The following is a 57,671-nucleotide window of genomic DNA, read 5'->3' as shown; positions in this document are numbered from 1 at the left end:
TGTTCATCTCCTATCCTGTGGTGTTGGTGTTCATACTCCTTGGCGGAGAGTTTATCGCACTATGGATGGGAGAGGAGTTTCGTGAGCTGTCAGGTTTGGTGCTGTTGATTCTGGCGGTAACGCAGATCTTTTCGGCACCTCACCAAACACTCACCAGCGTGTTATATGGTCTGGATAAACACAAAATGCTCGCTTTCTTCCGGATCGGCGAAGCGATAACCAATCTCGGATTGAGTATCGTTTTACTCCACTATTATGGAGTGGCTGGTGTGGCTCTGGGTACCGCAATTCCACATATTATTCTGACAGCGGTTATTCTGCCTATCTATACAACCAGAGTGATCGGTATGAATTTAATGAAGTACTATCTGTCGAGCTATTTGCGGCCGACATTGGCTGCGGTACCATTTCTGTTGATGGTGTTGTATATCAGTCACTCTATGACAATCGGAAGTATGACGCAGTTTTTTGGTTTGGTGATTGCTGCTTCAACGGTCTATCTCACAATCTCATTTTGGATTATCTTCAATGCCAGTGAACGCCAACAGATATATCAAAAGATTAAGCCTATATTGGCAAAGAGATCAAACTAATTTTAACCGGCCCTATGTCATCTACAGTCGAGTAGTGGGTTTGGTGATATGAGTAGGGGGATGGATGTGGATGAGAGAAAAGATAAGCTGGTAATCCTCGATATTCGGGACTCTCCCTGGTATGACGGCCCTGGGCGTACGATTATCGAGGTTGCTGCCGGGCTCCGACAACAGAATATTGAAATCAAAATCGCCACTTTCAGGTCTGAAGAAAAGAGTGACTCTGATTACCTCACAAAGGCAAAACAGAGAGGCTTGGACTGTTTTGAGATCATTGAAAGCAAGACCCTCGATTTCTCAATCATCGGACAGATCCTGGAATATAACGAAACCACCCCCATTGATGTTATTCACACACACGATCTTCGATCTAACCTGTTTGGGCTTATTGCAGCACGAAAATTAAAAGTTCCGATCGTATCCACCGCCCATGGTTGGGTGGCAAACAGCTTGAAAAGGAAGTTGCTGTTGTTTATCGATAAACTTTTGCTGGCCTACTTGTTCGATCTTGTTATCACTGTTTCCGATAAAACGCAGTCCAGACTAAAGAAGATAAACCCATTTTCTAAACACCTTGTTACGGTACGCAATGCACTCGATACGCAACACTATCATATCGAGGAGAGGGACAATCTGCGGCAGAGTCTGGGTGTCTCCAAAGATACCGTTCTGATTGGAAAAATAGGTAGGTTGAGTCCAGAGAAACGTCAGGATCAGTTGCTTCGCTCAATCAAGCCGCTGGTAGATGAAGGCTATAAACTGAAACTGCTTTTGATCGGGATCGGTCCGGAGGAGGAGAACCTTCGTCATCTGACAGAAAGTCTCGGCCTGCAGGATGTGGTTGAATTTGTCGGTTTCATTAAGGATATGCAACCGGTCTATAACGAACTTGACCTTGTCATTCAGGCATCATCAACGGAAGGCATGCCGAATGTGGTGCTCGAGTCGATGTTGATGCGGGTACCGATTATCGCCACAGATGTTGGCGGTACTTCAGAGATCATCGATAGCGACCAGGTTGGTACGCTCATTGAAGCGGATAATCGACAACAGTTGATCGATTCGATCCGATCCTTTCTCGATTCTCCCCAACAATACCTCGATAAGACTGGCAAAGCGGAGCAGAGGATCAGAGAGGAGTTCGATTCAAATATTCGTCTGGCCAGAATGGCTGAGGTCTATAACAGTATTCTATAGTGGGCTTTAGCCACTATTGTTCGGGCCTACCTGGTCGCCGGGTTAACAAAGCCTGAACAGGCACTTAAGGATCGAAATGCTTCTGCCAAGATAGTAGAAGTAGAAAATCCCACTATTGACTGCGATCAACAGAATGTTGGTCCCATATTTGTAGAGTGCCGATGAAATCAACAGCAATACAATCATCAGGGCAGAGAGCTGGGTAATTGAATGGGCCTGTAACACAAGTGCAATAAAAAGCACCAGGTGTAGAATCAGAAAAATATTTGTGGCCAGTTGAATATTGGAACAGCAGATGACATCGAGGAATCGGCTGGTTCTGGTGCCATGCCAGGCTTCCCGTTTTACAAAGGTAAACAGATCGTTCGGGTAACCGTGGTGCAGGACCTTCAGTTTCGGGTTGTTGACGATAGAAGCGTTATGCTCTGTTTTAGCCCGAACCGAGAGATCTGTGTCTTCACCGGTAACAAGTTCCGGATCGAAGCCTTCTAACTTGGAAAACAGCGCCTTATGAATGATAAGGTGACCGCTGTTGACATAGTTGCTGGATTGTCCTGCGCTATCGGCAAACCAGTATTTCTCCAAATAGTTATCCTGATTGGCGATGCTGCATTTTGATCCGGTCAAAATGTTGCTGTTCTCCTCCAGCAGTTTGCGTGTTTTGGGAAACTCCTCAGCCCAGGCTTCGGTCAGTTCGATATCCCCATCAAGAAATATGTAGATCGTGCCTCGACTGGCTGCTACACCGGCGTTTCGCAAGGCAGAGACATTCAGTTCAGGCTCCAGCAGGACAATGGCTCCTTTGCTCTCGGCGATTGACCGCGTTTGATCTTCAGAACCGTTGTCCACCACAATGATTTCATAGGTGTCTTGTTGGTTGTGCCGCTGAATGGAGTCGATCAATCTCCCAATATTGTCGGCTTCATTCATTGTCGGGATAATGAATGAGAGAGCAATTTCCGGATTTTTGGTGTCTGATGTCGATTCCATCGGTGCTATTCACTCAAGCTTAGCGATCACTTTCAAAAAACGGTGCGGAGATTATACGGCAATATATCGTATGCGGCCGGCAGATTCCAAACCAGTGACCGCTGGTGGCGTCTCAGTGTGGATCCATCCACTTGGTCTGGCCGCCACGCACGCTTTTCAGCTCTGACTGGAGGCCTCTGAACAGTGGCGCTTCCCGGGCAACAAAGAGCCTGTTCAACCGGCTATCAGTGTCACCACTCGCTCGCTCTGATTTACCGCCGGTGTGCTGTGATTAGCGTGCCGGCAAGCCGGTCCTGTGGTTCAGTCCACTATTACAAAATCGTGTTGAAAATGGCATAATTGCCCGCAATTTCGAGATAGTATTACCACACTTCACCTGCAGAGATACTATGGAATTTGTGCTTTGGGGCTCATTCTTGCTGGTCTTTTATGCCTATTTCGGCTATCCGTTTCTGTTGATGGTCATCAACAGAGTCAGCCGTGGCATCGACTATAAATCCCTCCAATACCCAGAGAATCTATCAGTTACTCTCATTATTCCGGTACACAATGAAGCGGCGGTGATTGAGCGCAAGCTCGACAATACAAAAGCGCTGAATTTTTCCGGGAACCTGCAGGTTCTGATCGTCTCCGATGGCTCTTCGGACAATACCGTACAGATCGTAAAGGAGTATCAGGGAATTGATAACCTGACCTTGATCGAACTTGAGGAGCGAAAAGGCAAGGCCAATGCCCTGAATGCGGGGCTGCAGGCTGCCAGCGGCGATATCATCGTCTTCTCGGATGCCTCGATCATGTTCGATGCTGAGGCAATCACTGAGATTGTTCGACCATTTGCCTTGCCGGAGATGGGCTGCGTGTCAGGTGAGGACCTTATCGAGGGTGGGAGTGGTGAGGGGTTGTATGGAAAGTATGAACTCTTCTTACGCAAACAGGAGTCGGTAACCGGTTCGATCGTCGGCGCGAGTGGCTCACTCTATGCGCAGAGAAAAGAGATTGTCACCCCATTCATTGAGGGTGTTGCCCCCGACTTTTACTCGGTTCTGAATACCGTAGAGCAGGGTTATCGGGCGATATCGATCTCCGAGTCGTTTGGCTATATGAAAGCGGCTGAATCCCACAAGGATGAGTTCAACCGAAAAGTGCGTACCTTGATTCGTGGCATTACCGCGCTGTTCAAGAAAGCCAAGCTGTTAAATCCGTTCAGCTATCCACGCTTCTCTCTCTATTTGATCTCTCACAAGCTTGCCAGATGGTTGGTGCCTTTTTTCCTCATCTCCCTGCTGGTCAGCAATCTGTTTCTGCTGGATAGTCCCTTCTACCAGGTGCTTCTGCTGCTGCAACTGCTGTTCTACGGTGTTGCTGCCGTGGCGGCCTTCAGCGAACCGCTGCAGAGAGCACTGCCACTGGTGAAACTGCCGCTGTTCTTCGTATCGGTGAATGTGTCGATTCTGAAAGCCTGGCTGAAATACCTTTCTGGAACACGGCAGGAGATTTGGACTCCAACCAAACGCTCCAAATGAGTGGTGACCTATCAGCGTGGATCAAACCCATGGGGTTGAATGAGACGGGCGGCGGGTCGCCAGCCATGGATACCTTTTCTCCTTTTGGACTTTTATCTGTAGGGCATTGATATGAAGTATGTAGGTGCACATGTGAGTGCCTCCGGAGGGGTTCAGAATGCCCCGCTCAACGCGAACGAAATTGGCGCCAAAGCTTTCGCTCTGTTTACCAAGAACCAGCGTCAATGGCATGCAAAACCGCTGACTGAGGATGCCATCGAAATGTTTCAGACCAACCTCAGAGAGGTTGGCATTGAGAGTCGGCATGTACTGCCTCATGACAGCTATCTGATCAATCTGGGCCATCCCGAAAGCGAGGGCCTGGATAAATCAAGAAAAGCCTTTCTTGATGAATTGCAGCGCTGTGAACAGCTGGGCCTGTCTCTGTTGAATTTCCACCCTGGAGCGACGCTGAGAAAAATTGATGAGAGCAAGAGTCTTCAGCGTGTAGCCGATTCGATCAACTGGTGTCTGGATCAGACACAGGGGGTGACCGCTGTGATCGAAAACACCGCAGGACAGGGAAGTACCCTGGGTTACACATTTGAGCATTTGGCTCAGATCATCGATCAGGTTGAGGACAAGAGCCGTATCGGAGTCTGTCTCGATACCTGCCATACCTTTGTTGCCGGTTACGATATGCGGACTACCTCAGCCTGTGACAAGACCTTTGCGGAATTCGATCAGGTAGTGGGTTTTCAATATCTACGGGGTATGCACCTGAATGACAGTAAACCTGAGCTGGGCGCACGTGTCGATCGTCACCATAGCCTGGGGCAGGGTAAGCTGGGTTGGGAGGTGTTTCGTTATATCATGCAGGATCAGCGGTTTAGTGAAATTCCACTGATTCTTGAGACGATTGATGACACTCTCTGGGCTGAGGAGATCGCCAGTCTGTATGGATTTCAGAAGTAAATTATTTGGCCGCCGGAGCATTAATAGATAAACTTGCCCGCTTGGAATCTCTAGGAAGCTACAGGATGTTGCGATGTCTCTGTTGGAAAATCTGAAACAGGAAGCCCGTAAACGACAACAGGACGATCGTGCTGATTGTGAGGCGACCAGGCTGGAATCCCTATACCAGTCGCAATTCAAACCCTCGATGCAGTCAATTCTGAAGTATCTATCCGAGTTGACTGATCAGCTGAAAATTCTCGATCATGAAGTTCACCATCAGTATGATATGCCGGGACTGGGTCCAGTAGCCGGACTGCGCCATACCGATTATGTGGTCAATGCGGACAGTTCAGAGAACACACGGGTTGTCCGCTTGCGCTTCCAGTGTGTTTCAGACAGTGAACAGACCTTTGCCATTACCCCCAAGACCAATGCGGATGAGGCCTGTGCCTTCCTCGACAGTCAGACCATGCGCTACACCGAGTGGCCGATTCGGGATCATCAACAGCAGGTGGTCGGGCTGAACCTTCAGTTGCCGGTCGTGGTCAAGGTGAATTTTCTTTTTCAGGCCGATCCGGAGCTGGGTTCGATTCGGATATTCATCACCAATTTCAGAGGCTTCAAGGTTGAAAAGAGCCTGATCCAGCCACACAAGGTGGATGATGCCTGGCTCGACAATCTGGGGCACTATATCCTGCGCAATCGTGCTGATCTGTACGATCTGCAGATCGATGATTCGGCCAGGCATGCGATTCGCCAGCGTCTCCAGGAGGCCAAAAGGCAGCGCGAGCTCGAGTTGCAGGAGGCACTTGCCCGTGAGCAGCTGGAACGGCAGCAGCAATCCAGCAAGTCCCTGCTGGGAAAGTTGAAATCTCTGACCGACAGGCTCTAAAGACGCACTACACTCTGTTGGCATTTTACTCTTCACCCGACACCCTCTTGATCTTCTCAGGCTTCCCCTGGCAACTTGTCAGCTAGCGCTTTTTCACATAGGCTCAGGGAATGGTCAATTCCGGTGAATCATTACGCTGGTGGGGTGTTGCTGGGCTGTTGTTGCTGCAGTTTCTATTCCCATCACTGCTGTATGCCGATATGGTACGTATCGGTGTCTTGAGTCATCGTGGAGACCAGGCAACACTGAGGAATTGGGGACCAACTGCAGAGTACCTCCACAGCAGCATTCCCGCTCACGATTTCATCATCCGGCCATTGAAATTCGATGATGTGAATCCCGCTGTCTCTGCCGGCGAAGTCGATTTTGTGCTGGTCAATCCGGGAATCTATGTCAACCTGGAGGTGAAATACCGGGTCTCACGGATTGCCACACTCTATAATCGACGCAACGATGTCCCTTACAAAATCTTTGGTGGAGTCATCTTCACCCGCCAGGATCACGCCGAGATAAACACCCTGGCGGATCTTCGTGGTCATACCATGATGGCGGTCTACGACACCTCACTGGGTGGTTTCCAGATGGCCATGCGGGAGATGGTCGATCAGGGCATAGACCCTTACACCGATCTGAAGGCGCTGCGTTGGGGTGGTATCCATGATCATGTGGTGATGGCGGTGCTGAATGGTGAAGTCGACGTTGGTACGGTGCGTACTGATATTCTCGAGCGCATGGCATCCGTGGGTACCATCGAACTGAAAGATTTCCGGATCATCAATCCACAGCAGGTCGAAGAGTTTCCATTCGCACTCAGTACCCGGCTCTATCCTGAATGGCCCTTCAGTAAAGTCGCCCACACAGCCGATACACTTGCCCAGCAGGTTGCGGTCGCCCTGTTGAATATGCCGCATGATCACCATGCGGCACTGGCGGGAAAATATGCGGGCTGGACCATCCCGCTCGATTATCAGCCGGTACATGACCTGTTCATGACGCTCAAGCTGCCTCCCTATCAGTATCTGGGCAAAATTACCCTGGTCGATGCAATCAGCCGTTACCGCTACTGGCTGTTGGGTGGCTTACTGATGCTGCTTTTCATGGTGGTGATGACCCTCAAGGTAATGCGCCTCAACCAGGAGCTGAAAAAAGCCAAGGATCGTCTCGAACTTCAGCATGAGTTGATTCTCGATTCGGTGGCGGACGGTATCTATGGCGTGGACATGAATGGACGCTCCACTTTTTTCAATAAGGCCGCAGAGAGGATTACCGGTTGGGAGGCGGAAGATGTGATTGGCCATAATCAGCATGAGATCCTGCATCACTCCCATGAAGACGGCTCACCGCATCGGGCGGTTGACTGCCCGGTCTACCAGACCTTTCGTGATGATCAGCCACGCTATATCTCTGACGATGTATTCTGGCGAAAGGACAGTACCAGTTTCCCGGTGGAGTACAGCAGTACCCCGATCAAGGATGAAGGGGGCAAGACCATCGGTAGTGTGGTGGTGTTTCGGGATATCACGATGCGTAAACGGGCCGAGGAGGAGGCGCGTCAACATCAGCTCGAGCTGGCGCGGGCCGGCAGGCTCAGTACCCTTGGCGAGATGGCATCAGGCATCGCCCACGAGTTGAACCAGCCATTGACGGCAATCTCGACCAATGCCCAGGCGAGTATGCGAATCCTGGAGTCCGATCCATCCAATACCACTGTCTGTGTGGATGTGATGGAACGGATTGCCGCCCAGGCCGATCGGGCCGGTGAGATTATTCGTCAATTGCGGCGGTTTGTACGCAAAGAGCCCCTGGAGAGCTCTCTGGTGGACGTCAATGTTCTGGTGAATGCGGTCGCGGTATTGATTCGTCCCGATATCACTCGTGCCGATGTACGGCTCATACTGGATATGGAACAGCCGCTGCCAACGGTACTGGTGCAACCGATTCAGATCGAACAGGTGATACTCAACCTGGCGCGGAATGCGATCGAGGCCCTCTCTGAATTGGATGACCAGGAACGGGTGCTGCATATCGGAACCCGGCAGCAACCTGGTGGAATAATCCATCTCTGGGTGAGGGACAATGGACCCGGCATTAAGCCGGAGCTGGAAACAACCCTGTTCGATCCCTTCGTGACAGGTAAGTCGGACGGTATGGGACTGGGGCTCTCAATCAGTTACGGGATCATCGAGGCACACGGTGGTAAACTGTCGATTAACCCTGACTATCGGGACGGTGCCGAGTTCAGTTTCAATTTGCCAATCGGGGAGGTTGCGTAAAAGCCATGGATCAGACCACGCCAACAGTCTATGTAGTGGATGATGACGAAGAGGTGCGTAGCGCTCTGAAGCTGTTATTCGAATCGGTTGGCCTGCCGGTGATCTGTTTTGCCTCTGCACTGGAGTATCTCGATCGCTTCGATGAGTCCCTGCCGGGTTGTCTGGTGGTGGATATCCGTATGCCGGGTATGAGCGGTCTGGATATGCAGGAGAAGTTGAACGAGCTGCCGCTGCATCCTCCGGTGATCATCATTACCGGGCATGGTGATGTGCCAATGGCAGTGCGTGCAGTTCAGGCAGGTGCTGTGGATTTTATCGAAAAACCGTTTCGCGACCAGATTCTGCTCGACAGTGTCCACCGGGCGATCGAGATGGATGCGGAGAAGCGGGGTGAAGCCTCCAGGCTGTCTGAGATCCGTGACCATCTGAATCAGCTGACACCCAGGGAGCGGGAAGTACTCGACCTGGTTATCAGCGGGATGCGGAATAAGAATATCTCTGAGCAGCTGGGGATTACCCTGTCGACCGTGGAAGCCCATCGCTCCCGGGTGATGGAGAAGATGCAGGCCGACTCACTCTCTCATCTGATGCGGATGATGCTAACCCTGGAGAATGAGTAGTTATTCTTGCGCTGGTTTAATGGGCTCTCAACCGCCCCAGTATTGAAGCGGATAAAGTCACCGGCTATGGTATCGGTAGAGTTCGGGGGTGGGGTGTAGTGGCGAAAATCCAGCCGTACCCGTAGCGATCTACCAGGCGAACTGAGGCTTCTGAATATCAGGGTTGTGGAAAACCACAACCACCGGTCGCGTATCTTGGAATTTTAACAGCACTTAAAGGGCTGGATAATAGCGTCTCCCCATTTACGTCCGGAGCGAATCTCGGGGAGATCATCGCCAGTTGGATGGCTGGAAGGCAGGTATAGACAGGCGCCTTCCGGTGATTCAACTGGTTTTTTTAAATCCGGCAACCTAATCGATCCGATGCCACGACAGTAACGCGTCCGATCCATTAGCTTGCCGGACAAGCTGTAGAAAACTCAAAAAACAGGGTGAGTCAGCGTGTTTGCCGGGGAACCGGTGATGCCAGGTTTTTCAAACGCTGAACGGGTTGCACCCCAAAGCGGCAGATCAATGACCGCCGGGTAGACCATCCCTAGGGCCTGTAAACAGGCGTCAATAACCGGAGGATGATACAAGAATGAGTATTTCACGACGTGAATTCCTACGTATGATGGGTTTTGCCGGTGCTGCCGGTATGATGCCTTCGTCCGTGTTCGCCGCGGCCAAGCAGCCTGCGGATCTCTATGAGGTACCGAAGTTCGGTAACGTATCCCTGCTTCACATTACCGATACCCATGCACAACTCAATCCCATCTACTTTCGTGAGCCGAATGTCAATCTTGGTATAGGTTACGCCTTCAACAAGGCCCCGCATCTGGTGGGCGATAATCTGCTCAAACATTTTGGCGTCACTCCCGGGACGATTGAATCCCACGCCTTCAGTTATCTCGATTTCGATAGTGCTGCAGGCAAATTCGGTAAAGTCGGTGGTTTTGCCCACCTGAAAACCCTGGTGCAGCAAATTCGTGACGATCGTGGTCCGGGTAACAGCCTGTTGATGGATGGTGGGGATACCTGGCAGGGTTCAGGTACCGCCTACTGGACACGCGGACAGGATATGGTCGGCGCCTGTAACCGACTGGGGGTCGATGTGATGACAGGGCATTGGGAATTCACCTATCTCGATAAAGAGGTGATAGACAATGTCAATGCCTTCAAAGGTGACTTCGTTGCACAGAATGTACTGGTCAGAGACGAGGCCTTGTTCGACTACAATTTTGCCGACTTCGAAGGCTTTGACGAGGATTCCGGTAACGCCTTCAAGCCCTATGTGATGAAGCAGGTCGGTGGTGCCCGTGTGGCGGTCATCGGTCAGGCGTTTCCCTACACACCGATCGCCAATCCCCAGCGCTTTATCCCCGACTGGACATTCGGTATCCAGGATGACCTGATGCAGGGCGTGGTCGACATGGTGCGGGAGAATGAAAAACCGGATGTGGTGGTGGTGCTCTCCCACAATGGTATGGATGTGGATCTGAAGATGGCATCCCGGGTCTCCGGTATCGATGTGATCTTTGGTGGTCACACCCACGACGGTATGCCGGCACCCACGGTGGTGAAAAACTCCGGTGGAAAGACCCTGGTGACCAATGCGGGTTCCAACGGAAAATTCCTCGGTGTCATGGATCTGGATGTGAAAGGTGGCAAGGTACGCGACTTCCGCTATCGTCTGTTGCCGGTCTTCTCCAATATGCTGCCGGCAGACAAAGCGATGCAGGCCTACATCGATGAGGTGCGTGCACCCTATGCCAAACAGCTCAATGAGGAGCTGGCCGTGGCGGAAGAGACGCTCTACCGCCGGGGTAACTTCAACGGTACCTTCGATCAGGTCATCTGTGATGCCCTGACCACGGTGAATGATGCTCAGATATCCCTCTCCCCCGGTTTCCGTTGGGGTACCAGTGTTCTGCCTGGGCAGAAGATCACCATGGACAATGTGATGGATCAGACCTGTATCACCTATCCCGAAACCTATCGCAGAGAGATGAAGGGCTCAGAGATCAAGGCGATCCTGGAGGATGTCTGCGACAACCTGTTCAATAAGGACCCCTACTATCAGCAGGGTGGCGATATGGTGCGTGTGGGCGGTCTCGATTACGTTTGCGAACCGGGTGCCGGGTTTGGTAAGCGAATTACCGATATGGCGCTCAACGACGGCACCAAGGTCGAGGCCAATAAGAGCTATACCGTTTCCGGTTGGGCAACGGTTGGGTCGAAAGCCCCTGGGGAGCCAATCTGGGATGTGGTGGCCAAATATCTGCGTGATCAGAAGACCGTCAAGATCAACAAACTCAACACGCCGAAGCTGGTTGGTGTAAAGGATAATCCAGGGTTGGCCGACTATCCTTACTGATGGGTAGAGGGTGCGGCTTTGCCGCACTCTGTTTTGTTTTTTTGTCCGAAATGAACGCAAATAGTGCGGACGAGTGAATATTCAATCAGGCTCTACTGATTCATTGGCGAGTTTTGACATCTTGATCCGTTGAGCTCAACAAAACTCCACTTCTGAATAGGTGCCGAGATAACCCATTCGGTTGAACCTCAGGCAGCGCTGTCGACGCCAACTTGTGATGATGTGCTGTTCCGCCTTGCGGTGTGTGTCATCAAGCAGTATCAGGCAGTTGCTTGAGAGCTGCTTGCCCATGATCGGTAAGAGTCCATATCGTCCGCCGGGAATCGAGCCTGGTGGACCGTCACAGATAACCAGTTCGAAGGGGGGTTGGTGTTTCAGTGCTGGGGGGCTGTACCAGCGAAAATCACCATAGTCGATCAGTGGTGCATGGATCAGTTTTACCTGCTCAAATCCGAGTCGTTTGAGGATCATTTGCAGGTGCTTGTACCACTCAAGGTTGTGTTCGAAGATAACAAAATCCCGCTGCTCATTCTGGGTCAGCATGGCGATCAGCAGGGTGGTGGCGCCAGATCCGCACTCCAGGATGGGGCCTTTAGACTTGATCACCCTTTCGCCAACGTGACGTAGATAGGAGATACCGGCGGCATAGCCGATGTTGCCCCAGGCGATCGCCAGTAGAATGATATCGAAGCGACTGATTCTGCCCCGCTGTGACGCCGTTTTCAATCGTCCGCTGATCACGGAGAGTAGCCAGCCCTTGAAGGCTAAACGCTGTTGTTTAAATCTGATCATAACCACTATTGATCCAACACCTTTCAATAGTCAGCCTAACCGGTTTGCCGGGCATGCCCGCAATGACGATCGGTGTGCCTTTGGAGGTTGTGCGGATCTTCAGCTGAATCCTACTTCAATTTGTAAACAGATCTTAACCCAAGGCTGTTACATTAGTGTTAATCACCGAATCCAAACAGGTTAACAATGGTCGAGTGGGAATCCCTGGAGCGGGATCAACAGATTAAACTCAGAGAGGAGTTTGGTTACTATCTCGATAGTCTGCCGCCAACCTGCTCTCTGGATATGAAGATTGCCCGTTTCAAAGAGTGGCTGAGAGAGCGGGGCGTCACCATTGAATTGGAAGTGGATTAATCTTCACAACCTCTGTTTTACTTAGCCGCGTGATGATTGAGGGGCAGTTCCATGCTGAAGCTCACTCCATCCGGCAGATTTTCCGCCCATACCCTGCCTCGATGGAATTCCGCAATCAAACGAACCAGATAGAGTCCGAGACCAAGATGTGGTTGCTGATCGCTGGATGAAGCGCGACGGCTATAGATGGATTTGAACAGGTTTTGTTGTGTACTCTCATCCATCGGCGCTCCCCGGTTGATGACACTGATGCGGACACTCTCTTCCCCCTGGCGTTGCAGTTCGAGACGTATCGGGGTTTCCAACTGATGGAAATCCACCGCGTTACTGATCAGTTTGTCCAGTGCCTGACTGATCAGTTCTGCTGAGACCAGGCTGATGGTCGGTTGATCGGGCAGTTGGGTTTCGAATCTGATCGATTGATGGCTGTCTGCATATCCCTGTGAGAGTCCCTGCAGCAACATCGTCAGATCGGTCTCCACCACTTCGGTTTGCTGCAGGGAGTGCTCCAGGCGTGTGGCTTCCCGCAAACGGGTCAATATCTGGTTCAGTCTGTGGGTCCCCTCCTGGGCACGCTTTGCATAAACCAATGCGGCTTGTCCATCGCTTTGCGGATTCGACTCTACCTCTGCCTCCAGGTTTTCCAGAGAGGATCGAATCACACTCAGCGGGGTACGAAACTCGTGTGCCAATCGTGAGGCCATGGATTCAAGATAGTGGCTGTACTCCTTGGTGCGTTTCAATACTGCACTCAGGCTGGCATCAAGTTGACCCAACTCATCCTTCTGTCGAGAGGCGGTTATCGGTTTGAGCAGGCGGCCATCCGGACTGACAGCCTGCTGGTATTTACCACTGAGGCGGGTGATACGTCTGGTAATCGATGTGGCCAGCAGTAGCAGGCTGCCTCCGGTCACAATGAACAATCCCAGGCTGATCAGTAGCAGGTCCTCAATTGCGCTCTGCTGGAGTATCAATATCTCCTGGCTGCTCTGTTCGACCACCAAAGCACCCATGATTTCACCCTCCACTCGGATCGGATAGGCGCTGGATAGCATCGTCAGATTGGTACCCGCTGCCTGGTAGCGATAGACAGCACCTTCGCCAGAGAGAGCCTGTCGAATCTCCGGGCCATCCAGGCGGCCCAATCGCTCACGCTCGCTGAAGGGTTCAGCTTGCTCCTCGGAAAGGATCAGAGAGATCAGTCGCTGCGGCAGACTCTCCAGCTTGTGGCTGGCCGTATGGACTGCCCCATGACGTCCAATCACCTGGCGATGAGGGTTGAGCAGTGTATAGCGATGACTGTTGTCGGCCAGGCCGTGGAGCAATCTCTCCACCTCTGGTTTGGGCAGGGTGAGATAGGCTAGCCCCGTGTTGTACTGCAGGCCTGAGGTGGCAAGTTTTACCGCGGGCTTTTGCGCCGTCTGGTCATAATCGATCACCGCTACCGAGATTCTTCCTGCCGTCAGCTCGCGGGGCAGTTGCAGCTCGACTCGATAACCCGCGTCTGTCTCCTGCCACTCACCGGCCAATCCCGGAATTGGCCGGGCGTTGTCCTGCTCCTGGACATGCACCCAGCCTGGTGCAGGTGTGCCGAGCCGCAGTTGTCTGGTGTTACTCCCGTCACCGGGTAGTGCAACGATCAAATGATCGCCTGCGGCCAGGTTCTGCTCATTGGAAGGGTAGGTCAGTTGCTGATCCCTGACCTCGAGCAGCAGATAGAGGTTGTTGCCATGGAAACCGGCCAGCCAATCAAAGCCTAGCCTCCTGTTCAGGGCGCCAGCTGTGTTGAAACTTTCTGCCTGAGGCTTGAGGCTGAGCCACTCATCCGCATAGCCATCGATCACGGGAGGGTTGTTCAGCGGGAAGACGTAGAGTGAGGGGGTGATATCTGCATTGACCGGTTTCTGCGAAAGCCATTTCACCGATTGCACCGCCAGCAGATTGGCGATGATTTCGGCTCGGTTCATCAACAATCGTTGTTGCGCCTCTCTCAATGTCTGCTCCATCCCCTGCAGATATTGGTAACCGGCCCAGGGAATCAGCAACAGGGTGAGTGAGGCCAGTAGCAGTTTGAAGCGTAGGGAGCGAAGGAAGCCGGGAGCCGTCTGCACTGTTTAGGGTTTCCAGCGGTATCCCGCACCGTAGACCGTATCGATATGAGCAAACTCAGGATCGATTTCGAGGAATTTTCGTCGAATGCGTTTGATGTGGGTTGAGACACTGCTGCTGTCGACGTAGATATGAGCCTCCTCCATCAGCTTGTCCCGGCTGCGGACATGGCCCGGATGGCGAACCAGGGCATGCAGCATCCAGAATTCGGTAACCGTCAGCTGGAGAGAGGATCCCCGCCACTCAGCCATGAGTCGATCCACATCAATACGAAGATCATTGCGTTGCAGTGGTTGCTGCGGCTTCTGCGGCTCCTGCATCGCCTCGATACGGCGAAACAGGGCGGCTATGCGTGCCACCAGCTGGGGCAGGCTGGTCTCCTTACTGATGTAGTCATCAGCACCAAGGCGCAGCCCGGCGACGCTATCGAAATCGCTGTCCCTGGCGGTTAGAAAGATGATCGGCAGCGTGCTGGAGCGACTGCGCAGCTCCCGACAGAGCTCAAATCCCCCATCCACATCGTCCGCCAGGCCGATGTCCAGAATCACCAGGTCAGGCAGCTTGCCGACAAAGGCGGAAAGAGCCTCTGCACGGCTGGCAAAACCCTTTACGCTGTATCCCCGGCGGGTCAGAAAGTCGATCGTGTTGTCCCGGATCGCCTGCTCGTCCTCGATGATGGCAATTTCTCTTTTGGCCACAGTACAGTCTGGTTATCTGTTGGATTTGGGTGGATCTTTCGACCCTTGGTCGGGTTTGGATGTTTGATTATACCCGCAGAGCGGGTTTCTAACTATTGCTTAACCTGTTGCGACTGCTGGTATCCATTCGCAGTAAAAAACGGAGCAGCTTTAGCTTTGCAGGGTCTCCGCCTGCCGTTTCTGTATGGGCAGGTTCTTAATCGGAATTTCCGGTGAGGGTCTGCCGATATAGTATCCCTGTGCATAGATCACGCCGATCTCTTTCAGCAGTGTCAGAGTCGCTTCGTCTTCGACAAATTCGGCGACCGTATCCTTGCCCAGTGCGGTGGCCATTTCTGTCAGTGCCTTGACGAAAACCTGATCCATGGAGTTGGTGGGTAGCTGCCTGATGAAGGAGCCGTCGATCTTGACGATGTCCAACGGCAGTTCACGCAGATAGTAGAAGGATGAGAAACCGACGCCAAAATCATCCAGTGCAAAGCGGCAGCCAATCGCTTGCAGCTCTTTCATCAGCCGCTCGGCGGCATTCACATCGGCCAATGCGGCGGTCTCGGTCAACTCGAATACCAGTCTGGTCGGGTCGATGCCGCTACTGTTGACCAGGTGGGTCAGTTGGGGCAGCAGTTCCGGGTCATCGATCACCCGGCCCGAGAGGTTGATCGACAGGGTGATATCGATATCCTGTTGGTTCAGACTGGCCAGCTTGGCGACTGATGCCCGCAACACATAGCGATTGATCTGGTGGATCAGTCCTGTTCGCTCGGCAACCGGGATGAACTCGCCGGGCATCGCAATCGACCCATCCTTCTCCACCATTCTGATCAGCACTTCGTAGTGGGAGATGATGCCGCTGCTGATCTCCAGGATCGGTTGGAAGTAGAGTATGAAGCCATTCTCGGAGAGGGCCCGTTCGATCTTGTCTTTCCAGGTAGCCCGGGCACTCATCTGTTCACGAGCCTGTTCACTGCTGGAGAAGAGATGCCACTGGTCACGGCCAGACTCTTTGGCCTGATACATGGCGAGATCCGCATTCGAGAGCAGTTCGTTGGCATTGCTGCCATGGTTTGGGTAGGCAACGATACCGATGCTGGCAGAGACCCGATGGCTGTGCCCCTTCAGCGGAATGGTGATCTTCTTCAGCTCGCTGAGAATTTTGTCCGCATAGCGGGTGGCTGCAGGTATATCGGCTTCGGGTATGACAATCGCAAACTCATCTCCCCCAAGTCGTGCGATGAGGTCGGTTGAGCGGGTGATCTCACGCAGTTTACGGGCTACGATCTGCAACATGGCGTCACCGGTGTGGTGTCCGCTGGAATCGTTGATGTACTTGAACTGATCCAGGTCGAAAAACAGCAGTGCGCTGGAGTGGTTGTAGCGTTCAGCCAGCGTGATGATCTTTTCAAACTCTGTCTGGAAATAACGACGGTTATTGAGTTCGGTGAGTGGGTCGTGATTGGCCAGCCAGGCCAGCCGCTGTTCCGCCAGTTCCCGGTCGGTGATATCGAGCCCGATTGAGAGCACAGCCGGTATACCGGCTATCGGCTTTTCGACCAGGTTGGAGTGGACCCAGGATATGGTTTTATTCTGCCCATCCGATGAGAAGGCCGAAGCATCATGCTGGTAGACATGGATCATACCCTGCCTCAATCCATTCATCACCGGTAACATCTCATTGGCGACCTCGGCATTCATATAGAGATCGCTGAAGTAGCCGCTACCCCGGCGATAATCATTGATACCGATAAACTTACACCCCTCGGTATTCATGGTCAGAATGGCACCATCCATATCCTGAGTGAGAATGATCACCTGAGCGCTGTTCATGATGGTGCTGAGGAAATCTCGCTCCCGTGCCAGCTCTTCACTGCGTTTGATCAAGCTGTTGGTATTGTGGGCGATCTCTTCGTTGAGACTCTCCAGTGTGTAGGTCAATTCAATGGCGGAGTCACTGGCGACGTCTATCTCATCCTGATACCAGTCATGGTGTTTCAGACTGAGTTTTTGGCGGACCTGTTCGAAGGCGTTTTTTGCCAGCAGGGGCAGGCTGTCAGAGATCATCAGCAGACGTTTCATCGGATTCCAGAGCACGGCCGCCAACATCAGTTCTGAGAGGATGAAGCCGAGGATGCCGATCAATACCGACTGGGTGGTTGCCTGTCGGATCTGCTGTACCACCGGTGTGATATTACTTACCAGAATGAAATCCGCAGAAATCACTGAGGCATCACTGCTGGCCGGAACCAGATTGAAGGTGTACTCCTTGCCGTTGAAACTGGCTGTGTGTCCCTCATTGATCAGGGTGTTCAAATCAACTTGTTCAGCCGTATCCTGGAACAGAGGCAACAGCCTTTTCAGGTTGCTTGAGGCGCTGATGTAGCGCTGCCAATTGCCTAAAAAACGGGAGTGGTGGTCAAATCGGGAGGCCTGATCGATATGGCTGATGACCGCAATATCGGTCTTTGCCAGTTCATTGAATTCGATTATCACGTCGGCGATGGATCGTCCCACCAGGATGACACCGGCATGCTTACCCTTATACAGCAGAGGCGTGGCCACATACTGGCTGCAGCGGATATTACATTGCAGCATGGTCAGAGGCGTCTCCAGCCTGTTGACCGAGTTGACCAGCTCTATGAAGGGGGCGTCGAGACTACCGGTCTGCCAATTAAACTCTAATATGTTTTCATTACTGTAGTAGGCCGCCTCTTCAAGCCCCCACTCCATCTCCAGGGTGACGGCGCTGTGCAGGAAGAAGGTCTGCAGTTTTTTGCTCAACGGAATGGAGCTGTCCTGGCTGGCCGCTTCTGCCAGGGAGGGAATCATCAGTGCAATCTGTTCCAGACGGTAGAAGCTGGTATCCAGTAACGACTTGACCTGCCTGTTCTGCTGTTGATGGATCTGTTGTTGATAGGTATCGAACAACTTCAGCTGCTGGAGATAACCCATGCCTGCCAGGCCGGCATTCATGATCAGCACCACCAGACTGAACAGCAGCATGACCTTCCACTTCAGACTGAGGAAGTAGGGCTGTTTCTCTGCCTGGTGTTCTTCAATTATGCCATTCAGATTCTGTTGCGGCATCGATCTGCTCAAAAACTGTAGGAGACGAGCAATGAGAAGAGGTTCCAGTTACGTGACCGTTCATCAGGCGGTGGATTTTCCAGGTTGGAGAGAAAAATCGTACCATCCACCTGACTGAATTCACTCCGAACGATCAAGCCTTCCGTTACCTCCCAGAGTAGACCCAGAGTGGAGACCCGGCTATAGAAATTGTGCGCTTCAAAGCCCAGACGCTGAGCTGTCTTTTCACCTCGTTTATCCTCCTTGTCGTAGTGGCTCTCCTCATATCGGGCAAACAGTTCCAGATCATCCCGTAAACGATAGGTGCCTTGCAGGTAGTAGCCATCCAGGGTGGTGTCGCCGGCATCCATCAATCCGCCAAAACCGGAGTAGTTCAATGGCTCCTGCATATACTCTAGGGTCAGACTCCAGCTGCCGCTGTTGTATTGCGCTGATAGGACCTGGTAATCGATCTCTACCTCACCATCCGGCAACAGGCTGGTCTCGGCATCGAGGGTTAAATGGGCGCTGCTGTAGGCAAGATTGAAGCGCCCTCCATCCCACTCGTAGAGCAGACGGCCACCCAGGGTCAGCCCATCCTGTTCCATTTCAGGGTCGAGCAGGGGATTGAGATAGGACTTTTCAACATTTTCGTCGATCGGGGTTTTTCCTCCAATCAAACGGATGGAAATACGGTGCTCATCAACCTGCATGTCACCAAACAGCTGAGCGCCGTCATTCGAAAGTACCATGTTTCTCACCCGGTCCCAGTAGATCGCTTGGGGCATGAATATGCCAGGGCGGGTTGCTGCCACATCCCGGGTGTCGTTATAGAGACCGAAAGGGTTCTTGTAACGACCTAGGATGATGCCGACGCGATTGGCATCCGCTATATAGAGGGTGGAGTCGAACTGCGCATAATCGAGGTCCAGGGAGCCGTCGTACATCTCTCCTGCGCGGCGGGAGAGGAGTTGGACTGATGCCATGGTGCTCGGTGTGAACCGATAGGAGCTGTTGATCCCCAGCTCCCGAAAATCCCAACTGCCATCCTGGCTGTCACCGAAAAAGCTGTTCTCTGTTGTCTTCACGTAGGCCTGGGTCAGGAAACCATGTACCTGTAGTGCCCCATCCAACGGGTCGATTTCAGACGCTGATAATCCATTTGCAGATAACAGCAGTAGTGCCAGCAGCCTCATGGCCCAGCACTTATTCAACGGAGAGCTTCCGTACACGCTCATTGATATAGTCCTCGGTAAGATAGCCGATAGCGCCAGGTGTATTTTCAATCTGTTCCAGCATCTCTGCTTCAGTATTGACCTTCATGGGGGCCTGTCCCATTCCGGAGTAGATCTGCCGATTCCAGGCTCGCCGCAGCTGGTGGGGAAAAACCCCAAGTACATGTTTACTGAAGTCGGCGTGTTGTGAAGTTTTATCCCCCATAACGAAGACACGTATCGGCTTGCCATTCGGCCACTGGGTCATACGCATACTAAAAATGGAACGCAGGGTATTGCGGGAAAGACTCTCGTAATCGATGTCCCGATTGATCACCAGGTCGACGGAATTTGCTGAGCTCGATAGGCAGAGCAGCAAACCGACTGCAAATGCGCGATAGTTGGTTGTCATTTTTTAAGGGCAGTTCCTTGCAGATGCTATTCCGTGTCGGCATTCTCCATCAGTAACTTTAGTCCATAATTAGATTATGGTTTTTTAAACAGCTAATGGAACTGCCACTCCGTCACAGCTTTCAGGAAGCGCAGTTCCATGCCATCTCCTCAGACGTCCTAGGTGCGCGTCGACCTCCCCGTATTCCCTTGAATCGACTCACAGCTCCGCTGTCTATTGTAGGCAAGGTTTTGACTGCTGCCATATTTCTGCCACATTTCGCCACTCATTCGCCACCATTTTGCTCCATGCAGGCCATTTCTCTGGCGTGTAATTACTCCCGCAAAGCAAAGAATTCCGGCGCCGGCACGGAGTGCCTATAAACACCATGGATGGTGCGCTGGTTCAACATCCAGGAGTAATCAAAATGAAAAAACATCTTATCATCGTATCCCTTGCCGGTCTGCTGCTGCAGACGCCTGCGTTTGCCCAGGAGCAAGTTGAAACAGCACCAAAAGAGGGCTTCTACGGTTCGCTGCTCGGTATGCTGGCCGGTGGCCTGCTGGGTGGACCGCCGGGAGCGGTACTCGGTTTTACCAGCGGAGCGGTAATCGGCGATCTTCATGCCGAGAATGAGAAGTTGGAGTTGGCCGCGAAAGCCCCGCCAAAATCCCAGTCTGAGTCGGATTTCCTTCTCACTCAGGCCCATGCCCATCAGCAGCAGTTCGAGCAACAGCAGCAGGATGGCTCGCTGCTGGCACTGCAGGAGGGATTCAGTTTCTGTCTGGGGTTTCGTACCGGCAGCAGTCAAATTGAACCGAAGATGGTTGAGCAGCTGAACTCCCTGGCGGAGATGCTCAAAGCCTTTCCCCAGTTTCAGCTGCTGGTCGAAGCCGGAGCCGACCAGCGTGGTACAGAGGCGTTCAATCATCACTTGAGTCGTAAGCGCGCTGAGGCAGTGGCAACCATGCTGATCGATGCAGGTCTCTCATCAGAACGCATCAAGCTGCGTTATCAGGGAGAGTCGGCCGCTATCTACCCGTTGACCGATGTGGAAGGACTCGCTTTTGACCGTATGGTGCAACTCACCCTGTTGCATGGAGATGCTTCATGAAAGGGAGGCTTCAGCCGATCAGCGAAGCCTTTGTCTACGGCTCGCCGGAACAGATCCTCAGCTTCAGCTATCGCCGGGTTGCAACTGCCCCCCGGCGGGCCGTGAAGGGGAAAAAAGTGCAACTGGGAGGTCGCAATGGGTGTAAGCACAGAAACTGATCTTAAAACACCACTCAAGGTTCAATTCAGCAGGGCCTTTATCGTCGATATGCTGTTTACCCTGCTGGCAGCGGTAATGACCGGGCTGTCCGCTGGCGTGTTGCTGATCCTGCTGGTTTTCGGCTGGAGTAGTGCACAGGCGGATCCAGCCGGTGAAACCGCGGCGGGGCTGCAGCTGATAAGCCTGGATGGTCGTCAGATCGAGATGGCACCACTGCTCAACACCCGAGTCGAGATCGATGTGGCCGGTATGCTGGCCTGGGTGAAAGTGGAGCAGGTATTTACCAATCCCAGCCAGCTCTGGATGGAGGGTAACTACCAGTTTCCACTGGCCGAAGGGAGTGCAGTGGAACGGATGAGGATGCAGATCGGCAAGCGGCGTATTGAAGGGGTGATCGAGGAGAAGGCGGCCGCCAAACGGATCTTCAGGCAGGCCAGAGAGGCGGGCAAAAAGGCCAGTCTGCTGTCTCAGCAGAGGCCGAATATTTTTACCCTTTCGGCAACCAATATTGCACCGGGTGAGCAGGTGCGGGTAACGATCGAATTTCAGCAGACCGTAGACTACTCCGGAGAGGAGTTTGAACTGCGCTTCCCTATGGTGGTTGCACCCCGCTATATCCCGAAACAGTTGTCGCTGGATGAGGCCGCTTCCATATCACCACCGGTGATTGCTGAAGGCGCCGGCCTGATCAATCCCCTGGCGATGGAGGTTCGGATCGATGCCGGTATGCCACTGTCACAGGTGGTCAGCCGTTATCACCGGATGGTGGAAGAGCGGAAAGAGCCGGGTGTGGTCCATCTTCGATTGGCGGATGGTGAGGTGCAGGCAGATCGGGATATTGTCATCAACTGGCGACCTGAGATCGGTGCAGAGCCGCAACTGGCCCTGTTTCGTGAACAGTGGCAGGGTCAGGACTACGCCCTGCTGATGCTGATGCCACCGGCGTCAGCAACAGCAGCGGAGGTGCTCTCCAGGGAGCTGGTGTTCATTATCGATCGTTCCGGTTCGATGAGCGGTCCTTCCATGGCGCAGGCCAAAGCCGCCCTGAGACTGGCGGTCAGCCGTCTGCAGCCGGATGACCGTTTCAATCTGATCGCCTTCAACAACCGCAGTCAATCCCTGTTCTCCAATCCCCAGTCCGCAACCGCCACCAATCAGCAGCGGGCATTGGGTTTTATCGATCGGCTGCGTGCCGATGGTGGAACCGAGATGAGGCCGGCCCTCGAGCTGGCACTGAACCAGCAGGCCCAGGTGGAGCGCCTACGCCAGATCGTCTTTCTCACTGATGGCAGTGTGGGCAATGAGCAGCAACTGTTCACTCTGATCCAGGATAAGCTGGGCGACAGCCGGCTCTTTACGGTCGGTATCGGATCAGCGCCGAACAGCCACTTCATGCAACGCGCCGCCGACTTTGGCCGTGGTTCGTTCAGCTACATTGGGGACTTATCCGAGGTCTCTAGTGCCATGCAGGTACTGTTTACTAAGCTTGAGCACCCCAGCATGAGAGATATTCGGCTCGACTGGCAGGGTCGGGGAGAGTTGGATGTGGAGCCGGGACGTCTACCCGATCTCTATCTTGGCGAACCGCTGCTCTTGGCCCTTAAAGGGAGTGACCTCGATGGTGAACTGCAGGTCGTGGGTGAGCGGGATGGTGCGGCCTGGAGTCGGCTGGTCGACCTCGGCCGGGGAGAGACTCAGCGTGCGGGAGTTCATGCTCTCTGGGCCAGGGAGCGAATCAGATCGATCATGGCCTCGACCGGTACGACCACGCCTCAACAGCGGCGCCAAGCTGTCCTGAAAATCGCCTTGGAGCATCAACTGATCTCACCCTTTACCAGTCTGGTGGCAGTTGAGAAGACCCCGGTGCGTCCTCAGAATGAGTCGCTTCACGGTGGCGATCTGCCGGTCAGTCTGCCGGCCGGCTGGTCTGTACAGGCGGTATTTGGACAGCTCCCCGGAACGGCTACCTGGGCGCCGCTCAATCTGTTACTCGGTATCGGTCTGTTGGGCCTGGCCTGGATAACCCTGCGATTCGCTCCGAGGGTCACTGGCCGATGGGTTTGAGATTGGCTCAGACAATGGTCTTGCTGATGGCGTTGTTCGGCAGCGGCATGGTGGTAAACGGGCTATGGATCGAAGCCAAGGCCTGGCTCGCCGAGGGGTTGATCAATCTTGCCTGGCAGCGGACGCTGAACGGCCAGCGGCAGGTCACACCCTGGCCCTGGGCCGACACCTGGCCGGTAGCCCGGATCGAATCACCCCGGCTTGGGGTGAGTCGTCTGGTACTGAGTGGCGACAGTGGCTCAACGCTGGCCTTTGCGCCGGGCTGGGCGGAACAGAGCACCCCACCCGGCGGGGTGGGTCGCAGTTTCATCTCCGGTCATCGGGATACCCATTTTCGCTTTCTCAAAGATCTGCAGATCGGTGATACTCTCAAGCTTCAGGAAGGTGATGGCAGAGAGCTGGACTATCGAGTGGTCGAGCATCTGGTGGTGGATCATCGGGCCGGTTGGCAGATTCCCCTGACAGGCCCTCAGGAGCTGGTACTGATCACCTGCTTCCCTTTTGATGCCCTGATGCCTGGGGGACCTCTTCGATACATCGTGCGGGCTGAAATAACCGGTTGAATCCACATTTGTGACAGTTTCAGGTTAGAATCAATTACCCGTCACCATCAGGGCAGTCATACGCCCCGATGGCGTCGCACTGGAATCGTCAAATATTTAAAAAAACCGTAGATGAAGCCGATCCGAATCTTCCGTCATATGGTCTGCAAACCTCCGGGATATCTGGGAGACTATCTGCAGAAACGATCCATACCCTGGGAAATGGTCTGTGTGGACGAGGCCAATCCGGTTCCACAGAGAACCGATGATGTCTCCGCACTGGTGTTTATGGGGGCTGGTGTGAGTGTCAATGATCAACTCTCCTGGATGGAGGGTGAACTGGCACTGATACGCAAGGCGATCGATGAGGATCTGCCGATCCTGGGTATCTGTTTCGGCGCCCAGATGATGAGTCGGGCCCTTGGCGGAGAGGTCACCCGGGGGGATGACATGGAGATCGGCTGGCATCCGGTGCGGGGGATTCAGCAGCATGACCAGGGGGGATGGCTGCAGGGCTTGCCGGAGCAGTTCATGGCGTTTCACTGGCATGCGGACACCTTCACTTTACCTGCTGGCAGCCGATGGATAATGGAGAGTGACTGTTACCCCCACCAGGGATTTGCGCTGGGGGATCATCTGGGTCTGCAGTTTCACCTGGAGATGACACAGTCGATGATCAGGAACTGGATCGAACGGTATGGCAGCGATCTGCAGACACACACATCCTGTCGCCAATCTGTCGAGACCATCTTGCAGAATCTGGATCTGCAGATTGCCCGGCTGCATGAGATCTCCGCTATTATCTACGGTAACTGGTTGAACAGAGTGCTATGCAGGGTATGAGGTTTTTGATTTTACTACTGGTTTCTGGCTGGGCGCTGGCTGCTCAGGCCTCGCCCAATGGGTCGCTTGAGGCTGTCATGGAGCGGTTGGATGAGGATGCCGGAGAGCGTATCGCCGCTCGTTTCGAACAGGCCGGCGTCGATTATCCACCCCAGCGGGTGCAGCTGATTGCACTGAAAGAGAGCCGTCGTTTGGAGCTGTGGGCCTATTCACGACAACGATGGTGGTTCATCCACGACTACGCGATCTTTGCCGCCAGTGGCGAGGCTGGACCCAAGCTGCGGGAGGGTGACAAACAGGTGCCGGAAGGTTTCTACCGCATCGTCGGCCTCAATCCCAACAGCCATTTTCATCTGTCGATGAGGCTCAACTACCCCAACGCTTTCGATTGGGTTCAGGCCGGTCGTGAGGATCGCCATTCACCCGGATCCAACATCTACATCCACGGCAGTGCCTGGTCAGCCGGTTGCCTGGCCATCGGCAATCACTATATCGAGGAACTTTTCTACCTGGTGGCCAGGCTGGGTGTGGAGAAGGCTGCTGTGCTGATCGTCCCCTACGATTTCCGCAGCCGGGCAGTCACCACTGCAGAAGAGCCTGTCTGGCTGGATGAACTCTACCGCTATCTGAAACTGCGCCTGGCGAAGTTTCCGTTGTCAGAGAAGCGGTTAGGCTGTGGTCTGGGTTGCGCCAGGGTCGGTTATGGGGCGCAATTGGCACCAAATTGAGCCTCCCCGGCGATTGTTGTAAAAACTCATTGCAGACGACTTTAAGCTGGCTGAATGGCAGGGCTGCAGATTACTTCAAATTGGCCAGATAGGTCGCCACAGCCTCCATCTCCTGGTCATTCAGGCGGATGGCAACGCCAGTCATCCAGACATTGGTCCGTTTGCCGGTACGATCCCTGAACTCTTTCAGCATCTTCACCACGTAGTCGTAGCGTTGACCGGCCAATCGTGCATAGCCCTCCTGACCCCGGCCATTCTCTCCATGACACTCCACACAGACCTCTTTGTAGATCTGCTGGCCTTCCTGCATCAGCTCCGGTTTACCACCGCCAGAGAGCTTCATATCCATCTCTGCGTAGTAGATGGCAATCTTGATTTTATCCTCAAGGGTGAAGGTTTTGGCCAGATTGCTCATCAGATAGTCGTTGCGACGACCATCACCGAAACGTTGGAACTGATCGACGAGATAGACTGGATTCTGGCCTGCCAGATTGGGCGTCAAAGGCTGTGTGGCCATACCGTCCGCGCCATGGCAGGTATTGCACAGTACCGTCCTGTTGCGACCCTCTTTGGCCATACTCTTCTTCAGTTTTTCATTGCCGGCGATCTCCGCAATGCGCTTTTCGAGCATGTTTCTCAGCTGCATCGCCTGATCGGCATCCACCTCTGCGGTCACCGCCGGTTGCGCCGACAACAGCAGCAACAGAAGGGGTATAGATAGTAACGGCTTAAAATAGCTAGACATCGCTTGCATACTTTTTCCTAACGCTGTTCAGTGTCCATGCCTGTATTTAGCGACCGTCGTTTTTGAGACTTGATTCACGAATTTGAATTTTAGGCATTAATTGCCTGAAATCATCGATTTAATCCATTTTTGCATACTCATATATGGGAACTGCCGGGCTCTTTTGCCTTTCGGCTGGGGTATCATGCCGCCTGGAAAGCGTGCAGAGTGGAAAACCTTCCAGCAGCGACAGATAGACTGAGTATTTACGGAATCCTGATTAACCATGGCGAAGCCCCGAAAAAAAACCGTTCGTAAACAGCGCAAGCCGAAACGGGGTGTGTCATGGCGCCGTTGGCTGTGGCTGATGGTGATCACCCTGATGCTGGCCATGTTGTTGTACACCCTCTACCTGGACCGGGTGGTTCAGGCCCGCTTTGAGGGACAGCGCTGGTCTCTACCTGCCAAGGTCTATGGTCGCTCACTCGCGCTCTACCCTGGTGCGCCGGTGACTCTGGAGCACTTGGAACAGACCCTGTTGGGACTGGGGTATCGTCAGGTCAAACACCCGGATCGGCCCGGTGAATACTCCAGCTTCCGGAGTCGGGTCCTGCTGCGCACCCGGGCATTCCGCTTTCCCGATATCGATCGTCCCAGCGACTATATGGAAGTCACTTTGGACAGCCAGGGGGTTGAGTCCCTGAAACGGGCATCGAGTGGTGATCCGGTTGGCCACTATCGCATAGAGCCCAGGCTGATCGGCAGTCTCAGGTCCGCCCATGGCGAGGATCGTATCCTGACCAGCCGGGAAGAGCTGCCTGAACTGTTGGTTAATGCCCTGATCGCAGTGGAGGATCGGAATTTCTATCACCACTTCGGTGTCGATCCCATCGCCATCGCCAGAGCCCTGTGGGCCAACCTGAGAGCCAAACGGGTGGTGCAGGGGGGAAGTACCCTGACCCAGCAACTGGTGAAGAACTTTTTTCTCAATCCGGAGCGCAGTCTGTGGCGTAAATTCAATGAGGCGTTGATGGCGGTGATTCTCGATTGGCGCTACAGCAAGGATGAGATTCTGCAGGCCTACGCCAATGAGATCTATCTGGGGCAGCAGGGTGGTCGTGCGATCCACGGTTTTGCCCTGGCCAGCCGTTTCTACTTCAATCGGCCGCTCGAAGAGCTCGATCTGCCCCGTTTGGCGATGCTGGTGACGCTGGTGCGTGGACCCTCGGCCTACGACCCCAGACGCCACCCCAAACAGGCCAAACAGCGACGCCATCTGGTGTTGCAGCTGATGCGCGATCAGGGCGTGATCGATGCCCAGCAGGCCGCCAAGGCTCAACAGGCACCATTGGGTGTTGAGCAGGGTAACCTGCACAGCTCCGGCAGCCCGGCATTCATGGATCTGGTCAAGCGCCAGTTACGTCGGGACTACAAGGAGGCGGATCTGAATGCGGGTGGCTTAAGGGTCTTTTCAACCCTCGATCCCTGGCTTCAGGAGCGTGCGGAACTGGCGATGTCAAAGCAGCTCAAGGCGCTGGAAAAGGCTCGGGGGCTGGCCATAGGCACTCTGCAGGGGGCAGTCACCCTGGCCGATGTGGAGACAGGGGAAGTGACAGCTCTGGTCGGCGATCGAAATCCCCGCTATGCAGGATTCAACCGGGCACTCGACGCGGTACGGCCGGTTGGTTCGCTGATCAAGCCGGCAGTCTATCTCAGTGCCCTGGATCAGCCCGGACGCTATCAGTTGTTTACACCCTTGGTAGACAAACCGATCCGCATCAAGGGGGCCAATGGAGAGATCTGGGCACCGGATAATTACGACAATCTGATCCATGAGGATGTCAATCTGCAGCAGGCTCTGGTGGAGTCGCTGAATCTGGCGACAGTGCATCTGGGACTCTCGGTCGGCTTGAAATCGGTGCTCGACAGCCTCTACCAGTTGGGAATCAGACGGCCGATCTCCGCCTATCCATCACTGCTGCTGGGTGCGGTGTCACTGTCACCTCTGGAGATGACCCAGATGTACCAGACGCTGGCAAACGGGGGCTTCTCAGCAACACTGAAGTCGATTCGAGAGGTTACCGACAGCCAGGGGGAGCCGCTCTCCCGCTACCCTTTGGAGATCGAGTCCAGAGCCGATAGCAAAGCGGTCTATCTGTTGCGACAGGCGCTCCAGGAGGTAACCCGCAGCGGTACCGGTAAGGCGTTACAGTGGTTGTTGCCGGATCGTACCGCCGTCGCCGGGAAGACCGGTACCACCGATAAGTTACGCGACAGCTGGTTTGCCGGCTTTGACCGCCGGCGGGTCTCGGTGGCCTGGATCGGTCGTGATGACAATACGCCAACCGGACTGACTGGCTCATCCGGTGCGATGCGGGTCTGGGCTGAATTGATGAACAGCATCGGCATCCAATCACTGGTGGAGGATCTGCCAAGGGGCGTTGAGATGGTGACCATAGATCCGGTTTCCGGGCTGCGCGGTGAAGGGTGTCGGGATGCGGTAGACTATCCTGTAATCAGTGGGTCGATAACACTGGATAGCGCCCCCTGTGCCAATAGCCATTCACTCATGGATGATGGGGTGAAGTGGTTGCAGGGTCTGTTCAGATAGTCAAGCCTGTGGGTTGTCCGGCAGTCAATTGTAGTGGGTTAATCATACAATCTGTCACCCATAGGTTTTATTCTATTGGCGGATATAACGATGCGAAAGCAGTGGAAGATAGGCTACAATCCCGCCTGGACCTCAATCTCAGTTCCGGGAGTTAAGGCTTGAGCGTATACGAAGCCGACAAGTTGATCAGCCAGGCCAGGGTATTGGCCGCCGAGTATCGGCGTACCATGGGTAAGCCGCTGCCTGGCATCAGCAATGAAATTGCCGAATTCGATGCGATCAAAATATTGCAGCTGGAGCCCAACAACACGCCGGAGGGGGGCTTTAACGCCATTGATCCTGAGCGTGACGGTAAACGCGTCCAGATAAAATCCCGCACCATTTTCGATGAGAGCAAATCGGGACAGCGCATTGGTCAGCTGAAGCTGGATAAGAGCTGGGACAGCGTGGTGCTGGTACTCATGGATGAAGATTATGAACCCTATGAGATCTATGAAGCGGAACGGGAAGAGATTCTCGAATATATCGAGGAGAGCAGTAGCAACCGGGCCAAACGGGGGGCCATGTCAGTGGCCCGTTTCAAAATCATCGGAAGACTCGCCTGGACCAGAGAGAGTGGTCTTGAAGAGGAAGTCTGGGATAACCAGTCAGACTGAGGTCTCTCACCCGGCAGGTCGACACATTTTACCGCAGTACCCAGCTTTTCAATCCAATGCATCCTCCGGCCACTGAATCATGAAAGAGATTGCCGAGATCTTCGCCCCAGAAGGCTGGCTTGCGAGTCGTATCGAGGGTTTCTCCTATCGGCCGCAGCAGCAGGAGATGGCACAGCAGGTGGCCGAGATCATGCAGCAGGGCGGGGTGCTGATCTGTGAAGCGGGAACCGGGACCGGCAAGACCTTCGCCTATCTGGTACCGGCACTGATGTCCGGGCGCAAGGTGATCATCTCCACCGGTACAAAAAATCTTCAGGATCAGCTCTATCACCGGGATCTGCCGAAGGTGCGTCAGAGCCTCTCCAGTCCGGTCAGTACTGCCTTGTTGAAAGGGCGCTCCAACTATCTCTGCATCCATCGGCTGGAAAACACCCTGGTGGAAGAGATACGCCTGACCAAACAACAGCTCGGACAGTTGCAGGAGATCCGTGAATGGTCCACGACGACCAAAAGCGGTGATATCGGTGACATGTCGGAGATTCCGGAGGATGCCTCGATCTGGCCGGTGGTCACCTCCACCACGGACAACTGTCTGGGACAGGAGTGCAGCGCCTATAGCAAATGCTACCTGGTAGAGGCAAGAAAACGGGCCCAGGAGGCGGATCTGGTGGTCATCAACCACCACCTGCTGTGCGCAGATCTGGCGCTCAAAGAGGAGGGCTTTGGTGAACTGCTGCCCAGCGCCGACTGTTTTATTCTCGATGAGGCCCATCAGCTGCCGGAGGTGGCCGGCAACTTTTTCGGTGTCACCCTCAGCGGTCGTCAGCTGAATGAACTGGCCAAGGATTGCATCACCGAGTATCACAAGGAGGCCAAGGATACCCCGCAACTGATGGATCGTGCGGAGGTGCTCAAACGGGCCTCCCAGGATCTGCGGCTGGCCTTTGGCCTGGAGGTGCGACGTGGCGCCTGGTCCGAACTCTCCGATAACCCATCGGTCAATGTGCAGTTGGAAAATCTACAGCAGGCGCTGGATGATCTGCTTGAAGCACTGACTGCCATCGAAGGTCGGGGCAAGGGGCTGGACAGTATCAAGGAGCGTTGTGAAGTTCAGATCCAGCGGTTACAGGGGCTGTTGGATGATCAGGCCGAGGAGTCGATCCGCTGGTATGAGACCCAGCGTCAGAGCTTTCGCTTGAATCGCACCCCATTGGATATCGCGAATATCTTTCGAGGTGTGATGCAGGCCCACCACGCGGCCTGGATCTTTACCTCGGCGACCCTGGCGGTTGGTGACAGCTTTGATCACTTCGCCAACCAGCTGGGTCTGCAGGATGCGAAGACCCACTGTTGGGACAGTCCCTTCGACTATCCAAGGCAGGCTGTCTGGTATGTTCCTCAGGGTCTGCCGGAGCCCTCGGATGCCAACTTCAACCGGACCGTCTCGGATCTCTCTCTGCCGATCCTCAAAGCGAGTAATGGGCGGGCGTTTCTGCTCTATACCAGCCACCGGGCTCTGCAGGAGGCGGCGGAGTATCTGCAGGATAGACTCGACTATCCGATGCTGGTGCAGGGTACGGCGCCACGCACCGAGCTGGTGGAGCAGTTTCGTGAACTGGGGAATGCGGTGTTGTTGGGGACATCCAGTTTCTGGGAAGGGATCGATGTGCGCGGTGAGGCACTCTCCTGTGTCATTATCGACAAGCTGCCCTTCGCCTCTCCCGGCGATCCGGTATTGCAGGCCCGCATCGATGCGCTGCGTCAGCAGGGCGGGAATCCCTTCATGACCTTTCAACTGCCCCAGGCGGCAATTGCCCTGAAGCAGGGAGCGGGTCGTCTGATCCGTGATGAGACTGATCGTGGGGTGCTTGTGATCTGTGATCCGAGATTGCTGAACAAGCCCTACGGTAAAGTCTTCATCCGCAGTCTGCCGCCGATGACCAAGACCCGGGATCTGAGTGTTGTGCAGCGGTTTTTCTCATTGATGGGTGTACTGCAAAAACAGGCAGAGTAATGATTAGATCACCGGGTTAACAGACGTTGGTAAACGTCGACCGCGATCAGTTGTCTATAAGCTCAATCCACATTGATCGATGATCATGAAGCTGCTCGATGACAAATTTCTGCTGTTACTGGCCGCCCTGCTGGGTATTACGTTGGCCGCCTTTCTGTACGGGATTTTTCCCTATCCCTTTGGGCTGATAGTTCTGTCGATAATGATCTTTGCCAGGTTACTGTCTCTGCGGGGCTGAGAGCTCATCCGCTTCAATTCATACTGTGACTATTGCGCATCAGTAGATCCATTCTTTGCAACAGTTGCTGTTTCTTGTCACGTATCTTCGCCAGACCATCTGTCAGATCCTCATCGTTACCCTGTTGTTTCTGTTGATAGAGCTGCTTCGCCTGCTCATGCATCTGCTGATGCAGGGCAACAATCTGCTGATAGGCCGTAAGATGGTCATATCGTTGTCCGTCACTGTAGAGCCAGTCGCCGAAGCGGCATTGGTGATGATCCAGTTCCGGAAACTCAATCTCCTCACTACGCAGGGCCTCCTCCAGTGTGTTGATCCAGGCGCGGTGCTCGCTGGCTGCAAACAGTAGCGACAGGTCATCGCGACTCAATCTTTGCTGATGCTGCCAGGTTTCGAAGGGACGCCACTCTTTAACCCAAGCGGGAAACTCAGCGGCCGGCATAGGTTTGGCAATTCCATAACCCTGAGCGTGATCGCATCCCAGTTTGAGTAGCAGCTCTCCATGCTCAGGGGTTTCCACGCCCTCGGCAATGACGTTGCGACGAAATGCTGTGGCCATGCCAAGAATGCCCTCCAGAATCGCCAGATCATCCGGATCGATCAGCATATCCCGCACAAACGACCGGTCGATCTTGATTGTGGTGGCGGGCAGGTGCTTCAGATAGGAGAGCGAGGAGTAGCCAGTGCCAAAATCATCGAGCGCGAAACTGACGCCGAATTCGAGACATTCATGAATGATCTTGGAAACATGATTCATGTCGTCCAGTGCACTGGTTTCAAGTATTTCAAGCTGTAACCGATCGGATGCGATTGCGGGATAGCGCTGCACGATCATTTTCAGTTGATCAACAAAGTCAGTTCTCTGCAGCTGTCTGGCGCCGATGTTGACGCTGACAGAAGTCTTCAATCCAAGGTCATCCCATTGGCTTAGCTGGGCAAGTGCATTTTCCAATACCCACTCGCCCATCTCCACGGCGATATCATGATCCTCAATGACCGGTAGAAAACTGATCGGCATCAGTAGCCCCTGTTGCGGGTGCAGCCAGCGTATCAGTGCTTCCACACCAATCACCTGACCGCTCCTCATACTGACCTTCGGTTGGTAGTAGAGCTCGAACTCATTGTCGAACAGACCTTTTCTTATCCGCTGCAGGTCCTCCTTCTTGCCTCTCAGGCTCCTGTCATACTCAGTATCAAAGAAGCTGTAGCGGTTTTTACCCGCCAGTTTTGCCTGATACATGGCCTGGTCCGCCTGTCGTAACAGCTGATCCCCACCCACCTCTTCATCCTGGGGGTAGAGGGTTACTCCGATGCTGGCACTGACCTGTATCAGCTGGTTCTGTTGCTGGATTGGCCGGATGGCGGCTTCCATCAGACGGCGCAACATGGGATAGCAGGCTTCCCGGCTTTCGATATCACTGAGTACGGCGACAAACTCATCACCGCCGAATCTGGCGATGGTATCCCCTTGCCGCAGAGCACTCTCGAACCGCTTCGACATGCCGATCAGTACCAGGTCGCCTACATCATGCCCGTATCGGTCATTGATCTCCTTGAATCCATCCAGGTCGATATAGATCACGGCCAGTCTTTGTTCCCGGCGCTTCTCCTGATGCATCGCCTGGGTCAGACGGTCACTCAACAGCGCTCGGTTTGGTAGTCCGGTCAGCAGATCGTGGTTGGCGTGGTGTTCCAGTTGCAGCTGGTGCTCTTTCTGCAGGGTGATATCGGTACAGACGCCGACCCAACGATAGGGTCTGTTATCTTGGTCGAGTAACGGCAGGGCATGATCCTTCCAATAGCGATAGCTGCCATCGGCATGCCGAATACGGTACTCGTACCTGATCTCCTTGGTCGAGTTGCGGTGTAACTCGACACTGTTCTGCATCAGCTGCAGATCCTCCGGGTGGATCAGTTGCAGCCAGCTTTGAATGTCGTCAGACAAAAAGCCTTCTTTGTATCCAAGAATCTGATCCACATCCCCATACCACTTCAGTTCATCAGTCTCGATGTTCCACTCATAAATCAGATCGAAGGCCGCCTGACCCGCAATCCTGAAGCGCTGTTCACTCTCCTTCAATGCATCTTCAGCCCGTTTCTGCTCAGTAATGTCCAGTGAGATGCCGCAGAGCGCGTAGGTGGTGCCATCATCATGCCTGAGCGGCAGTTTGATAGATTGATAGACTGCGGTCTGACCGGTTTGTGGTACCGTGTTGGTTTCAACGGCGCGTATCGTCTCACCCTGCCGCAAAACTTTTTTGTCATTAATGCGTATGGCTGAGGCGCTGTACTCATCAAAGAACTTCTCATCGCCGTAGCCGATAATCTCATCCATCTCAGCATGCCAGAGGTCACGCACCTGCCGATTGGCAAACAGATAGTTACCATCCATGTCTTTGAGATAGATGAAGGCGTCCACATTGTCGAGTATCGTGCGCATCTCCTGTTCGCTTTTGATCAGCTGCTCACGGACTCTTTCGATATCTGTCAGGTCCCGGGCGATTGCGATCAGGTATTTGACGCTGTCCTGTACGACCAGCTGAGCATTGACCTCCATCGGGATCAGGTCACCGTTTTGATGTCGGTAGTTGCTCTCATAGACAGAGGTTTTAGTCGCTTCAAGCTGACGAATCATTTCATGCCACTGCTTTTTATCATCGATTTTTCCGTCAATCTCCCAGACACGCATCTGATGCAGATCTATGAGCCGATAACCGAGACTGCTGTAGGCGGCAGAATTGACATCCAGGAAAGTGCCATCTTCGGCATTGATGATATAGATACCATCATTGGATTGATCGAGTAGTTTCCGAAAGCGCTCCAGCTTTTGTTCGGCGTTTTTCCTGTCGCTGATGTCCTTGATATACTCGATGATATTGATCACTTGACCTGAATCGTCCTTGACCGGATAGACCGAGAACTCGATCCATCCTCTCTCTCCACTGATCAGGGTTACCGGTATAACATCCGTTTTTGGCAAACCGCTTTTGATGACTTGATGGCTTGGGCAACTATCGCAGAGCTCATCCCTGTCACGAAGAATCTGGTAGCATTTGCGGCCCGCCAAAGGCATAAGATGTCTGTAGTGCTCCTCCATCCAGCGATTGGTTCTGATGATATTGAAGTCGGTGTCCAGCACGATGATGCCATCCTGAATGGCATGGAAAACATCCTGCAGAAAAGTTTCACTGTCGCGTAGTGCAAGTTCGGTCTGCTTGCGTTCGGTTATATCCTGGACGATACCGGAAAGCCTTTCCGGATTGCCTTTATCATCCAGTACCCGTTCGGCTTTACAGTAGAGCCAGAGCTCATGGCTTCCAGGTAGTTGACTCTTGACGCGATACTCTATCTCGTGTTTTTGGCCACTGTCGATGGCTTTTCTCAGTGAGTCGGATACCGCTGGCCAATCTTCAGGATTGACAATCGTCGAGAGGAATTCGGGGCCCACCTCCTGCTCAGGATTGAGACCGAGCATGTTGTAGATATCGTCAGACCAGAAGGCCTTGCCTGACTTGATATCTATCTGCCAATAGCCGAGATGGGCTGTCTCCTGCGCCTCCTTGTAGGCGCGACGACTCTCTTTCAGTGCGGTCGCCATATGGTGCTGGTCGGTGTTGTCAAAAATGACACCAGCCAGTTTGATCGGTTTGCCGGCTTTGTTCTTAACGACTCTGACCAGGTCCAAAACCCAGATAACGTCCCCGTTCTGTTTACGCATTCGATATTCAAATGTGTGGTCCCGGCCTGCATCGGTTTCCGCGGAACAGAAAGCTCTGGCAAATTCCTGATCCTCATCGACCACCATGTTGAGCCAGGACTGCATATTGCGCCAATCACTCAGGGGGTATCCCAATATGCGTTTTGCATTGGGAGAGACATAGTTGAACTGGCCTGTGCTCAACTCCAACTCCCAGCTGATGGCATTCACGTTCTCCAGCAGGGAGAGATAGATACGGTTCTGATTGCGGAGTGCGTTTTCGGCCTGTTGGCGTGCGGTACTGTTGCGGAAGACGGCGTGAACATAGTTTCCATCAGGTTCGTGTATGATGGTTGATGTCACTTCACCGATGAGGATTTCACCACTGGAGGTGACAAATTCATTCTCAAACTTGATCTCAGTATCCCGGGCAATGGTCTTGAATGCAGCCCGGCTCTTTTCCATAACCTCAGGTTTGTCGGGGTGTAGTTGTGAAACATGCAGCTGGCAGAACTGCTCCGGTGAGTAGCCGAACAGTTTGCAGACGGCGGGATTGACGTCGAGGATCTTTCCCTTCAGATCATGGACAATGATACCGTCACCCGCCTGCTCGAACAGATTGCGGTACTTATCGTTGCGTTTGAGGTCTTTGAGATTGGCTCTGTTGGTGTGGAAAAACCAGAGGTAGATGACCAGCCCCAGCAAGATGAACAGGACAATTAGGAGTAGTGTCTGTACCGATGGGAAATAGAGATCAGTCATTAAATCAGAGCGCTGAGTGGTTAAGCCCGTGCAAAATGCTGAAATCCGTTTCAAAACTGGAAATTTCGCCTATGTCCTAATCATAGCGTCTGCTGCAGAGAATTCTGAAAGATTGATTATACTTAGAAATATCAGAATGTTGCGAACTTCTTAACTTGACCTGCAGCGCGGGTGCTAAGGGTGCATCTGGTCTGTCCGGATGTAGGCGTTACAGGCAGATGTTTGTTGAAGTCAGTGGTAGGAACCGGTAACGATCTGTCCCACTGCGTTGTAAGCAGAGTTGGAGCTGTCAGTGATGGGTAGAGCGTTTCAATTTCGCGTCCACACGCTTCATCTGCTTCATGATCACTTTGTCTCAGTCAGGTAAGGATTCAATAAAATACCCTGGGTGGGGGGTCCCCCAGGGTATAAGAACGATAAAACAAGGATTATCCTGATTCACTGTATGACTGAATCACAGAATTATTCGCTCTATGTCAGTCTCTATTTGTCATGCTGTTCAGTTATCCCAACGCATCTTATCGTAATCAGTTGCTCAAAGCGGCGCTGTAACTTCTGTCAATCACAGGAATATGGTGGTCCAGCCAGTTCTTGATAAACACCATGGTTCCATCTTCTATTTCCGTTTCGCCGGCGTGAAACTTTTTCTGTAGATCAGCACAGGTTTGTACCAACTGTTTATGCTCCTCCTTATGGGCATCAAGCCCTTTGTAGCCTCGCTCCTCCATTAAACGTTCTTCAGTTTCAAAGTGCACCACAACATAATCGATCAGGTTGTCCAGCGTGGTGCCAATATCCTGACGTGCACCGGTGGAGACAGCATCGTTCAAGGCGTTTACACGATTGAAAAGCTCCTTGTGCTGTGTATCACAAACATCCACTTTGGTGCTGTATTTTTCATCTATCCATTGCATTAAAGCCATGCTTTATTTCCTCTTTAGGTTATTTCCATATGGTTGATTCATCAACTGAACATCTCTGTCATGATTGCAGTCGGCTTTGTGCGGGTGGCTTCATTTGTAGAATAGTATTCAGAAGCCAAGCCTTTCCGTGTTTCAAAAAAACAGCAAAGCGATTCACTCATGTTAATTGTTATTTAGAGTGTCACGACTACCAGGCGCTTTGCTGGTCAGTTTATTCAGAGTGACAATTAATGATTGGTTGCAGTCGCGTTGAGTGAAACTGGAGCGTCCGCGCAATCTCTAGGATTGCGACACTGGAATAACGGGAATAGTTAGATTGGGTTTCCATTTTCAAAATAACAATCCATGAAGTAATCAGCGTACGATTAAAACAACGATAACTTTAATATCCAATCCGCTATCGCGATGGGAAAGAGATTCTTATATAAAATTCTGCGCATGTAAAGCAGTTAAATTTTACACTGTAGCAAGTTGTTAAGCAGGGCTGAAAATCCCTTGTTTTAAACACCGATATCGATGTAGGAGCGGGCTAGTTTCTGTAGTGCAATGATATAGGCAGATGTTCGATAGTCCTCAATTTCAGGCATCCGTTTTCGAACATCGATGATCTCCTGTAAGGCGAGTCGCATGCTGTCATCAAGGCCTGAACGTACCAGATCAAGTTCATCGGCCCCTCTGGATAGGTTGTCGCTGATCCAGTCAGGTACTTTCTCCCCACTGGTATGTTCCAGGGCGGCAAGAATGTGTCGTCCCCGGGATTCATCGAGTCGTCGTTCAATACGCCCGAACCGCATGTGACTCAGATTGCGAATCCACTCGAAGTAGGAGACCACCACACCGCCTGCATTCACATAGGCGTCGGGCAGGATGGTGATTCCGCGACTGCGAAGGATTCGATCTGCTTCGAACGTGATCGGACCGTTTGCCGCTTCCGCAATCAGATTGGTATGGATATTGGGCGCATTGCTCTCGGTGATCGCCGACTCCATGGCGGCCGGTATCAGGATGTCGCACTCGTGTTCCAGTACCGAGGCGCCGTCTTCGATAAACTGACCACCGGCAAAACCCTTCAGACCGCCATGGGAACAGCGGTGATAGTAGGCTTCTTCAACATGTATGCCTTCTTCATTGACGATGGCACCGTCACGCACGATGATACCGATGATCTTTGCACCATCCTCTTCGGATAGGAATTTCGCCGCGTGATAACCCACATTGCCCAGGCCCTGGATGATGATCCGTTTGCCTTCCAGTTCCCCCTCTAGACCACAGGCTCGCAACTCCTCTTTGTGGCGGAAAAACTCCTGCAGGGAGTATTGGACCCCACGTCCTGTTGCCTCGGTACGCCCGTTTACGCCCCCGTGAGCGACCGGTTTGCCGGTGACGCAGGCGAGTGCATTGATATCTTCCGGGTTCAGATGTTTATAGGTGTCGGCAATCCAGGCCATCTCCCGTTGACCCGTACCCATGTCCGGTGCCGGTACATTGGTGGAGGGGCTGAGGAAACCGGCACTTGCCAACTCACGGGCAAAACGCCGGGTGATCAGTTTCAATTCAGTTCGACTGTAGTTTTCCGGATTGATATAGAGGCCACCTTTGGAGCCACCAAAAGGTACATCCACAATGGCGCACTTATAGGTCATCAGGGCAGCCAGTGCCTCAACCTCCTGCTGATCAACCGACTCCGAATAGCGCAATCCCCCCTTAGCCGGTAACCGATGGATGCTGTGGACCGCACGCCAGCCGGTGAATACCTCCACCTTGCCACGGATCTCCACCGGAAAGCTGACCTGTAACACGGAGGTACAGCTCTTGATGGCATTGGCGATACCCGGCTCCAGATCCATATAGGCAAGGGCTCTGTCCACCATATGGTCGACACTCTGTCTGAAAGTCAGTCCTGTGGTCGGCTCATTCATCGATAGCTCTCCAGTATTTTTATTGTTGTAGCGTACGGCCGCCATCAACTGGGATGATCTGGCCGGTGATGTAGGGTGCATCCCGATGCAGGAACAGCAGGGTATTGACGATGTCCGACTCACTGCCGGGACGTTTCAGTGCGGTACGCTCCAGAATGGTCTGACGCGCTGCCTCACTCAATCCCTGTTCCGGCCAGAGAATCGCCCCCGGGGCGATGCCGTTGACTCTCACATCCGGTCCTAATTCCCGGGCCAGTGACTTGATCAGCATGGCATTGCCCGCCTTCGCCACCGAATAGATCGGATGGGCTTTGAGGGGTCTCAGGGCGTGAATATCGACCAGATTGACAATCGAGCCCTGTTGCTCGCGCAACAGTGGCGCTGCAGCCTGAGAGAGAAAGAAGGGGGCTTTCAGATTGCTGCCGATCAGATCATCCCAATCGGTCTCTGTGGCCTCATCCAACGGTGTTGGGTAGAAACTGGAGGCGTTGTTGACCAGCAGATCGAGACGGTTGTTGATCTGTCTGGCCTGATCGACCAGCCTGCCCAAACTTGCGGTGTCATTCAGGTCGGCCTGGGCCAGCCGTACCGAATCGGGTCGTTGCTGTTCCAGCTGCTGTTTGAGTTTTTCCGCTCCGGTTTTTGAATTTCTGTAGTGCAGCAGAATATTCATACCCTGATTATGCAGCTCGGTTGCAATGGCTGCACCGATCCGGTGTGCCGCACCGGTGATCAAGGCGGTTTGACCCGACAGAGAGGAATGACTTTGCGTCATTTGGTGACTCCATGTTTGAATGGTGTCCTCTACTCTAACGGATTCATATAGGTTTCTGAACTATGCCGGACTGTCTCAGCGCTCAAGCAGGAAATTCACCGCGGACACTACCCATGCCGGATACCAAAGCGCAGGCTGTCAGTGAGCGTCTGATGCGACAGATCGTTCGTGCCATTGAGCAGTCCGGTGGTGCGATACCGTTTGATATGTTCATGGACATGGCCCTTTATGCACCTGGCCTGGGATACTACGTGGCGGGCAGCCGAAAATTCGGTGATCAGGGGGACTTCATCACCGCGCCAGAGGTCTCACCCCTGTTTGCCCAGTGTCTGGCCCGTCAGTTGGCGCCGATTCTCGATCAACTGCCCTCTGCCGACATACTCGAGTTTGGTGCTGGCTCAGGCGTCTTGGCTGCCGACCTGCTGGAGGCGCTTGCCGCGCTTGATCAACTTCCGGATCGCTACCAGATTCTGGAGGTCAGCCCGGAGTTGAAGAGCCGCCAGAAATCCACCCTTGAGGCCAGGGTGCCTGATCTGCTGGAGCGGGTTGTCTGGCTGGAACACATGCCTGAGCAGTTCTCAGGTTGTGTGGTGGCCAATGAGCTGCTGGATGCACTTCCCGTTAGCCGATTTCGGATTGCGAATGGCACGATACAGGAGTGTTTTGTCATACATGATGGGGAGCAACTGAAGGCCGATTATCGTGAGCCGGTCACGCCGGGGCTTGAGTCAGCGGTGAAACAACTGCAGGCTCAGTACGGTCCTTTCAAGTCCATCTATCACTCTGAGGTGAATCTGCGTCAAAGTGCCTGGATAAAGAGTCTCGCCCAGGCGATCAGTCAGGGCGTGGTGTTGTTGATCGATTATGGCTACAGCAGTGCCGAGTATTACCATCCGCAACGGGATCAGGGCACGCTGATGTGCCATTACCGGCATCGTGCCCACAGCGACCCATTCCGTTGGGTCGGTATTCAGGACATTACCTGCCAGGTCGATTTTACCGCTGCCGCCAAAGTGGCGGTTGAATCCGGGTTCAGCCTCGGGGGTTATACAACCCAGGCACATTTTCTGCTGGCCAACGGACTCGATAGTCTGTTGGCCGATTCCGATCCTGAGGATGTGGCCCGGCACATGTCTCTGATGCAGGGGGTCAAACGGCTGACACTGCCGGCTGAAATGGGCGAACGTTTCAAAGTGCTGGGCCTGTTGAAAGGTATCCAGCTCAATCTGCAGGGCTTCTCCATGCGGGATATGTGCGAGCGTCTGTAGTCTCAGGCTGCTTGGTTATCACAGCGTTCATTTGCGGACTTAAAAAAAAACAACAAAGCAATTTAACCCCACTCTCGATTTCTTTGCGTTAGCCCTAATGAAACTCAACTCATTCGGGAGCAAACAATGAAATCACGACAATTGAGCCTAACTCTCGCTGCGGCCCTGTTGAGCGGGCTGCTGGCCGCCTGTGGTTCAGCGCCGGAGGCGGAGAGGGATCGGATTACCGACACCTCTGTGAAGCGGCATCAGCAGACACTGAATGAAGCGGTACAGAGTCCTGTGCCAGTTCAATCCATGCAGCAGGAGCAAGCCGAGATGGCTTCACAGGCCCCGGCCCGTTTGTCCCTCACCAGAGAGGCTTACACCAAGCAAAAAATCGCAGCTCTGCCACAGCTGCACAGGCCAACCGCCGAAGTTGACCGGGAACGCTACGGTGAACTGGCTGAAAATGGCATTCATTCGGTGGCCGAGTCACCGGTTTCCACCTTCAGCGTCGACGTGGATAGTGGCGCCTATGCGCTGGTCAGGCGGTTTCTCAACCAGGGGCGGATGCCGCCCAGAGACCTGGTTCGAGCGGAAGAGCTGATCAACTATTTCAACTATCACTATCCCTATCCTCACTCGGGACAGCACCCTTTCAGTCTGACAACCGAGGTGGGACCAACCCCCTGGAACAGGGATACCCGCCTGGTCCATATCGGTATTCAGGGGGTCGCCACGGCAGCCGATCTGCGACCGGCAGCCAATCTGGTGTTTCTGGTCGATGTCTCCGGTTCGATGAGTGATCAGAACAAACTCCCATTGCTCAAATCCGCCTTCAAACTTCTGCTGCAACAGCTCACTGGGGAAGACCGGGTCACTCTGGTGGTCTATGCCGGTGCATCCGGCGTGGTGTTGGAACCGACGGCCGGAGATCAGCGGGGCAAGATCGTTTCAGCACTGGCGCAGTTGGAGGCCGGTGGTTCGACCCATGGCTCGGCCGGTATCCAGCTTGCTTATGAGATGGCGGAGCAGGCCCATATCGAGGGTGGTATCAACCGGGTGATTCTGGCAACTGATGGAGATTTCAATGTGGGCACGGTCAATCACCGGCGCCTTGTGGAGATGATCGAACAGCAACGGCAACGGGGCATCTCATTGACCACATTGGGCTTTGGCCAGGGTAACTACAATGACCATCTGATGGAGCAGCTGGCGGACAAAGGTAATGGTAACTACGCCTATATCGACAACATCAACGAGGCCAGAAAAGTCCTGGTGGAGGAGTTGAGTGCGACCCTTGAAACCATTGCCAAGGATGTGAAAATCGAGGTTGAATGGAATCCGGCGCTGGTGGCTGAATATCGCCTGATCGGATATGAGAACCGATTATTGGCTGCTGAGGATTTCAATAACGATAAGGTTGATGCGGGAGATATCGGTGCCGGCCATACCGTGACAGCTCTGTATGAGATCGCACTGCATGAGAGTGAGGGGCAGCGTCTCTCACCACGACGCTACCGTTCGGCTACTGCCACAAGTCATCAGAAGGCGGGTGAACTCGCCTTTTTAAGACTGCGCTACAAACAGCCCGATCAGGATCGGTCACAACTGATCACCCAGCCAATCCTGTTGTCCGATCGAGAACAACTGTCAACGACCAGTGAAGCCTATCGCTTCAGTGCCGCGGTTGCCGGGTTTGCCCAACTGCTCAGGGGGGGACGCTATACGGAAGCGTTCGACTTTGATGATGCGGTGGAGTTGGCCAATACGGCCCGGGGTAAGGATCGGTTTGGCTATCGCGGTGAGTTTATCCGATTGGTCAGACTGGCAAGTTCGCTTGCCGCACCACTGACCCTAAATGAGTGAAGGTTTGATATGAGTCCGCAAATGAATGCTGATGAACACAAGTTTGGTTTCGACTGATATGATCCAGAGCTGCTCGGTGGCCAATGCCATATCCTTGAAACCCTGCAGTGAAGGATTTGCATTTGTTAGCACTCATCAGCGGACTATATTCTATAAATTAATAAACCAATGAATCGGGTCTCAACGGCATGAGTGACAAGGAGCAGAGTGATGAAGCGCTGTATCGACTGTTCCGTAAGGGGGATGACAGGGCTTTCGAAACCCTCTATCAGCGCTATCGTCAAACGCTTTATCTGTTTTTGTTACGCAGCAGCCACTGCACGGGTGATGCGGATGAGCTCTATCAGGATGTCTGGTCCAGAATCATCTCTGCCGGCAAACCGTTTGATGGCGGCTCATTCAAGGCCTATGCGTTCCGTATCGCCCGAAACCTGATCATCGATCGATATCGTCGTGCACATCTTACCTTGGTCACAGACCAGGAATCGTTGCATGAGTCGGTCCAGCCGGGTAAGTCTGTGGAAGAGCAGATGCATGATGAGGAGTGTAGTGAACGCTTGAAACGTTATATTGGACAGCTCCCGGTTGAGCAACGGGAAGTGTTTCTGCTGAAAGAGGAGGCGGGTTTAACGCTGGCCCAGATTGCGGCAATGATCGATACAGGTCGAGAGACGGTTAAAAGCAGAATGCGATATGCCCTGAAACAGTTACGCCAACGGCTGGAGGAGTGCTTGTGAGCGCATCAGACAAGCTCCCGGAGGATTCGGGACTCAACAGACTCTATCGGGCCGGGCGTCATGAAGCGCCAAGTGAAGCACTTGATCAGGCCGTTTTGAGCCGGGCGCGCAAAGCTACCGCAAAGTATAGGAACCGCTGGATAGTACCGCTCTCATCAGCAGCGCTGCTGTTGATAGGGATCGGTTTGTCTCTGCCGTTGATCGATCTGCGTCATGACGTTTACGATCAACCACAGCATCAACCAGCTCCGGCACCCCAGGCGGAATCACTCTCTGAAAGCGATCAGTCTTTGCAAAAGCCCGCTAAGGCACCTGCCAGTCGCGTAATCGAGCGGCAAAACCGGGCTGAGCCGGTTCCTCAGGCCGATATGGCTGCACCACCTCTGATGGAACAACGCGCCAAGACAAAAGTCCGCCAAGGCGCAGCTGAAAGAAAACAGCTTCAGGAAGCGCCAGAAACCATGATGCGGTCGATTGATTCTGAGAAAACCCACAGTACGCCGGAACGCTGGCTGACGGAGATTGAAGCGTTGATCGAATCCGGTCAGGATCAGGCGGCGAGGCGATCACTGAGTGCTTTTAGGGCGAGCTATCCTGACTATCCGTTGCCAAAATCCCTGCAGAGCTGGCAATCCACTCGATAGTAGTGGGGTGCAGTTGCTACGGTCAGATGTCGGTGAGCTTTTTAGCGGCGGTTTCCGCCGCGTTGAGGATATAGAACAGCAGGTAATCCATGGTGTTGATGCCGAGTATCCGCTCTGCCGCCTCTTCCCCGTGATTGTCGAGAAACAGCAGGGTAGGGGTGACAAATACGCTGTATCGTTGTGAAAAATCCGATGCAGCGACACGATTTCCCTGAAAGTCGTTGACCATTTCGCCCTCATCGATCAGCAGCTCTCGCACCAGGGCTGTCTGTTCAAAGTCTCCGCTGATACTCATCGGGTAGAGCACCTCCTGTTTCATCCGGTCGCAATATCCGCAGTGATATTGAGAGATCAGTAACACGATGGGTAGCTTCTTTTCCGTGGCCTCTGTGGCGAGTTCTTGTAAATCGTGGACCAGCGGAATAGCGCCCTGATCCGCATAGGCGGGGCTGAGGAGCAATAAACAGAGCAGGAGTGTGACCGGCAAAGGCAAATTGGATCGGATTGGCATGGATTGAATAACTGCTGGGCATAAAACAGCCCCAACAGGGTGCACTGGATTCGTGTTAACAGGCCCTGGTCAGTCGAGGGCTTCGTAGGATAACAGCAGAGATTTCTGCAACAGTCTCTCGTACTCTTCCTGGGAATTATAACCGACAATCGGGTCGGCGAGCAGGTTTCCTTCCGGATCCAGAATCAGCAGAGTGGGTACCGCAAATACCTGATAACGATCCTTGAATTGGCGGCTGCGAATGAGATCGCCATTGAAGTCGGTGATTTTCCCCCCCGCATAGATATCAATCTCTTTGATCACCGGAGGATTTTGTTCGGTTGAATCGGAAAAAGGTTTGAGAACCTCCTGCTTCAACCTGACGCAATAGCCGCAATCCTCGGACTCGAACACCACCATGATAACGGTGTGGTTTTGTCGTGCCAGAGCTGAGGCATCCGCCCAATTGGTATTGGAGTTGAGGGATTCGGCAACACTCAGTCCGCTGCCGAAGAGAAGAAACATCGAGATCAAATACTTCTTTATCATCAGGATTTAACTACATGAATGATGACTTGGAAATGTAGTATATACAAAATTTCTAATATTGCAATCTATATGGTTTATATATACTCAGTATTGATTCTGTATGTGAAAGATTTCACTTTTATCAGAGTATCGGCGTAGAAAAAATAGCAATATGCTATATTTGATGAGCGTCGTGTTAAAACTTGTGCAGGTATCCACTGGAATCCCTGAAATGTGCGAGTCCGGCCCGGCTGTCACGCCTGATTCACTCAACAACCTTCCGGTAACGGTCGAAACGCTTTCGGTAGCCCTGGTCGGCCAGGTAGCGAGGAACATGACTCTGGATGGATTGGGGTGTGATGCCCAAGGTCAGCAGGCCGTTGTTTGTACAGACACTGTCAGTCTGCAGTGAGAGGTAGTTGTCCATGGTAAAGGGCTTGCCGGGCAGCAGGCCAAGCAGCCTGGCCTGCAGGCGCGAGAGGCTTGGATTGAGCGGTACAATCAAACGGTGGATCCCCAGCTGACTGGCACAATACCTGACCAACTCTTTCAAGCTGTAGACCTCCGGACCGCAGAGGTCATAATGGGCCCCGGCAGTCGATGAGTCCTCAAGTGCGCGGGCGAAGGCTTCCGCGACATCCCCTACATAGACAGGGGCGAAACGACTGTCAGGGGAGGCGAGTGGAAATAATCCGGGTGAAAGGCTTAACAGAGAGGCAAAGCGGTTGAAAAGTCCGTCTCCCGGGCCAAAGATCACAGACGGTCTAAAGCTGGTTACTGTCAGTGCTGAGCCACCATGGGTATGAGCACGATTTTCACCCTCGCCCTTACTCCGCAAATATTCACTGGAACCCTTGCCTGCATCGGCGTGGAGTGCACTCATATGCAGCAGTCGGGTTGCTCCGCTTTTGATTGCAGCTTCAACGATCTGATCCACCAGTGCCACATGAGTCGACATGAAACTGGCTTTTTTTGTCTCGTTGAGGATGCCTATTAGATTGATAATGCTCTGACAGCCAGCAAAGTGTTGCTGCAGGCTGGGGGAGTCAAATTGACTGACTTTCACCAGCTCCACACCCGGGTAGACTTTCAATTCGGCATGGCGTTGTGGATGGCGGGAAAGCAAGCGGCATGGGTAACCCCGCTTACTCAATACCGATACCAGTCGGTGACCGACAAATCCACTACCACCAAGTATACAAATTCGATTCATAGTCTGTTCCCTGTCATCGGTATAGCGGGTTGATTATCCAGAGCCTGATCTCTTTTCTGTGCCTGGGAAGGCTTTGCAGCTTTGCAAATACTTTTACAGGCTGGACAAGGCAATCTGTGCTTGGCTGCGAAATATTAACCAGATCGATGAAGATGGCAATACCCAGGCGGCCATTTAACCCGGTTGAAATCAATCTATTCGCGAGCCTGGGTAGTTGACTGACAAGTTATTCTTCCATCGGATAGGTGGGCTCTTCCACCGGATCCGGGTCACTGAGCGGTTCGGTTTGTGGTTGGGGGCTCGGTATCAGGGTTTGCGGCGGAATCGGAATAGGCAGCTGTTTGAACAGCAGTAATACACCCTCCCGGTTACGCATGATCATCCGGCCGCTATCGAGTGCATACTGATAGGTCTGGGACATACCATTCGACAGGTCGTGCATGTGTAGAAGATCCCCTTCGATCTGATAGCGCCCGTCACGGTATGTCTCCGTATCGGCATAGACACGAAAATAGCCATACATCACCAGTACGATCTCTCCACCCTGACCAATCCAGATACCATCGACTTCAGAGCGAGGCTGGGTTGTGTAATGGGGGGGCATAGGGTAAGGCCCGGAAGGCTGTGCTGGCGGATAGTACTCCGGATAGGTTGGTGGGGACCCGTAGGGGTAGGGATTCGGGTTGATCCGGTAGCTGTCGTTATACCAGTTGTCTCCCCGTTTATAGCGATGAGCCAGATCACCCATGGTGTCCATCATGGCAAGCATGGCGCTACTCATGATCTGGGATGCGGAATTTGCCGCATGGCTTTGGGATAAGCCCAGCGGAAGCAGCAGCATCAAGCAGATCAAGCTTTTCCTGAGCCAACCCATAGCAGACTGTTTGCGTTTCAAATTGTATCGCTTGAAGTTGTACAAGCCATGCAATTGCCCGCTACTGGTGAGGTTTGCAGGCAACAAACAATCTTTTTTTTCAACAGGGTGATGGTCCATGACTTGTTCACAGGTTCCTTAAACAAGATCCAGGTTGGTGGTGATGGAAGGCATGTTTTGAGATTCCAATATTCCGCGATGAAATCGATCGATTTTGCTGGATTGTAACTCGTCTACCTTGCACCTGTATTAAGCTCTGCAGGAGTTCAGTTCGATTGCAGCTTAATCGTGTTACGCCAATCATTTCATGCCGATGTGCAAGTGGCACTCTAAACATACTATGGCTGTGGATTGATAATTGCAATTTATCGGCCGGGTTATTCGCTTGGGATTGTTAACATCTATCCGATCGGTCCAGTTGGGGCTGTTTAGTGACCATCAAGGCGGGATGTGTGTGGTCAAGCCCGGCCGGATGAGCAAACCATAATCCAGCTGGGTCTGTTGGATTTGTCTTAACTTGACCAATAACGGTCGCCACACTGCAAAAATGCATGATATCATCGGATTATACTTTACAGTTCGTGACATACATTAATCGTGATTGTTGTGATATTGTAATTTCTTTCAGAGCCTGTTCCTGACTTTTTAGACTGATTCTACGGGTTTTGGTTTTATGTGAAGTGTCACCATCGGTGCATGATGCGCTTTACAATTGAATGTTCACTCTGACCGGCGGTTGTTTTAGCATCTTGCCGAATTGAGATTACTAGAAATATTATGCCGTTACGGAGGGTTTGATGAGTTCTCAAGGGGGAGCAGCAGAAGAGCGCAGAACCGTCACTCGAGATCTGATTGACAAGCTCTTAAAAGAGCGACAAGAGATGTTGGTCTTGTTTTGTGAAGTGGCAGGTCTGGAGCCATACCACCGGTCTGCTTCATTGGATCAGCAGTTACAGACCTTTTGTCAGGTTCTGATCGACTACATCGCATTTGGCCACTTTGAAGTCTTCGGTCATGTGAGTAACGGCAATGAGCGACGCAGCGGCGTACTGCAGGTCGCCGAAAAAATCTATCCAGAGTTCGTCAGGGCGAGTGAAATCGCAGTCAGTTTCAATGACCGCTACGATCTGTCTGACCATGAGTTACAGCTGGACCACTTATCGGAAGATCTTTGTCAACTTGGTGAAGAGCTGGCTGTGCGAATCGAACTGGAAGATCAGCTACTGGCAACCATGCTTGACCGATAGTCCGGATTGACCAGGCAATGGTGTAACCCAGTGTTTATACCAAAAGTGATCTGCCCTACTTAAGATCATCGACATAACATTACTGCCACTAATCCATCTGATTCCTCCCCAAGAGCGATTGGGCTGACGGCAAAAACATGCAGTCGGATCAATTATTGATCGCTGTAATATTAAAACGGTGTTCACATTTCTGTTCTGATGTGAATAAATCTCATTTTGTAACGTTTAATTCTTGACCCTCATCATCTAGACTCACACAATGTAACTTGCTGAGTTTCATGATAGTTTTACGGTGGCCTGGTTGGATGCAAAGTTCATGTCAGCTGAACTTTCAGGAGGGCCCACCGAACCATCAATCCACCAATACATTGAGGATTTGTATCACCTTGGGCGTTCAACCGAATGTTGCAGAATTTCTTGCGCCGCTACGACGCTGTCCCTCATGGCAGGTCAGTCTGGAGCAGTTTCAAATCGGCATAGACAATCGACGTATCGATGTGGCGATCAGCCATCAATTCCGTAGTTCACTGTTATCCCTGGTTGACAAGATTGTCCACGAAGATCTGGCTAAACATGGTTGGGCCCATACCGGACAGTTCTCGTCCGGTGCGGATATCGAGAGTTTTAAATCAAACTATCGCAGTATTCTGCAGGGTGCGCTGGAACAGATTCATGCCAATGCGGCAGTCAAAGAACTGCTGCAATTGCTGCATCTGGTGTTACTCAAGTTGATGTTGGATGCACCACAGAGTGCGCTAACGAGGCTGCGGGGACAGTTACAGCAGGATGTCGAATCCACTGCCGATCTGCACAGTGGCAGAGCCATGGAGATGCACGAACGGCTGGTCAGTCTGGCCCGCCTCGAACCGGGGATTCGTTACCGTACCTTGAGTCGCCTGTTCAAGATCGTACAGCGCCTTGAATCGAAGGAGCTGCGCAAAATGCGTAAATCCGTTGTTGGCAACTCCTGGGTAGTCTCGAAGCAGATCTTGTTCAATCCGTTACTGCATCTTCCGGATCTTACCAGTGAAGAGTATCTGCTGAATCACTATCCGTTGCTTTGTGTCGATCGGGAAGGCGGCAACTACTTTGATCTGGCTAATCGCTATATCACCACAACCTACAGCAACTATCTCCCTGAATGGGCGAAGCCTCAAGCGCCTGAAGTCGATAGCCCGAAATCGGGAGATACGACTCAGTTTCAAATCACCCAGCGAGAGCGTCATAGCGGATTTTCAGATTTTCTTGAGGGTCAACGATTGTTGGAACGCAATCTTTCTGCTCAAGAGTTCAAGGAGATTTATGTCAGTTGGTTGGATGACCCGAGAAATATGGAGATGCTGCTTAAGCAGAGTGGTGACGCCAAGAGTGGTTGGTTTTCCCGTGCTCCTGTTAAACACAACAAGGGGCTCTGGGATGATCCCGAGTTCAATCAAGTACAGCAGCAGTTGAAATCGAACCTGCTGAAACAGTTTGATCGATCCGGACTGACGCGTCGTGCAATTGCGGCTTATCGTACAGAAAAACTCTATCGGCAGTTTAACGGTTTGCTCTCAAATCGGGATATTTATCACTACCTGGTGGATGCGCTTCCGAAAAGAACTCTACTGAAAAAACTCTCATCAACAGCCGACAAAGGTGCATCGGTTGTCAAGGCGCTTGATGTTGTCCATGGATATATCCGCCGCATGCCGGCAAACAAGCAACAGAGCTATGCGATACGCTATCTGAAGGATTTTCTAACCTTCCGCAGAGATCTGAAGCTGGCCTACTACACCTATCAACAGATGAGCCAATTGAATATTTTGCAGGACAGCGAAAGCATTCAGTTGTCGCGGGATAACGGCAGTCTGTATGAGTTCCGTCTCAGTCAGGATGCTGATGCACAGGAAGGCAAGATCAAAGCTCATGCAATTCTCAAAGCGGATGTCAGAGGTTCTACTGAAATCACCAGTCAACTGGTTGAGAAACGGCTCAACCCGGCCACCCATTTCAGCATGAACTTTTTTGGACCGATCACCAAGCTGCTGAATCGCTTTGGTGCCAAGAAGGTGTTTGTTGAGGGGGATGCTCTGATCCTCAGTGTTCTGGAGACAGGCGCTATGACCACTCAGGGGATGACGGTCGCCAATGCCTGTGGTCTGGCGAGAAAGATTCTGCTGGTCATGGAAGCACAAAACAACCAGAACAGTGCACATAATCTGCCTAAACTGGAGTTGGGCCTGGGTATTGCGTTCAGTAGTGAGGCACCGGCCTATCTGAATGATGAGCAGCGTAAAATCATGATTTCACCCGCCATCAACGAAGCAGACAGATTATCGTCCTGTTCCTCTGAGTTACGCTATGACACCAGTTGGCGTAAAAGCCAACGTCATCGTGTTGAGGTTTTTTCCGATGATGGCGGTAGTGATAAAAAAAGTGCCAGACGACTGCGTTACAATGTCAACGGAATTGAGTTAGCTCCTCCCGCATTCAAAAAGCTTAAATCGGAAATGGTACTGCACAAGATGAAAGTGCATAGCCGTTCCGGTGAAGGGGATACCTATCATGTAGGCAGGTTTGTCGACCGCAGGGGCAGTGCTCACTGGCTGGTCATCAGAGAGGCTGTGATCAAGACCTGGCAGCGTGAGAATAATATGCCCAGTGCGGTACTGGCCGATGCCAGTTTCTATGAAGTAGTGACCGATCCGGAACTGATCAGTAAGGTTAAAAAACGCCTTAACGCAAAACGCGCACCGAATCAGATGGATGGTCAGCAGACAGAGGAGGTTATTCCTCTCAGCCTGGAGTCAGACTCCTGAAGCCCGGTTTTTGGCCTCGATTGGAGCCAACCACTTTTTAGGGACCACTTTGGACTGTTCACCGAGACGGTAGTTATAGATCACCGTATAGGCCAGTACCCGCTTCAGATACTCCCTGGTCTCGTGGAAGGGGATCGTCTCAATCCAGATATCGGTGGCCTGAGTTTGATCTGGCAACCAGCTTTTCACTCGATGTGGGCCTGCATTATAGGCCGCTGTCGCCAATACCGGATTCTCCTGTAACTGTCGGTAAATCTTATTCAAATAACCGGTACCCAGCCTGATATTCACTTCCGGCCGAAACAGATCGTCCAGTTTGAGCGGCGTATGTTTAAGCTCCTTCGCTACCTGCTTGGCGGTTTTTGGCATCAGCTGCATCAGGCCCCTTGCCCCGGCTGAGGATCTGGCATCACTGATAAAAGCGCTCTCCTGGCGCAGTATGGCATAGACCCAGGCTCGATCGATGCCGTGCCCCCGGGCCTGCCCGGTGATGGTCTCCTGGTGCGCCAGGGGAAAGCGCAACTCCAGATCGTTCCAGTGGCGTAGTTTCGCCAGGGTGATGATGCTTTGTGATGGCCAGTTCCAGTTTTGCGCCAGGTGTGCTGCCGCCTTCAACTCATCTGGTGTGGCATTTTTCAGTGCCAGGTTCCACTCCCTGCGGGCTGACATGGGGCGCTTCAGGGTGTGCAGTTCACGGGCTCTTTGCAGACCTGGGTTCAAGGCCATTACGGCTGTGATCGCCTGATCTGACTGCAGTGCGATATGCTCCAGTTTCGGCGGTATTCCCAATTGGTTCGCCGCCATGAAGCCATAGTAACTGCGCTCCTGGGAAAGGCGCCTGAGAATTGCTCTTGCTTCATTTTCCCGATCCAGCTTGGTCAGGGCACGGGCATGCCAGTATTGCCATTGGGCCTGCTGTTTTTCCGTTGCAGAGAGGGATTCCACGAGCTGCAGTACCCAAACCCAGTCATTAACCTGGAGCGCGGCCTGCAGGGTTTTCTCCGAAACTCTACTATCCAGTTTCAGCTGTTCCGGCAGGAGCTGGTTGAAACGCTGAGTAAGCTGCTTGTCCGGTTCTCTTGCCAGTCCACCGGCCAATGCATAGATCGCCTTTTGTTGCTGTTTGTCTGAGAATACCCCCATGGGTTGGAGTTTTTCCCATGCCCCGAATGCCGCTTCCACATCGCGCCAAGCCAGTTTTTGGATGATCTGGATGGCCATCTCATCCTTCATCGGGTGATCGATGCCATACAGCTTCGCAACTTTACGGGGTTGGCGATAGAGTTTCAGCCAGAGGTCTGCGATCTGCTGCTCCGGTTTACTCAGATAGCGTTTCAGATAGTTGGCCAACCTGGTCTGACGCTGGGACATCGCCATATTGAATCGTTGCCAAACCTGCTGTTCAGTGAGATGACCTGCATCGATCCAGCTTTTGAATACCGGGTCGCATACCTTGGGTTGGGATCTGCCGCTGAGCCACAATCCGGGAACCTCGGAGTAGGCCTGTTCAGTCTGTCCGGTTTCTAGCATGGCCTGGAGTCTGCGACACTGCTGTCTGACACTGCCTCCGGGCTTGGAGAATTGCAGATAGGTCTGCCAAAGATTGTGTTTCGACAGAAACCTGAGCCACTGATTGTTGAGCATACTCTGCAGTGGTGTCCCTTCGAGGCGAGAGAGTCTGTTGCTGATGCTTTGAACTGATTGCTGGTCGATATGTTTCACCGTCTCCTGGTAATCCAGGTAGACCAGTAGCGGGTAGCCAATCAACTCCTCTCTTAAGGCCTGGTAGGTTGCCAGGTCACCTTTTGAGAGTGCTGTCTCAGCTTGCAGGAAGCGTTCTCTTTGTAACGCCAGATTCTCTTCATTCAGATTGACCTCAACTGCCAGGCTAGTGATGGGCAGCAGACTGATCAACAATCCGAAGCAGAGCGATTTGGCAAAAACAGATGTCATGGTCATTTAGGTCATCCGTTGCAGGTATTCTACCAACGGGATGCTCTGCTGATATCAGATCACCCCAGTTAACTGCGTTGGTGTTTTGTTGTTTTTATGAATCCGGAATCAGGATCGGCCCAACGCGTAGGCTTACACAATATTTCTAGGCGAGTATAAGCTGAAAAAGTACGACTTATAATGCCTGAATTGTAAAAAAATTGTCCTGCGAGGAAACTCTCAGGAACGATGTGTGATAATTGTTTTATCGGCCGGACACATATCAGCTTTAACTCGGTTTGCGATTGGTGTAATTAGACATTGTTAAGGAATAATCGAAAATAGAGGATCAGAGTTGCAGCAGGGGATCGCATTCCTGTTCGCTGTGACTGATAACCAGACGGTGAAACCTGGTTACCGGCTTGCTGATTTTTCAGTTGGAGCTTGTAAGTGGCTGGGAGAGAGCAGCTCGATCCAATGCACAACCGGTGTGCTGTCCGGTGCGGTTTTGCTGATATGGCTCAGGCAACCGATATTGGCAGTTGCGATCAGTTCCGGTTGCCCCTTCATCAGAGCCTCGGTTTTACGCTCACCCAGTTGGTTTGAGAGTTCCGGTTGCAGGATCGAATAGGTGCCCGCTGAACCACAGCAGAGATGGGCTTCGGCAACCGGGGTCAGTTGATAGCCGATACGGCTCAGAATCGTCTCTACCACCCCGCTGATCTGCTGTCCATGCTGCAGCGTGCAGGAGGCGTGAAAAGCGATCCTGGGGGGATTGCTCATCGACTGCCTCAGGGGGTCGATATCTTCCTGCTGAATGATCTCAGCGATGTCCTTGCAATGGTTGACAAGCTGTCTGGCCTTGTCGGCATATTGCGGATCATCAGCCAGTAATCTGTCGTACTCCTTCACCATCTGAGTACAGCCGCTGGCTGTGATCACCAGGGCCTCGGCCTGATCCTGGAGCAGGGGCAACCACTGGTCAATGTTGCGTCTTGCGGCCTGGCGTGACGCCTCATGATCATCCAGATGGTGTTCGACTGCGCCGCAGCAGCCGGCTTTGGGAGTGGTGATCACTGAGATGCCGAGCCGGTCCAGTACCTGGGCAGTCGCCAGATTGATATTTGGCGCCAGGGCTGGTTGAACGCAGCCATCCAGGATGAGCATTTTCCGGCTGTGCCGGAGTGGCGGCCATTCGCTCTCACCGATCGACACTTTTTTTGGAATCACACGGCTCAGGGTTGATGGCAGCAGCGGTTTGAACAGCCTGCCCAGATTCAGCAGGGTGGCAAACAGATCACTGCGGGGAATCACTTTGCGCAGCAGCCATCTAACTGATCTGTCGGGTAGAGTGCGGGATTGCCGCTGATGCAGATGTTGTCGTCCGATCTCAAGCAACCGACTGTAGTCAACCCCGGATGGACAGGTGGTTTCACAGGCACGGCACAACAGGCAGCGATCGAGATGCTGCTGTACCGCGGCACTGGGACTGGCCCCCTCAAGTAACTGTTTCACCTGATAGATTCGACCACGGGGGCTGTCCAGTTCACTGCCGAGCAGCTGATAGGTCGGACAGGTAGCGGTGCAGAATCCACAATGCACGCAGTTGCGCAGAATGGCTTCCGCTTCCTGGCCGTGTTCAGATGATAGAATGTCGGAGGTTAATTGAGTCTGCATAATCTTCGGCGGGTTACTAGGGCCTAATCAGGCACTGGTATTGTGAGGTGTTTTCGGTGGAAAACCAAGATATTCCATAAGATCCCGAAGGGAGTTGTGGTGCTTGCCGGTGGTATAACTTTTCAAGGCGCAACAGGGCGCATTGGATTCGTGTTAACAGGCCCTAACAGGCACAGGGATCGAGGCAGGGTATGTCCGACAGTGACAACAAGCTGATACTGGCCGAACATCTGGAACGCTTTCCCCCCTTTCAGAGCCTTGGTGTGAAGCTATTGTCGATCAGTGAGGATTGGGGAAAAGTAAACCTGCTTCTGCCGTTGAACCGCTCTACCAGGAACCCGGGTGGCAGTATGTTTGGTGGTAGTATTGCCGCATTGGCGGATCCGGTACCGGCTTTGGCCTGCAATCATCGGTTTCCGGACTATGATGTCTGGACTAAAGAGTTGGGTGTGGATTTCCGCAGGCCTGGGTTGAGCGATCTGGAGTTACGCTTTGAGTTCCCGGATCGGACATCGGAGCAGATTGCCCACGAGTTGGCTGAGAAGCATCGAAGTACGCCGACTTTCGAATTTGGAATCTATGATGCGGGTGGCGAGCTGGTCGCCTGGATAAAAAATCGGGTGGCGATCCGACCGGCTGGCCACAACCTGTAGAGTATGAGTTTAGTGAAACAGTGAGAAGGTTAAAATGACTGATTCAAACAGTGATATGGATTTTGAGTTAAGCAGTGCCATTGCAGCATTTGAAGGTAAAAACTTCTCTCGTGCCGCATTACTGCTCTCGCCGCTGGCCGAGCAGGGCAGTGTCGAAGCCCAGTATCGAATGGCCATTATGTCCCAGGGCGGACTGGGAATCACTGTCAACGAGCTAATGGCCTACAAGTACATGAAGGCGGCCGCCGAATCCGGTCATGCCATGGCTCAGCATGGGCTGGGGTTCATGTATCTGGAAGGCGAATGTGTGGAGCAGAATCTGGAAAGAGCCGTTGACTGGTTCAAGAAGGCGGCGGAGCAGGGGCTGGCCGGATCTCAAACCACCCTGGCGATGCTCTATGAAGAGGGGCGCGGAGTGGAGAAAGATCCTGAAGAGGCCAAGCGCTGGTACAAGCTGGCCGGATTCTGAATTGCCGGGATGAGTGTTAACTGGCCCTAGATCAAAGTTGACCAGAGGCTCTCATAATCGGAGTCGTCATCCAGATCGTTCTGATCCTCTTTCATTTTTGCAGCGGCGTTTTCATCCAGGTGAACAAACTGGTATTGCGAGATGGAGCCGCTCGATTCCAGCAGTCTGGTGAGTTTGATCTCCTGGGCGTTTTCCCCATCATTGATCAGCAAAGTCTTACCGAGACTGAATGGGTATGAAGGACAGATCAGACTGGTGGGTTGGCCGGATGTGCCGACCTCCGGCAGAAGCAGACACTTCTCCTGCTGACTAACGTTCTGGTCCGTGAGTTGGGCGGTAACCGCCATCGCGTTAGGTGCAATCATCTGCACCCCAACCTGCATCGATTCATCATCGGAATTTCGCATCCAGCGTACCATGCCAACGCCGAACTGAGCTGCAGACATGGCAGACTGAACGCCAATCAGTTCACCAACCTGAATCTTGGGAATCTCTTTTCCACGCCAGTCGAGGCAATATCCACCGGCACTCTCATTGATGGTGGTGAACAGACAGGTCGCCTTGTCCATCTGCTGCTCCTTGTCATCCTGCCAGATTTCGAGTTTGGACTCTTCGGTGATCTCGCTGATATCCGTGGAGTTAGGGCCAAACTCCTCGAAATTACCCCGACGAGGGTTGTAGGAGGCGATATCCATTGGCTGCAGGGAGAATCTGGCTTCCACATGCATATCCTGGCCATGGGCAAATTGAGCATCGATCCAGGTGGCCTCTTTCTCCTCTTCTGTTTCAGGCGCTGGATCCGGAACGTCACCCAGTGTAATCAGCTTATGTACCGAGCGAAGACCTACGGCGATGCGCAGATCAAAGTTCAGCTTGGTGCGAACAAATGCGCGTTTCTGCGCTTTCGACCAGAGCATGATCAGCTGGCGGATGACCCCTTTGTCCAGCTCGGTGATACCGGATAGAGTCGGTTTCGACTCCTGATCATCGGTGAAGTGATCCCGCATTTGCGACAGCAGTCCGGAAACCTCCAGAATCAACAGATATTTGGTTGCGATACTGGCCGATTTGTTCTCATGGCTGGGAGCCATGTCGCTATCCTGATGGATGGTGATGGAACTCTCTTCCGGGGCATCGTCATAACTGTAAAGATTGGTGTATTGACTCCAGTCCAGCAGTATATCGAAGAGCTGTAGGTTCTCTTTCTGGCGCATTTTGTAAGGGGATGCCAGGGAGAACAGCAGGCAGCGGGTGTAGTTCTGATCAATGGTCGACTGTTGTTCCGATGGTTCGTAGGGATCATTGACCTTATCGGATCCGATACCATAGCGGTTGGCCAGCCTGTGGCAGACGTGGAGTTCCTGCCAGGTGCGCTTTGGGCAGGGGTCATAGACAATTACCGAGAGCAGTATCACTTTTGACAGATAGGTGATGCATCGATGGATTGCCAGGGTCAGTTGGGCCCGGTCCACACCCTCCTGTGCATGGGTCAACAGGTCGACGATGACCGCCTTATAGGC

At 52.9% G+C, this 57,671-nt stretch carries 46 protein-coding genes (2 of these 46 cut by a window edge); 27 read left to right on the top strand and 19 right to left on the bottom strand.

Annotated features, from left to right (window positions below):
* A protein-coding gene (locus A3193_RS11375; protein WP_069014884.1) for a lipopolysaccharide biosynthesis protein crosses the window boundary here: on the top strand, positions 1–593 show its end. 949 nt of this gene lie to the left of the window's left edge; only the last 593 of its 1,542 coding nucleotides appear in the window; the start codon falls outside the window, past its left edge; the stop codon is at positions 591–593.
* A 48-nt stretch (positions 594–641) separates the two neighbouring features.
* Positions 642–1,790 (top strand): glycosyltransferase family 4 protein, encoded by a 1,149-nt coding sequence (locus A3193_RS11370; protein WP_083218741.1) that lies wholly within the window; start codon positions 642–644, stop codon positions 1,788–1,790.
* Between the two features lie 42 nt (positions 1,791–1,832).
* Here the strand turns inward: A3193_RS11370 and A3193_RS11365 are convergent, their stop codons facing one another.
* Complete coding sequence (locus A3193_RS11365) at positions 1,833–2,780, bottom strand: glycosyltransferase (protein WP_069014880.1); 948 nt, start codon at positions 2,778–2,780, stop codon at positions 1,833–1,835.
* Between the two features lie 389 nt (positions 2,781–3,169).
* Between A3193_RS11365 and A3193_RS11360 the strand changes: the two genes are divergently transcribed.
* From A3193_RS11360 to soxB, 6 genes are all read left to right on the top strand, one after another.
* Positions 3,170–4,303, top strand: coding sequence for a glycosyltransferase family 2 protein (locus A3193_RS11360; RefSeq protein WP_069014879.1), 1,134 nt, complete (start codon positions 3,170–3,172; stop codon positions 4,301–4,303).
* A 111-nt stretch (positions 4,304–4,414) separates the two neighbouring features.
* On the top strand, positions 4,415–5,257 hold the full coding sequence (nfo, locus tag A3193_RS11355; protein WP_069006219.1) for a deoxyribonuclease IV: 843 nt from the start codon (positions 4,415–4,417) through the stop codon (positions 5,255–5,257).
* Between the two features lie 73 nt (positions 5,258–5,330).
* Positions 5,331–6,131: a hypothetical protein gene (locus tag A3193_RS11350; RefSeq protein ID WP_069014877.1), complete on the top strand. Its 801-nt coding sequence runs from the start codon at positions 5,331–5,333 to the stop codon at positions 6,129–6,131.
* 110 nt (positions 6,132–6,241) lie between these two features.
* On the top strand, positions 6,242–8,404 hold the full coding sequence (locus A3193_RS11345) for a PhnD/SsuA/transferrin family substrate-binding protein (RefSeq protein ID WP_083218740.1): 2,163 nt from the start codon (positions 6,242–6,244) through the stop codon (positions 8,402–8,404).
* A gap of 5 nt (positions 8,405–8,409) precedes the next feature.
* Positions 8,410–9,024 (top strand): response regulator transcription factor, encoded by a 615-nt coding sequence (locus A3193_RS11340; protein ID WP_069006217.1) that lies wholly within the window; start codon positions 8,410–8,412, stop codon positions 9,022–9,024.
* A 580-nt stretch (positions 9,025–9,604) separates the two neighbouring features.
* On the top strand, positions 9,605–11,380 hold the full coding sequence (soxB, locus tag A3193_RS11335) for a thiosulfohydrolase SoxB (protein WP_069014875.1): 1,776 nt from the start codon (positions 9,605–9,607) through the stop codon (positions 11,378–11,380).
* Between the two features lie 135 nt (positions 11,381–11,515).
* Here the strand turns inward: soxB and A3193_RS11330 are convergent, their stop codons facing one another.
* On the bottom strand, positions 11,516–12,172 hold the full coding sequence (locus tag A3193_RS11330; protein WP_069006215.1) for a class I SAM-dependent methyltransferase: 657 nt from the start codon (positions 12,170–12,172) through the stop codon (positions 11,516–11,518).
* A gap of 186 nt (positions 12,173–12,358) precedes the next feature.
* Here A3193_RS11330 and A3193_RS20570 point away from each other — a divergent pair, with 186 nt between their 5' ends.
* On the top strand, positions 12,359–12,526 hold the full coding sequence (locus tag A3193_RS20570; RefSeq protein ID WP_155523024.1) for a hypothetical protein: 168 nt from the start codon (positions 12,359–12,361) through the stop codon (positions 12,524–12,526).
* A gap of 17 nt (positions 12,527–12,543) precedes the next feature.
* Here the strand turns inward: A3193_RS20570 and A3193_RS11325 are convergent, their stop codons facing one another.
* The 5 genes from A3193_RS11325 to A3193_RS11305 form a co-directional block, all read right to left on the bottom strand.
* Positions 12,544–14,637 (bottom strand): ATP-binding protein, encoded by a 2,094-nt coding sequence (locus A3193_RS11325; RefSeq protein ID WP_069014873.1) that lies wholly within the window; start codon positions 14,635–14,637, stop codon positions 12,544–12,546.
* Between the two features lie 3 nt (positions 14,638–14,640).
* Complete coding sequence (gene pdsR / locus A3193_RS11320; protein WP_069014871.1) at positions 14,641–15,333, bottom strand: proteobacterial dedicated sortase system response regulator; 693 nt, start codon at positions 15,331–15,333, stop codon at positions 14,641–14,643.
* Between the two features lie 150 nt (positions 15,334–15,483).
* Positions 15,484–18,414: a bifunctional diguanylate cyclase/phosphodiesterase gene (locus A3193_RS11315; protein ID WP_083218445.1), complete on the bottom strand. Its 2,931-nt coding sequence runs from the start codon at positions 18,412–18,414 to the stop codon at positions 15,484–15,486.
* Between the two features lie 8 nt (positions 18,415–18,422).
* Positions 18,423–19,631: a porin family protein gene (locus A3193_RS11310; RefSeq protein WP_235614981.1), complete on the bottom strand. Its 1,209-nt coding sequence runs from the start codon at positions 19,629–19,631 to the stop codon at positions 18,423–18,425.
* Positions 19,600–20,019, bottom strand: coding sequence for a substrate-binding domain-containing protein (locus A3193_RS11305; RefSeq protein WP_083218739.1), 420 nt, complete (start codon positions 20,017–20,019; stop codon positions 19,600–19,602). Before A3193_RS11305 ends, A3193_RS11310 begins: the two co-directional genes overlap by 32 nt.
* A gap of 406 nt (positions 20,020–20,425) precedes the next feature.
* Between A3193_RS11305 and A3193_RS11300 the strand changes: the two genes are divergently transcribed.
* The 6 genes from A3193_RS11300 (at position 20,426) to A3193_RS11280 (ending at position 25,448) form a co-directional block, all read left to right on the top strand.
* Positions 20,426–21,112, top strand: a complete 687-nt coding sequence (locus A3193_RS11300; protein ID WP_069014867.1) for an OmpA family protein — start codon at positions 20,426–20,428, stop codon at positions 21,110–21,112.
* Entirely contained in the window at positions 21,109–21,270 is a 162-nt protein-coding gene (locus A3193_RS20565) for a hypothetical protein (RefSeq protein ID WP_155523025.1), read from the top strand. The genes A3193_RS11300 and A3193_RS20565 overlap by 4 nt, the downstream gene beginning before the upstream one ends.
* Positions 21,248–23,335 (top strand): marine proteobacterial sortase target protein, encoded by a 2,088-nt coding sequence (locus A3193_RS11295; protein ID WP_069014866.1) that lies wholly within the window; start codon positions 21,248–21,250, stop codon positions 23,333–23,335. The genes A3193_RS20565 and A3193_RS11295 overlap by 23 nt, the downstream gene beginning before the upstream one ends.
* Complete coding sequence (locus A3193_RS11290; RefSeq protein ID WP_069014864.1) at positions 23,326–23,898, top strand: class GN sortase; 573 nt, start codon at positions 23,326–23,328, stop codon at positions 23,896–23,898. The genes A3193_RS11295 and A3193_RS11290 overlap by 10 nt, the downstream gene beginning before the upstream one ends.
* A gap of 111 nt (positions 23,899–24,009) precedes the next feature.
* Complete coding sequence (locus A3193_RS11285; protein ID WP_069006207.1) at positions 24,010–24,720, top strand: type 1 glutamine amidotransferase; 711 nt, start codon at positions 24,010–24,012, stop codon at positions 24,718–24,720.
* Positions 24,717–25,448, top strand: coding sequence for a L,D-transpeptidase family protein (locus A3193_RS11280; RefSeq protein WP_069006330.1), 732 nt, complete (start codon positions 24,717–24,719; stop codon positions 25,446–25,448). The genes A3193_RS11285 and A3193_RS11280 overlap by 4 nt, the downstream gene beginning before the upstream one ends.
* A 70-nt stretch (positions 25,449–25,518) precedes the next feature.
* Here A3193_RS11280 and A3193_RS11275 read toward each other — a convergent pair whose 3' ends face one another.
* Entirely contained in the window at positions 25,519–26,193 is a 675-nt protein-coding gene (locus A3193_RS11275; RefSeq protein ID WP_162272444.1) for a c-type cytochrome, read from the bottom strand.
* A gap of 265 nt (positions 26,194–26,458) precedes the next feature.
* Between A3193_RS11275 and mrcB the strand changes: the two genes are divergently transcribed.
* The 4 genes from mrcB (at position 26,459) to A3193_RS20705 (ending at position 31,691) form a co-directional block, all read left to right on the top strand.
* A complete protein-coding gene (gene mrcB / locus A3193_RS11270; protein ID WP_069006205.1) occupies positions 26,459–28,783 on the top strand; it encodes a penicillin-binding protein 1B in 2,325 nt (774 codons plus the stop codon).
* 158 nt (positions 28,784–28,941) lie between these two features.
* Positions 28,942–29,439, top strand: a complete 498-nt coding sequence (locus A3193_RS11265; protein ID WP_069006204.1) for a hypothetical protein — start codon at positions 28,942–28,944, stop codon at positions 29,437–29,439.
* A 79-nt stretch (positions 29,440–29,518) separates the two neighbouring features.
* The gene (locus tag A3193_RS11260; protein ID WP_069014861.1) at positions 29,519–31,453 is read left to right on the top strand and encodes a DNA repair helicase YoaA; all 1,935 of its coding nucleotides are present in this window, start codon (positions 29,519–29,521) and stop codon (positions 31,451–31,453) included.
* A gap of 85 nt (positions 31,454–31,538) precedes the next feature.
* Positions 31,539–31,691, top strand: coding sequence for a hypothetical protein (locus tag A3193_RS20705; protein ID WP_201258720.1), 153 nt, complete (start codon positions 31,539–31,541; stop codon positions 31,689–31,691).
* 13 nt (positions 31,692–31,704) lie between these two features.
* Here A3193_RS20705 and A3193_RS11255 read toward each other — a convergent pair whose 3' ends face one another.
* The 4 genes from A3193_RS11255 to A3193_RS11240 form a co-directional block, all read right to left on the bottom strand.
* The gene (locus tag A3193_RS11255; RefSeq protein ID WP_069014860.1) at positions 31,705–36,150 is read right to left on the bottom strand and encodes a PAS domain S-box protein; all 4,446 of its coding nucleotides are present in this window, start codon (positions 36,148–36,150) and stop codon (positions 31,705–31,707) included.
* A gap of 527 nt (positions 36,151–36,677) precedes the next feature.
* Complete coding sequence (locus A3193_RS11250; protein WP_069014856.1) at positions 36,678–37,073, bottom strand: bacteriohemerythrin; 396 nt, start codon at positions 37,071–37,073, stop codon at positions 36,678–36,680.
* 500 nt (positions 37,074–37,573) lie between these two features.
* Entirely contained in the window at positions 37,574–38,992 is a 1,419-nt protein-coding gene (locus tag A3193_RS11245) for a Glu/Leu/Phe/Val family dehydrogenase (protein WP_069006200.1), read from the bottom strand.
* A gap of 19 nt (positions 38,993–39,011) precedes the next feature.
* Positions 39,012–39,767 (bottom strand): pteridine reductase, encoded by a 756-nt coding sequence (locus tag A3193_RS11240; protein WP_069006199.1) that lies wholly within the window; start codon positions 39,765–39,767, stop codon positions 39,012–39,014.
* A gap of 113 nt (positions 39,768–39,880) precedes the next feature.
* Here A3193_RS11240 and A3193_RS11235 point away from each other — a divergent pair, with 113 nt between their 5' ends.
* From A3193_RS11235 to A3193_RS11220, 4 genes are all read left to right on the top strand, one after another.
* Positions 39,881–41,035 carry a class I SAM-dependent methyltransferase gene (locus tag A3193_RS11235; RefSeq protein ID WP_235614980.1) on the top strand — a complete coding sequence of 385 codons (1,155 nt, stop codon included), beginning with the start codon at positions 39,881–39,883 and terminating at the stop codon, positions 41,033–41,035.
* 126 nt (positions 41,036–41,161) lie between these two features.
* Complete coding sequence (locus tag A3193_RS11230) at positions 41,162–42,886, top strand: vWA domain-containing protein (protein WP_069014854.1); 1,725 nt, start codon at positions 41,162–41,164, stop codon at positions 42,884–42,886.
* 188 nt (positions 42,887–43,074) lie between these two features.
* Positions 43,075–43,623, top strand: a complete 549-nt coding sequence (locus A3193_RS11225; RefSeq protein ID WP_069006196.1) for a sigma-70 family RNA polymerase sigma factor — start codon at positions 43,075–43,077, stop codon at positions 43,621–43,623.
* Complete coding sequence (locus tag A3193_RS11220) at positions 43,620–44,267, top strand: hypothetical protein (protein ID WP_069014850.1); 648 nt, start codon at positions 43,620–43,622, stop codon at positions 44,265–44,267. The genes A3193_RS11225 and A3193_RS11220 overlap by 4 nt, the downstream gene beginning before the upstream one ends.
* Before the next feature lie 22 nt (positions 44,268–44,289).
* Here A3193_RS11220 and A3193_RS11215 read toward each other — a convergent pair whose 3' ends face one another.
* The 4 genes from A3193_RS11215 to A3193_RS11200 all read right to left on the bottom strand — a co-directional run bounded on the left by A3193_RS11215 (position 44,290) and on the right by A3193_RS11200 (position 47,339).
* Positions 44,290–44,778, bottom strand: a complete 489-nt coding sequence (locus A3193_RS11215; protein ID WP_083218443.1) for a thioredoxin family protein — start codon at positions 44,776–44,778, stop codon at positions 44,290–44,292.
* Positions 44,779–44,847: 69 nt separating this feature from the next.
* Positions 44,848–45,306, bottom strand: a complete 459-nt coding sequence (locus A3193_RS11210; RefSeq protein WP_083218442.1) for a thioredoxin family protein — start codon at positions 45,304–45,306, stop codon at positions 44,848–44,850.
* A 244-nt stretch (positions 45,307–45,550) separates the two neighbouring features.
* On the bottom strand, positions 45,551–46,498 hold the full coding sequence (locus A3193_RS11205) for a complex I NDUFA9 subunit family protein (RefSeq protein WP_069006193.1): 948 nt from the start codon (positions 46,496–46,498) through the stop codon (positions 45,551–45,553).
* A 226-nt stretch (positions 46,499–46,724) separates the two neighbouring features.
* Positions 46,725–47,339 (bottom strand): hypothetical protein, encoded by a 615-nt coding sequence (locus tag A3193_RS11200; RefSeq protein ID WP_141694787.1) that lies wholly within the window; start codon positions 47,337–47,339, stop codon positions 46,725–46,727.
* Positions 47,340–48,169: 830 nt separating this feature from the next.
* Here A3193_RS11200 and A3193_RS11195 point away from each other — a divergent pair.
* On the top strand, positions 48,170–48,619 hold the full coding sequence (locus A3193_RS11195) for an Rsd/AlgQ family anti-sigma factor (protein WP_069006191.1): 450 nt from the start codon (positions 48,170–48,172) through the stop codon (positions 48,617–48,619).
* Positions 48,620–48,924: 305 nt separating this feature from the next.
* Positions 48,925–51,420 (top strand): nucleotidyl cyclase domain-containing protein, encoded by a 2,496-nt coding sequence (locus A3193_RS11190; protein WP_069014848.1) that lies wholly within the window; start codon positions 48,925–48,927, stop codon positions 51,418–51,420.
* On the opposite strand, the gene A3193_RS11185 is transcribed toward A3193_RS11190, so the two are convergent.
* Both A3193_RS11185 and glcF read right to left on the bottom strand, forming a co-directional pair.
* Positions 51,409–53,379, bottom strand: coding sequence for a transglycosylase SLT domain-containing protein (locus A3193_RS11185; protein WP_069014845.1), 1,971 nt, complete (start codon positions 53,377–53,379; stop codon positions 51,409–51,411). The genes A3193_RS11190 and A3193_RS11185 overlap by 12 nt on opposite strands.
* 387 nt (positions 53,380–53,766) lie before the next feature.
* Positions 53,767–55,029 carry a glycolate oxidase subunit GlcF gene (glcF, locus tag A3193_RS11180; RefSeq protein WP_069006188.1) on the bottom strand — a complete coding sequence of 421 codons (1,263 nt, stop codon included), beginning with the start codon at positions 55,027–55,029 and terminating at the stop codon, positions 53,767–53,769.
* Positions 55,030–55,220: 191 nt separating this feature from the next.
* Between glcF and A3193_RS11175 the strand changes: the two genes are divergently transcribed.
* Positions 55,221–55,682, top strand: a complete 462-nt coding sequence (locus A3193_RS11175; protein WP_069006187.1) for a PaaI family thioesterase — start codon at positions 55,221–55,223, stop codon at positions 55,680–55,682.
* A gap of 34 nt (positions 55,683–55,716) precedes the next feature.
* Positions 55,717–56,151 (top strand): tetratricopeptide repeat protein, encoded by a 435-nt coding sequence (locus tag A3193_RS11170; protein WP_069006186.1) that lies wholly within the window; start codon positions 55,717–55,719, stop codon positions 56,149–56,151.
* Positions 56,152–56,177: 26 nt separating this feature from the next.
* Here the strand turns inward: A3193_RS11170 and A3193_RS11165 are convergent, their stop codons facing one another.
* Positions 56,178–57,671 carry the 3' portion of a hypothetical protein gene (locus A3193_RS11165; RefSeq protein WP_069006185.1) on the bottom strand. Its footprint extends 342 nt past the window's final position, so the window shows 1,494 of its 1,836 coding nt (coding positions 343–1,836); its start codon lies beyond the right edge, outside the window — the gene reads right to left on this strand; its stop codon occupies positions 56,178–56,180.

Source organism: Candidatus Thiodiazotropha endoloripes (genome assembly GCF_001708965.1).
GTDB lineage: Bacteria > Pseudomonadota > Gammaproteobacteria > Chromatiales > Chromatiaceae > Thiodiazotropha > Thiodiazotropha endoloripes.
Note: the sequence above shows the minus strand (reverse complement) of the source record. Positions and strands in the feature narration are given on the sequence as shown.

Bases quoted from the DNA above. Each gene is read 5' to 3' on its own strand.
- A3193_RS11370 (WP_083218741.1), top strand. From the start codon at position 642: ATGAGTAGGGGGATGGATGTGGATGAGAGAAAAGATAAGCTGGTAATC.
- A3193_RS11365 (WP_069014880.1), bottom strand. From the start codon at position 2,780: ATGGAATCGACATCAGACACCAAAAATCCGGAAATTGCTCTCTCATTC.
- A3193_RS11360 (WP_069014879.1), top strand. From the start codon at position 3,170: ATGGAATTTGTGCTTTGGGGCTCATTCTTGCTGGTCTTTTATGCCTAT.
- nfo (WP_069006219.1), top strand. From the start codon at position 4,415: ATGAAGTATGTAGGTGCACATGTGAGTGCCTCCGGAGGGGTTCAGAAT.
- A3193_RS11350 (WP_069014877.1), top strand. From the start codon at position 5,331: ATGTCTCTGTTGGAAAATCTGAAACAGGAAGCCCGTAAACGACAACAG.
- A3193_RS11345 (WP_083218740.1), top strand. From the start codon at position 6,242: ATGGTCAATTCCGGTGAATCATTACGCTGGTGGGGTGTTGCTGGGCTG.
- A3193_RS11340 (WP_069006217.1), top strand. From the start codon at position 8,410: ATGGATCAGACCACGCCAACAGTCTATGTAGTGGATGATGACGAAGAG.
- soxB (WP_069014875.1), top strand. From the start codon at position 9,605: ATGAGTATTTCACGACGTGAATTCCTACGTATGATGGGTTTTGCCGGT.
- A3193_RS11330 (WP_069006215.1), bottom strand. From the start codon at position 12,172: ATGATCAGATTTAAACAACAGCGTTTAGCCTTCAAGGGCTGGCTACTC.
- A3193_RS20570 (WP_155523024.1), top strand. From the start codon at position 12,359: ATGGTCGAGTGGGAATCCCTGGAGCGGGATCAACAGATTAAACTCAGA.
- A3193_RS11315 (WP_083218445.1), bottom strand. From the start codon at position 18,414: ATGCCGCAACAGAATCTGAATGGCATAATTGAAGAACACCAGGCAGAG.
- A3193_RS11310 (WP_235614981.1), bottom strand. From the start codon at position 19,631: ATGAGCGTGTACGGAAGCTCTCCGTTGAATAAGTGCTGGGCCATGAGG.
- A3193_RS11305 (WP_083218739.1), bottom strand. From the start codon at position 20,019: ATGACAACCAACTATCGCGCATTTGCAGTCGGTTTGCTGCTCTGCCTA.
- A3193_RS11300 (WP_069014867.1), top strand. From the start codon at position 20,426: ATGAAAAAACATCTTATCATCGTATCCCTTGCCGGTCTGCTGCTGCAG.
- A3193_RS20565 (WP_155523025.1), top strand. From the start codon at position 21,109: ATGAAAGGGAGGCTTCAGCCGATCAGCGAAGCCTTTGTCTACGGCTCG.
- A3193_RS11295 (WP_069014866.1), top strand. From the start codon at position 21,248: ATGGGTGTAAGCACAGAAACTGATCTTAAAACACCACTCAAGGTTCAA.
- A3193_RS11290 (WP_069014864.1), top strand. From the start codon at position 23,326: ATGGGTTTGAGATTGGCTCAGACAATGGTCTTGCTGATGGCGTTGTTC.
- A3193_RS11285 (WP_069006207.1), top strand. From the start codon at position 24,010: ATGAAGCCGATCCGAATCTTCCGTCATATGGTCTGCAAACCTCCGGGA.
- A3193_RS11280 (WP_069006330.1), top strand. From the start codon at position 24,717: ATGAGGTTTTTGATTTTACTACTGGTTTCTGGCTGGGCGCTGGCTGCT.
- A3193_RS11275 (WP_162272444.1), bottom strand. From the start codon at position 26,193: ATGTCTAGCTATTTTAAGCCGTTACTATCTATACCCCTTCTGTTGCTG.
- mrcB (WP_069006205.1), top strand. From the start codon at position 26,459: ATGGCGAAGCCCCGAAAAAAAACCGTTCGTAAACAGCGCAAGCCGAAA.
- A3193_RS11260 (WP_069014861.1), top strand. From the start codon at position 29,519: ATGAAAGAGATTGCCGAGATCTTCGCCCCAGAAGGCTGGCTTGCGAGT.
- A3193_RS20705 (WP_201258720.1), top strand. From the start codon at position 31,539: ATGAAGCTGCTCGATGACAAATTTCTGCTGTTACTGGCCGCCCTGCTG.
- A3193_RS11255 (WP_069014860.1), bottom strand. From the start codon at position 36,150: ATGACTGATCTCTATTTCCCATCGGTACAGACACTACTCCTAATTGTC.
- A3193_RS11250 (WP_069014856.1), bottom strand. From the start codon at position 37,073: ATGGCTTTAATGCAATGGATAGATGAAAAATACAGCACCAAAGTGGAT.
- A3193_RS11245 (WP_069006200.1), bottom strand. From the start codon at position 38,992: ATGAATGAGCCGACCACAGGACTGACTTTCAGACAGAGTGTCGACCAT.
- A3193_RS11240 (WP_069006199.1), bottom strand. From the start codon at position 39,767: ATGACGCAAAGTCATTCCTCTCTGTCGGGTCAAACCGCCTTGATCACC.
- A3193_RS11235 (WP_235614980.1), top strand. From the start codon at position 39,881: ATGCCGGATACCAAAGCGCAGGCTGTCAGTGAGCGTCTGATGCGACAG.
- A3193_RS11230 (WP_069014854.1), top strand. From the start codon at position 41,162: ATGAAATCACGACAATTGAGCCTAACTCTCGCTGCGGCCCTGTTGAGC.
- A3193_RS11225 (WP_069006196.1), top strand. From the start codon at position 43,075: ATGAGTGACAAGGAGCAGAGTGATGAAGCGCTGTATCGACTGTTCCGT.
- A3193_RS11215 (WP_083218443.1), bottom strand. From the start codon at position 44,778: ATGCCAATCCGATCCAATTTGCCTTTGCCGGTCACACTCCTGCTCTGT.
- A3193_RS11210 (WP_083218442.1), bottom strand. From the start codon at position 45,306: ATGATAAAGAAGTATTTGATCTCGATGTTTCTTCTCTTCGGCAGCGGA.
- A3193_RS11205 (WP_069006193.1), bottom strand. From the start codon at position 46,498: ATGAATCGAATTTGTATACTTGGTGGTAGTGGATTTGTCGGTCACCGA.
- A3193_RS11200 (WP_141694787.1), bottom strand. From the start codon at position 47,339: ATGCTGCTGCTTCCGCTGGGCTTATCCCAAAGCCATGCGGCAAATTCC.
- A3193_RS11195 (WP_069006191.1), top strand. From the start codon at position 48,170: ATGAGTTCTCAAGGGGGAGCAGCAGAAGAGCGCAGAACCGTCACTCGA.
- A3193_RS11190 (WP_069014848.1), top strand. From the start codon at position 48,925: ATGCAAAGTTCATGTCAGCTGAACTTTCAGGAGGGCCCACCGAACCAT.
- A3193_RS11185 (WP_069014845.1), bottom strand. From the start codon at position 53,379: ATGACCATGACATCTGTTTTTGCCAAATCGCTCTGCTTCGGATTGTTG.
- glcF (WP_069006188.1), bottom strand. From the start codon at position 55,029: ATGCAGACTCAATTAACCTCCGACATTCTATCATCTGAACACGGCCAG.
- A3193_RS11175 (WP_069006187.1), top strand. From the start codon at position 55,221: ATGTCCGACAGTGACAACAAGCTGATACTGGCCGAACATCTGGAACGC.
- A3193_RS11170 (WP_069006186.1), top strand. From the start codon at position 55,717: ATGACTGATTCAAACAGTGATATGGATTTTGAGTTAAGCAGTGCCATT.